Annotated in this window: 45 protein-coding genes and 3 pseudogenes (2 of these 48 running past the window's edge); 10 read left to right on the top strand and 38 right to left on the bottom strand. The window is 37.4% G+C overall.

The window, feature by feature from the left end; genetic code table 11:
* Together ACYP5M_RS00800 and ACYP5M_RS00795 are read right to left on the bottom strand one after the other, a co-directional pair.
* Positions 1–529, bottom strand: a pseudogene (locus ACYP5M_RS00800) (ABC transporter ATP-binding protein); it reaches 290 nt to the left of the window's first position.
* Between the two features lie 477 nt (positions 530–1006).
* Positions 1007–3061: a helix-turn-helix domain-containing protein gene (locus ACYP5M_RS00795; protein ID WP_459734485.1), complete on the bottom strand. Its 2055-nt coding sequence runs from the start codon at positions 3059–3061 to the stop codon at positions 1007–1009.
* A gap of 135 nt (positions 3062–3196) precedes the next feature.
* On the opposite strand from ACYP5M_RS00795, the gene ACYP5M_RS00790 reads away from it, so the two are divergent.
* Both ACYP5M_RS00790 and ACYP5M_RS00785 read left to right on the top strand, forming a co-directional pair.
* Complete coding sequence (locus ACYP5M_RS00790) at positions 3197–4423, top strand: MFS transporter (protein ID WP_459734484.1); 1227 nt, start codon at positions 3197–3199, stop codon at positions 4421–4423.
* A gap of 12 nt (positions 4424–4435) precedes the next feature.
* Positions 4436–5890 carry a M20 family metallopeptidase gene (locus tag ACYP5M_RS00785; protein WP_459734483.1) on the top strand — a complete coding sequence of 485 codons (1455 nt, stop codon included), beginning with the start codon at positions 4436–4438 and terminating at the stop codon, positions 5888–5890.
* Positions 5891–6160: 270 nt separating this feature from the next.
* Here the strand turns inward: ACYP5M_RS00785 and ACYP5M_RS00780 are convergent, their stop codons facing one another.
* The 7 genes from ACYP5M_RS00780 to ACYP5M_RS00750 all read right to left on the bottom strand — a co-directional run bounded on the left by ACYP5M_RS00780 (position 6161) and on the right by ACYP5M_RS00750 (position 15619).
* A complete protein-coding gene (locus ACYP5M_RS00780) occupies positions 6161–6937 on the bottom strand; it encodes a response regulator transcription factor (RefSeq protein ID WP_459734482.1) in 777 nt (258 codons plus the stop codon).
* A complete protein-coding gene (locus ACYP5M_RS00775; protein WP_434169224.1) occupies positions 6934–8610 on the bottom strand; it encodes a sensor histidine kinase in 1677 nt (558 codons plus the stop codon). The genes ACYP5M_RS00780 and ACYP5M_RS00775 overlap by 4 nt, the downstream gene beginning before the upstream one ends.
* An 88-nt stretch (positions 8611–8698) precedes the next feature.
* Entirely contained in the window at positions 8699–9526 is an 828-nt protein-coding gene (locus ACYP5M_RS00770) for a hypothetical protein (RefSeq protein ID WP_459734481.1), read from the bottom strand.
* Between the two features lie 20 nt (positions 9527–9546).
* Positions 9547–11208 (bottom strand): ABC transporter permease, encoded by a 1662-nt coding sequence (locus ACYP5M_RS00765; protein WP_434169222.1) that lies wholly within the window; start codon positions 11206–11208, stop codon positions 9547–9549.
* Positions 11201–12307, bottom strand: coding sequence for an ABC transporter ATP-binding protein (locus tag ACYP5M_RS00760; RefSeq protein WP_434169221.1), 1107 nt, complete (start codon positions 12305–12307; stop codon positions 11201–11203). Before ACYP5M_RS00760 ends, ACYP5M_RS00765 begins: the two co-directional genes overlap by 8 nt.
* A gap of 68 nt (positions 12308–12375) precedes the next feature.
* A complete protein-coding gene (locus ACYP5M_RS00755) occupies positions 12376–13407 on the bottom strand; it encodes an ABC transporter substrate-binding protein (RefSeq protein WP_434169220.1) in 1032 nt (343 codons plus the stop codon).
* A gap of 799 nt (positions 13408–14206) precedes the next feature.
* On the bottom strand, positions 14207–15619 hold the full coding sequence (locus tag ACYP5M_RS00750) for a DHA2 family efflux MFS transporter permease subunit (RefSeq protein ID WP_434169219.1): 1413 nt from the start codon (positions 15617–15619) through the stop codon (positions 14207–14209).
* A gap of 822 nt (positions 15620–16441) precedes the next feature.
* On the opposite strand from ACYP5M_RS00750, the pseudogene ACYP5M_RS00745 reads away from it, so the two are divergent.
* Together ACYP5M_RS00745 and ACYP5M_RS00740 are read left to right on the top strand one after the other, a co-directional pair.
* Positions 16442–17481, top strand: a pseudogene (locus ACYP5M_RS00745) (IS1595 family transposase).
* Positions 17482–17547: 66 nt separating this feature from the next.
* On the top strand, positions 17548–18108 hold the full coding sequence (locus tag ACYP5M_RS00740; protein ID WP_434169218.1) for a hypothetical protein: 561 nt from the start codon (positions 17548–17550) through the stop codon (positions 18106–18108).
* Positions 18109–18254: 146 nt separating this feature from the next.
* Here ACYP5M_RS00740 and ACYP5M_RS00735 read toward each other — a convergent pair whose 3' ends face one another.
* Positions 18255–19019, bottom strand: coding sequence for a hypothetical protein (locus ACYP5M_RS00735; RefSeq protein ID WP_459734480.1), 765 nt, complete (start codon positions 19017–19019; stop codon positions 18255–18257).
* 794 nt (positions 19020–19813) lie between these two features.
* Here ACYP5M_RS00735 and ACYP5M_RS00730 point away from each other — a divergent pair.
* Positions 19814–20500 carry an ArsR/SmtB family transcription factor gene (locus ACYP5M_RS00730; RefSeq protein ID WP_063592931.1) on the top strand — a complete coding sequence of 229 codons (687 nt, stop codon included), beginning with the start codon at positions 19814–19816 and terminating at the stop codon, positions 20498–20500.
* A gap of 93 nt (positions 20501–20593) precedes the next feature.
* Here the strand turns inward: ACYP5M_RS00730 and ACYP5M_RS00725 are convergent, their stop codons facing one another.
* From ACYP5M_RS00725 to ACYP5M_RS00700, 6 genes are all read right to left on the bottom strand, one after another.
* A complete protein-coding gene (locus ACYP5M_RS00725) occupies positions 20594–21478 on the bottom strand; it encodes a DMT family transporter (protein WP_459734479.1) in 885 nt (294 codons plus the stop codon).
* A 213-nt stretch (positions 21479–21691) separates the two neighbouring features.
* Positions 21692–22078, bottom strand: coding sequence for an SMU1112c/YaeR family gloxylase I-like metalloprotein (gene gloA2 / locus ACYP5M_RS00720; RefSeq protein WP_063592929.1), 387 nt, complete (start codon positions 22076–22078; stop codon positions 21692–21694).
* Positions 22079–22464: 386 nt separating this feature from the next.
* A complete protein-coding gene (locus ACYP5M_RS00715; protein ID WP_434169213.1) occupies positions 22465–23718 on the bottom strand; it encodes an MFS transporter in 1254 nt (417 codons plus the stop codon).
* A 174-nt stretch (positions 23719–23892) separates the two neighbouring features.
* Positions 23893–25554, bottom strand: coding sequence for an amidohydrolase (locus ACYP5M_RS00710; protein ID WP_459734478.1), 1662 nt, complete (start codon positions 25552–25554; stop codon positions 23893–23895).
* A 479-nt stretch (positions 25555–26033) separates the two neighbouring features.
* Positions 26034–26777 carry an SDR family NAD(P)-dependent oxidoreductase gene (locus tag ACYP5M_RS00705; protein WP_076368734.1) on the bottom strand — a complete coding sequence of 248 codons (744 nt, stop codon included), beginning with the start codon at positions 26775–26777 and terminating at the stop codon, positions 26034–26036.
* A gap of 54 nt (positions 26778–26831) precedes the next feature.
* Positions 26832–27584: an SDR family NAD(P)-dependent oxidoreductase gene (locus ACYP5M_RS00700; RefSeq protein WP_434169211.1), complete on the bottom strand. Its 753-nt coding sequence runs from the start codon at positions 27582–27584 to the stop codon at positions 26832–26834.
* Positions 27585–27851: 267 nt separating this feature from the next.
* On the opposite strand from ACYP5M_RS00700, the gene ACYP5M_RS00695 reads away from it, so the two are divergent.
* On the top strand, positions 27852–28991 hold the full coding sequence (locus tag ACYP5M_RS00695) for a LuxR C-terminal-related transcriptional regulator (RefSeq protein WP_434169210.1): 1140 nt from the start codon (positions 27852–27854) through the stop codon (positions 28989–28991).
* 155 nt (positions 28992–29146) lie between these two features.
* On the opposite strand, the gene ACYP5M_RS00690 is transcribed toward ACYP5M_RS00695, so the two are convergent.
* From ACYP5M_RS00690 to blaOXA, 6 genes and pseudogenes are all read right to left on the bottom strand, one after another.
* Positions 29147–30277, bottom strand: a complete 1131-nt coding sequence (locus ACYP5M_RS00690) for a Ger(x)C family spore germination protein (RefSeq protein WP_434169647.1) — start codon at positions 30275–30277, stop codon at positions 29147–29149.
* A 5-nt stretch (positions 30278–30282) separates the two neighbouring features.
* Positions 30283–31794: a spore germination protein gene (locus ACYP5M_RS00685; RefSeq protein WP_434169209.1), complete on the bottom strand. Its 1512-nt coding sequence runs from the start codon at positions 31792–31794 to the stop codon at positions 30283–30285.
* Positions 31766–32869, bottom strand: coding sequence for an endospore germination permease (locus tag ACYP5M_RS00680; protein ID WP_434169208.1), 1104 nt, complete (start codon positions 32867–32869; stop codon positions 31766–31768). Before ACYP5M_RS00680 ends, ACYP5M_RS00685 begins: the two co-directional genes overlap by 29 nt.
* 380 nt (positions 32870–33249) lie before the next feature.
* A pseudogene (locus ACYP5M_RS00675) lies at positions 33250–33381 on the bottom strand (BCCT family transporter); the annotation flags it as partial.
* 346 nt (positions 33382–33727) lie between these two features.
* Complete coding sequence (locus tag ACYP5M_RS00670; RefSeq protein WP_101221564.1) at positions 33728–34477, bottom strand: TerC family protein; 750 nt, start codon at positions 34475–34477, stop codon at positions 33728–33730.
* Positions 34478–34726: 249 nt separating this feature from the next.
* Positions 34727–35539, bottom strand: a complete 813-nt coding sequence (blaOXA, locus tag ACYP5M_RS00665; protein WP_459734477.1) for a class D beta-lactamase — start codon at positions 35537–35539, stop codon at positions 34727–34729.
* A 227-nt stretch (positions 35540–35766) separates the two neighbouring features.
* Between blaOXA and ACYP5M_RS00660 the strand changes: the two genes are divergently transcribed.
* On the top strand, positions 35767–35946 hold the full coding sequence (locus ACYP5M_RS00660) for an H-type small acid-soluble spore protein (protein ID WP_034313120.1): 180 nt from the start codon (positions 35767–35769) through the stop codon (positions 35944–35946).
* 46 nt (positions 35947–35992) lie between these two features.
* Here the strand turns inward: ACYP5M_RS00660 and ACYP5M_RS00655 are convergent, their stop codons facing one another.
* Entirely contained in the window at positions 35993–36763 is a 771-nt protein-coding gene (locus tag ACYP5M_RS00655) for a GH25 family lysozyme (protein ID WP_452445460.1), read from the bottom strand.
* Between the two features lie 414 nt (positions 36764–37177).
* Here ACYP5M_RS00655 and abc-f point away from each other — a divergent pair, with 414 nt between their 5' ends.
* Together abc-f and ACYP5M_RS00645 are read left to right on the top strand one after the other, a co-directional pair.
* Positions 37178–38818: a ribosomal protection-like ABC-F family protein gene (abc-f, locus tag ACYP5M_RS00650; RefSeq protein ID WP_452445461.1), complete on the top strand. Its 1641-nt coding sequence runs from the start codon at positions 37178–37180 to the stop codon at positions 38816–38818.
* Positions 38819–39087: 269 nt separating this feature from the next.
* Positions 39088–39909 (top strand): DUF2935 domain-containing protein, encoded by an 822-nt coding sequence (locus tag ACYP5M_RS00645; RefSeq protein ID WP_101221560.1) that lies wholly within the window; start codon positions 39088–39090, stop codon positions 39907–39909.
* Positions 39910–40195: 286 nt separating this feature from the next.
* Here ACYP5M_RS00645 and ACYP5M_RS00640 read toward each other — a convergent pair whose 3' ends face one another.
* The 11 genes from ACYP5M_RS00640 to ACYP5M_RS00590 all read right to left on the bottom strand — a co-directional run bounded on the left by ACYP5M_RS00640 (position 40196) and on the right by ACYP5M_RS00590 (position 52389).
* Positions 40196–40729: an NAD(P)H-dependent oxidoreductase gene (locus tag ACYP5M_RS00640; RefSeq protein ID WP_459734476.1), complete on the bottom strand. Its 534-nt coding sequence runs from the start codon at positions 40727–40729 to the stop codon at positions 40196–40198.
* Between the two features lie 197 nt (positions 40730–40926).
* Complete coding sequence (locus ACYP5M_RS00635; protein WP_459734475.1) at positions 40927–42138, bottom strand: NAD(P)/FAD-dependent oxidoreductase; 1212 nt, start codon at positions 42136–42138, stop codon at positions 40927–40929.
* Entirely contained in the window at positions 42135–42470 is a 336-nt protein-coding gene (locus ACYP5M_RS00630; RefSeq protein WP_434169202.1) for a (2Fe-2S)-binding protein, read from the bottom strand. The genes ACYP5M_RS00635 and ACYP5M_RS00630 overlap by 4 nt, the downstream gene beginning before the upstream one ends.
* Positions 42467–42739 (bottom strand): (2Fe-2S)-binding protein, encoded by a 273-nt coding sequence (locus tag ACYP5M_RS00625; protein WP_101221556.1) that lies wholly within the window; start codon positions 42737–42739, stop codon positions 42467–42469. Before ACYP5M_RS00625 ends, ACYP5M_RS00630 begins: the two co-directional genes overlap by 4 nt.
* A 296-nt stretch (positions 42740–43035) precedes the next feature.
* On the bottom strand, positions 43036–43824 hold the full coding sequence (locus ACYP5M_RS00620) for an aspartate/glutamate racemase family protein (protein ID WP_434169201.1): 789 nt from the start codon (positions 43822–43824) through the stop codon (positions 43036–43038).
* A gap of 72 nt (positions 43825–43896) precedes the next feature.
* A complete protein-coding gene (gene dapA / locus ACYP5M_RS00615) occupies positions 43897–44814 on the bottom strand; it encodes a 4-hydroxy-tetrahydrodipicolinate synthase (protein WP_434169200.1) in 918 nt (305 codons plus the stop codon).
* Between the two features lie 45 nt (positions 44815–44859).
* Positions 44860–46047, bottom strand: a complete 1188-nt coding sequence (locus ACYP5M_RS00610; protein ID WP_434169198.1) for an NAD(P)/FAD-dependent oxidoreductase — start codon at positions 46045–46047, stop codon at positions 44860–44862.
* 45 nt (positions 46048–46092) lie between these two features.
* A complete protein-coding gene (locus ACYP5M_RS00605; protein ID WP_434169646.1) occupies positions 46093–47613 on the bottom strand; it encodes an aldehyde dehydrogenase family protein in 1521 nt (506 codons plus the stop codon).
* Between the two features lie 130 nt (positions 47614–47743).
* Positions 47744–49225, bottom strand: a complete 1482-nt coding sequence (locus ACYP5M_RS00600; RefSeq protein ID WP_434169197.1) for an alanine/glycine:cation symporter family protein — start codon at positions 49223–49225, stop codon at positions 47744–47746.
* A gap of 320 nt (positions 49226–49545) precedes the next feature.
* Entirely contained in the window at positions 49546–50886 is a 1341-nt protein-coding gene (locus tag ACYP5M_RS00595) for an aminotransferase (protein ID WP_459734888.1), read from the bottom strand.
* Positions 50887–50931: 45 nt separating this feature from the next.
* Positions 50932–52389 carry a CoA-acylating methylmalonate-semialdehyde dehydrogenase gene (locus ACYP5M_RS00590; RefSeq protein WP_459734474.1) on the bottom strand — a complete coding sequence of 486 codons (1458 nt, stop codon included), beginning with the start codon at positions 52387–52389 and terminating at the stop codon, positions 50932–50934.
* Between the two features lie 413 nt (positions 52390–52802).
* Here ACYP5M_RS00590 and ACYP5M_RS00585 point away from each other — a divergent pair, with 413 nt between their 5' ends.
* Positions 52803–53024, top strand: coding sequence for a hypothetical protein (locus ACYP5M_RS00585; RefSeq protein ID WP_434169195.1), 222 nt, complete (start codon positions 52803–52805; stop codon positions 53022–53024).
* Between the two features lie 51 nt (positions 53025–53075).
* Here ACYP5M_RS00585 and ACYP5M_RS00580 read toward each other — a convergent pair whose 3' ends face one another.
* The 4 genes from ACYP5M_RS00580 to ACYP5M_RS00565 form a co-directional block, all read right to left on the bottom strand.
* Entirely contained in the window at positions 53076–53768 is a 693-nt protein-coding gene (locus ACYP5M_RS00580) for an SDR family oxidoreductase (RefSeq protein WP_434169194.1), read from the bottom strand.
* 362 nt (positions 53769–54130) lie between these two features.
* Positions 54131–54247: a hypothetical protein gene (locus tag ACYP5M_RS00575; protein ID WP_434169644.1), complete on the bottom strand. Its 117-nt coding sequence runs from the start codon at positions 54245–54247 to the stop codon at positions 54131–54133.
* A gap of 385 nt (positions 54248–54632) precedes the next feature.
* Positions 54633–56114, bottom strand: coding sequence for an alanine/glycine:cation symporter family protein (locus ACYP5M_RS00570; protein ID WP_434169193.1), 1482 nt, complete (start codon positions 56112–56114; stop codon positions 54633–54635).
* A 503-nt stretch (positions 56115–56617) separates the two neighbouring features.
* Positions 56618–57671 carry the 3' portion of a PucR family transcriptional regulator gene (locus tag ACYP5M_RS00565; RefSeq protein WP_434169192.1) on the bottom strand. 590 nt of this gene lie beyond the right edge of the window, so the window shows 1054 of its 1644 coding nt (coding positions 591–1644); its start codon lies off the right edge, out of view; the stop codon is at positions 56618–56620.

Here is a 57671-nt window from a genome sequence, read left to right as displayed (position 1 = left end):
CATTGCAAGGCTCATCTAAGATTAATAATTGCGGTGAAGACATGAGGGCCCTTGCAATCATTACTTTTCTTTTTTCACCTTGAGAGAGTGTGTGGATAAATTGGTTAGACAGAAGTTTGATTCTGAATTGGTCAAGTAATGCTTTTGCTTTCTTTACATCCTCCTCTGTAATTTCCTCATATAATCCAATTGAAGCAAATTTTCCACTTAAAACTACTTCCAGTGCTGTATCATTTGGGCGTGACTGATATTCCTGATCTAATGAGGAACTCACCCAGCCGATGGATTTCCGCAGTTCAGGAATATTCGTTTTTCCAAAAAGATTCCCTAAAACAGACACTTCACCACTATTTGGCCATTGATAACCTGTAATCATTTTTAAAAGAGATGTTTTTCCTGATCCATTTAGTCCTAGAAGAGCCCAATGTTCCCCTTTTTGGACTTCCCATGAAACCCCATTCAATAACAGCTTTCCATTTCGTTTCCAGGTAATGTTTTTAAGTGAAATGATGCTTTTCGTTGGACTCACTTTTTCTCCTCCTTAAGGTATTAAATCCTTTTACAGACGTTTTTCCCCATGTACAATATTTTTTTAAATGTTTCCATGTTCCGTTGCTACGTTAATGGACGTTGACCAATGTCCCCTAGCAATCTTTTCTCTATTTTTTTAGTTGATTCCCTTCACCCAAGGGGGCAAAAGTAGAAGAATAAATCCACTACAAACATCAACGTCATATTAATATTACCTTTTAATTTAGTATCTAAATATCTTAGTTTAAAAGTAGTGATCTAATATTATCCCATCCATAAACACATTCGTTGAGTTTCTTGCCAGAAATGTTAACCTCAATGTTGTCAATTTTTTTACTCCCAAGAACCTCATAAAAAAGACGAGATTCTCTTCCAATATTATCAAATTAACAGGATAAAAAGGTGTGAATTCAGAAAAGGAATATCCCTCTTCTTAGGAGGCGTGATCCGGGTAAACGAGTTATCCAACTTAAGGCTACGAGTCTAGTGAGACGATTGAATTTCTTAAATAACATGCAAGTTGAACTTTTAAAATGTCTTCTGGATTTGAAAAGGAAATTTGAAGCTTTTCTTCGATCCTTTTTAGCCTTTGATATAAAGTATTAACATGGATATGCAAAATTTTGGCTGTTTGTGTAGCTTGACGGTCGTACTCCATATAGGCAAGCAGGGTTTGTTCTAAATCCAAAGTACCGTCTTTATCAGATTGGAGGGGATTAAAAATTTCATTTACAAAAGAGTTCAAGTCATCAATGGGTTGGTGAATAAAAAGATGATTTATGCCAATATCCTGATAGTTCACGATATTTTTAAGCTGCCTCGAGATCAGAAAAGAAAGGGCTTTATCCGCTTCGGAGTAACTTTTTGCTATATTCTCCATACTTGGATAGCAGGTACCCATCCCTATTTTTAGGGATTCTTCATGCACATTATTCCAGTTGGTATGAATAAGCGCTAGTCTCTTTTTTACATAATCTTGATCTGCAAAGTTATTAAATTGGCATATCAACGTCACTTTATTTCCATAACCAAAAACGAGTGAAACAAATATTCCTAAATGCCTTTTAATTTGGGCAATTAGTTTGTGCATTTGCATGTTAACAAAATGGAAATCTGCATGAGGATGTAGATGAATTACGATCGCCATATAATAGGGATGTTGATTAATTCTAAGCTCAATGGCATTCTTTCGTATCAGATTATATTCTCGGCTCTGAATAAAATCATTGAATAGATCATTTGTTTTTTGATAAAAAGAATCCACTAATGTTTGTTTTCTGATAATCTCTAATGCAATTACTGAGCTTGCCTGTTCAATAATCATTTTGTTTAAAGGAAAAAGGTCATCTTCCTCCATTTCTACGGCCATTATTCCAATTGGAACATCAATAGCAATAATGGGGTGAATATACAATGACTGACTATTATAAGACTCAGTAAAGAAAGATTGAGTTGGTATTTTTGTATTTATTTTTATCAGCTCTGAAGGAAGCTCCACCTTCCATGGGGTTGGACTTGAATATAATTGATCATCTGTTAAGTCTACTATCATTAATGGATGGTTTATCATCTTTTTTATTTCATTTGCGATTTTTTGTAACCCTTTACTTTGAAGTGACAGTTTTATTAAAGAATTGTGTATGGTATCTCGTTGAATTAAAAGGTCATTTTGTTTTTTTAGATTTTGGTATAGCTTCGAATTTCTTAAAACAATAGAAACCTGATCGGAAAAACTTTCTAACAGTTGTTGATCATCTTTCGTTAAAAGTGGATAAGCACCATTTTGGTAGACGATCAAAACACATAAAGTACTCTCCTCAACCTTTATTGGCACTGAAATAATGGATTGTAAATCGTCAAATTGGACAGAGTTATACAAATGAAAAAGATTACCTGGTGAAATATTAGAGGATTCTGAGAGAATTCCCTCTATATTTGTAAGAATAAAAGATTTATTATCTTTAAAGGTTTTTCCGATAATTCCCTCCCCAACCCTCATTCTCATTTTTCCAATTTCTTCATTAGGACCGCCTGTCCATGCTTTAGGAAAAAGCACGTCTAAGCTTGGTTCGTATATCCATAAAACTCCCATATTAGCTACAGGTATAACAGACAAGGCATTTTCTAATATTTTTTTTAACAAATCATCTAAATCTTCGTGTACGGATATATCACGGATGCTCTCCATCATTTTGTTCCTAATATATTTTTCTCTATCTAGCATTTCTTGCAAGTAATGTAAATCGATTATCGTTTTAAGTTTTTGCTTGCTTTCGATTTTTAATACGGATGATTTGCTGAGCCTGAGGACAATGGTTGTATGATTGACATAATGATAGTAAATATCGGTGTAATTTTCATGGGTGCGAATTTTTTCATTGTAAAATCTTTCTGGTATGGGTGTTTCTTTGTCAAAATGTTGAGATAAAACAAGTGAAAAATCTAATCCATTTAGGCTTTGCCACAGCTGAAAATGGGAAAAGCAGCAGTCACCCACTAAAAATTGTTTGATTTTCATCAATGTTTCCACTTTATACAACCTCCATATGAATATGTAGACCTCCACATAGTTTATGTAATTATTATATAGAGTCAAACATTGTTTGAATAGTTAGAATTTTTTATAATTATACAGAATTCAACTAATTTCGCTAGGAGGAATTATATGGTATCTAAATTGTCGCACTGGAAGTATGTCATTATCATCTTGCTATTTTTAGGATGGTCAATTGGAAACTTTGATCGATTTTTTATGAATTATGCGATTTTAGGTATTTCAGAGGATCTACATTTAAGTGCCTCCCAGACTGGAATTGTTTTAAGCAGCTTTTTTGCAGGTTATGCCTTAATGCAAATTCCCGGTGGGTGGCTCGCAGATCGGTTTGGTTTCCGAAAAATCATTATCATGGCTGTTTTTGCTTGGTCCGTCTTCACGATTTTGTCAGGAATGGCGTGGTCCTTCATGTCCTTAATCCTCATTCGATTTCTTTTTGGACTTGGGGAAGGCAGCTTTTTTCCATCTGCGTCAAAAGGTATTGCGAGTTGGTTTCCACAAAATGAACGTAGCCGTGCCATGTCCTTTATGCTCACTTCTGGGACAATTATGGGGGTAATAACACCAATAATAGGTACCCAGTCCATGCAAAGTATCGGTTGGAGAACAATCTTTTATATTGCGGGTGCCATTGGTATTATATTTGCCTTCCTCTATGTATTTTTTATAAAAGAGCGGAAAGATTCAACTGTAGGAAAAAGTGAAAACCCTTCAAAAATTAAAGCACCCTTAAGAGAAGTTTTAAAAACTCCGATTATCTGGAATTTGTTCATTGCCTATTTTGCCATTTATGCAGTGCAATGGGGATTAATGGCGTGGATGCCAACTTATTTAGTAGCGGAACGCCATCTCGACTTAACATCAGTCGGGTATATTTCAGCTATTCCAGCGTTTGCAGGAATTATTGCAATGATTGTAAGCGGCTATATTTTGGATAAATTACCTGAAGGGAAAGATAAGGTAATTGCAGCTGTATTTGCAGTATTAACGGCGGTTTTTCTATATTTAATGGCTTATGCACCAAATATAGCAATGTTTGCTGTCTATCAAAGTGTTGTTACTGTATTCATGTCGTTTAATATTATTCTGATCATCTCAGCTCCATTAAAAATGCTGTCTGAAGAGGTTGTAGGTACTGCAAATGGGTTCATTAATACCGGAGCCCAATTCGCTGGGGTTCTTACTCCGATGTTAATAGGATTTTTAGTCGATGCTTTTGACGGTTCTTATACAGTTGCTTTTATTATGCTGATTATGTTTGCTCTATTGTGTGCGGGATCTTTATTTTTAATTCGCACTAAGAAAGAGGTTCCTTCTTTCAAAAATAACGCAATTTAGGAGATGGAAAAATTGACTACTCTATCAGAAAAAATTACAAATTTAATAGATAATAAACGCACCTTGTTTACACAGCTAAGTGATCAAATATGGGAGTTTGCAGAAACCAGATTTGAGGAATTCCGTTCAGCTGATTTGCTTAGCGAAGCAATGGAAAAGGAAGGGTTTACCGTAAAAAAGGGAATAGCTAGTCTTGAAACAGGTTTTGTTGCCTCATATGGATCTGGTCATCCAGTCATTGCGATACTCGGGGAATATGATGCCTTGGCAGGGCTAAGTCAACAGGCACGCAGCAGTACATTCGAGCCCATTAATAAAAATGGAAATGGCCATGGCTGTGGACATAATTTGCTGGGAGTAGGTTCCTTAGCGGCAGCTATTGCGGTTAAGGATTATTTGATGGAAAATAAGCTTGGTGGAACAGTACAATATTTTGGCTGTCCAGCAGAAGAAAGTGGATACGGGAAAACTTTTATGGCAAGAGACGGTCTTTTTAAAGATGTTGATGCTGCCTTCTCATGGCATCCTTCAACAATGAATGCTGTCATGAACTCCACTGCCAATGCGGTCATCCATGCGCACTTTAAATTTAAAGGGAGAAGTGCCCATGCCGCTGCATCACCACATTTAGGAAGAAGTGCCTTAGATGCAGTCGAACTTATGAATGTTGGAGTCAATTATTTGAGGGAACACATGATTGATGAAGCTCGGATTCATTATGCTGTAACCAATACAGGAGGATTGGCTCCAAACGTTGTTCAGGCTGAGGCGGAAGTGACATACTTAATCCGTGCACCGAAACCAGATCAAGTAAAAGAGCTTTATGACAGGGTAGTTAACTGTTCCCGCGGTGCGGCACTTATGACGCAAACGAAGGTTGATTTCGAAATTCAAGGTTCCTGCCATAATTTAATCCCTAATATGACCCTTGAAAAAGTGATGCACCAATATATGCAGGAAATAGGAGCTCCTCATGCTAATGAACAGGATATAGACTATGCAAAAACAATCTATGAATCGTTGACTGACGAGGAGAAGCGTGCGGCAGCTTTACAAGTTGGAAAACAAGGAGCTTCTCAATTAGCAGAACGACCTATTGCCGACTTTATCGTTCCTTTTTCTGAAAAAGAAACATTTATGGGGGGGTCTACAGATGTTGCCGATGTTAGCTGGAATGTTCCAACCGCACAATGTGTTACTTCCACCTGGGCGTTTGGAACACCATTTCATACTTGGCAGGCTGTCGCACAAGGTAAAGAAAGCTACGCCCATGATGCCATGTTATTAGCTGGAAAAGCAATGGCATGTACTGCTATTTCGGCACTTGAAAACCCAGAAATACTTGATAATGCTAAAAAAGAATTAGCTGAAAGACTCGACGGGGAAACTTATACATCCCTAATTCCAAAAGACCTTACCCCTCCGAAAAATAAACAAAAGGGTATCAAACAAAAATTGTTTAATTGATAGTTTGATCAATGAAAAATAAAAATATCATATAGATGCATTACAGGAACCATAAGTAAAGGTGTTGCTTGTAAAAATAAATAAGCCTACTCGAGAGTGATCTCGAATAGGCTTATTCCAAATAATATTAAATGACTATAATAATGGTTTCCCACTATTCCCCCCTTTTTTACCATTTCCGAAATTCTCAGTTTTTGATACAGATTATCATTATCCTTTCAAAAAGAAGGTGCACCTCTGGACCTATTATTCTATTCCTTATTACTGCTATCATTTACCCTCCCTATTCATAAACTCACTGGGAGAATAGGAAACATACTTTTTGAAGACCGTACAGAAATGCTTATAATTGGAAAATCCTACTCGATAGGCGACTTCGTAGATCCGATAATGATTTGTTTGCAGGAGCGAAATAGCCTTCATCACTCGGTAACGATTCAAGTAATCTGTAATGGTATGGCTTGTTTCTTTCTTGAATACTCGGCTGAGATAGCTGGAGCTGACGTTTAAGCGATCAGCCATTTCTTCATTGTTGATTTTCTCAGCATAATGTTCTCTGATATATTCAATGCATTGCTTCACATAGATATTCATCGAATCCTTAGTATAACCTGCTCCTTCAAGCAGCTCTTCAAAGTAAGGCATTTTCTTTGCTCTATTTTCTATTTCACGATTATTGGCTATCTTAACTGTCAGCTTCTTTATTGTTTCGTTTAGGATTCTTGCATCCACAGGCTTTAAAATATAATCAAAAACCTCTAATTTGATTCCCTTCTGTGCATAGCTAAAGTCACTGTAGCTAGACAAAATGATTTTGTGAAAGAACAGCGACTGGCTTGCTGCTTCGATCATCTCAATTCCATTCATTTTGGGCATTTTTATATCTGTCAGGACAATATCAGGCTTCAGATCGATAATTTTCTCATAGCCCTCCATCCCATTACTTGCCTCTCCAATAATGGACACGCCTAGTGCAGTCCAATCAATTGTATATAGCAGACCTTGCCGAATCATTCGTTCATCTTCTACAATTAATAAGTTTATCAAAATTCTGTCTCCTCTCTAATGGGGAGCTTAATAAGCAAGAGACTTCCGTTTTCTTGTAAACTAAATATTCTTACTCCATAGGAGTTTCCATATTTCAGCTGAATCCTTCTATGCACATTATAGATGCCAATATGATTTGAATGGTTATTAGATGTTTTTAATAATGAACGAATCTCCTGAAGGCGTTCTTCTGAAAACCCTATACCGGTGTCGGCAATGATGAAAAGCAAACTTTTCTTTGTTCTTGATACCTTAATGTTAATAGTCAGTTTACTTACTTCATCAATTCCATATTTAATCGCATTTTCAACTAATGGCTGCGTAATAAGCTTGGGAATCAAACAGTCTTCGAGCTCTACAGGAAGGTCGATTGAATAATCCAGACGTTCTTCAAATCTATATTTCTGTATTTCTAAATAATCCTTAATATACAATAAATCATGTTTAAGCGGACTGTCCTGTTCAGTATTATTGATTGAATATCTAAGTATGGAAGATAGCATTAATAGCAACTTCTCAGCTGAGCTGGGATTCAATCGAATCATAAATTTTATGTTTTCTAGGGTATTAAATAAAAAGTGAGGATTGAATTGCATTTGAAGTTCTTTAATTTCGGCCTCAGTCTTACGAATAAGGATTTCTTTATTTTCCGATAATAAGCTGTCTCTATACTGAATCATTTCATTTAAGTAATAATTGATGTACTCCAATTCATCATTTTCTTCTAACTCTTTATATCCTTTATATGTCCCTTCATTTACATCAGAAATGGTTGAGAGGATTGTGTCAATTGATTTTGTTTTTCTTTTGGCAGCATGATTAGCAAATAATCTTGTAATCATTATAAGAAGTGCGCTAATCACCAATAATCCTAAAAAGCCAATGATATATAATTTATTGAATAAGCCCATATACCGAATTGTATGTACTTTTAATTCATCATTTACGATATCGGTTGAAACGACACTATATTCTTTCTTAGTAAATGCCCTCATCTTGCCATTATTGAGAATGAGGGATTTCTTCGAAGTGAACAACTGATAACCAAAGGGATCCGTTATCAAAATATCCGTATAATTGGATTCTTCGAAGAATCGCTTTAAGTAAGTGGATTGTAAATCAAAAATGATAAAACCCTTCACTTCATTCCCTTGATAAATCGGTGTAGTCAGCTTCAAAAAGGCGTAATCTAACTGCTCATTATCCTTTTCTTTATATATGGTAATATCCTCTTTTTGTTTTAAATTAAGAGAGGAAAGATATTTCTTATGGTAGATCTGAATAGCATTGTTTTTATAAGAATTGGTTAATAAAATATCGCCATCTACATTCACAATATAAAACTTGCTTTTAAGTCGATGATTCGTCACAATCTGATACAACTCAGTATAAACCTGTGTATGTAAATCATCACTTTGAAAGACTGTAGGTAAGGATGGATTCGCTTGCAGAATTCGCATATCTTCTTTATAGGAAGTGATTTCTTTTGTGAGAAAATTGGATAATTCCTTATTTCTTTTTATTAAGTCTTGATTACTGAAATAGTTACCAATGGAAAAGAATAATTGAAAAAACAAGACTGTCACCAGAATTGTTGGGATAATCGCAAAAAGTAAAAGAGAACGGCTGAGTTTTTCTCGATACATTTTTTTTAGAGACATATTTTCTTTCATTATAAAGCTCCAAACAGCAAGTTTGCTCTTATTCAAGTGTCAACACTTCACTTCATTATAATGCTATATCCAAATATTAAATATATCTTTATTTTATGAGTTTAATATAAGAACGGTCATCAAAGGATACATTTCCTTTTCTTAATCCCTTTGTAGTTGGTATGAGTTGATAGCATAACGGATCATTTTTTAATAAGTGTCTTAAAGCGTTTTCAGATTCTCGAAGACTTTCCTTCAAAATCAGAAAACCATCACTTGCTAATACGATCTCTGAGGCATTTCTAACATCTACAACTTTAATCATATTCGTTATCACGGGAAATCCATCTATTACTGTGTATGATAGCGGAGATGATAGCTGATTGTTTTGGTATTGGTATTGCTGCTGAAGAAACGGTTTAAGATCATTGCTACTTAAGTCCTCATTTAGTAAATCCAAGATGTCGCAAGTTAATAAATATTCACGAATGATGGAGCTCCTCATGGCAGCTAATAACGTATCGACCAATTTTTCATTGGTAATATGCCTGCCATCAATCAGACAATGACAATCCCCCACAAACCATATTTCCTGCCTTTTGTGACTGTAAATGATTATATTTGCGCCCATTCGCTTATGAGGAAAAGTATAAACCTCCTCAATGATATCATTTTTTTCATAGTATCCTTTGACGTAATCTGTTAACTGTGCAACCGCTTCAGAACAGGTTACCGTGCTTGAAAACCCTCTAATACAATCAGCTAACAGCTCGGCACATAATTTAGCTGGAGACACCCCAGAATAAAGACTCTTATTCAGAGGTGTCATTCCATCAATTACTGCTACAAAATTGTCTGTTATAACTACCTTATCTTCATTATCTACTTCGTTCCCTGTTTTCGCCTGAGTGAATTGTTCAATGATTGAATAGCTCAATACTGATCCTCCTACTTTCTCTAAATACTAATTTCCTTCGATTTACTAAACTTAAAGAAGATTAATAGGGTAATGATCGTCGTTACGGTCAAAATAGTAGACAAAGCCGCGGCTGTCCCGTAGCTTGCTCGTATAACTTCTGAATAAATGGCGACTGACATAGTCCTTGTCTGTCCTGTGTACAAGATGATTGAAGAACTCAGCTCATTGATGACCGTAATCCAGCTCAGGAGAGCACCAGCTAAGACGCCTGGCATCATTAATTTTGCTGTAATATTAATGAAGGTTTTAAATTGAGAGTATCCTAGGCTTATAGATGCTTCTTCAAGGCTCGGACTTAACTGATAAATAATCGCTGCGCTTGAACGCATGGTATAGGGAAGACGCCGGATTACATAAGCAACGATCAATATAGCTGCGCTTCCGCTGAGCATAAGCGGCTGATCATTAAAGGTAACCAAAAGGGTAATCCCCAAAACAGATCCAGGAATAATGTATGGAAACATCGCGATTGTATCCAATAACGAAGTGAAAACATTTTTTCTTCTTACAGAAACATAAGCAATCAGCATTCCTAAAATAATGATAATAATAATGGCTACCCCGCCATACAGAAACGTATTCAAAATTGAATCACCCATTCTGTCCATGACTGTAATATAACTGTCAAATGAGTAGCCCGAAACGAAAATGGAACCCTGTGTTTTTAGAAATGAGGTATATATGACCGTAACCTGTGGAATGATCGCAATCGCAATCGTAAGATAGATAAAACCATGCGCAAGAAAATTCTTCATTCCTTTTATTCTCACTGGCTTAATTGGACGCAGCGAACTCATTTCAAAGGATTTTTTATTAACGATATATTTTTGTCCAATGAAAAAAACGGCCGTAATCACAATCATAATCGAGCTTAATGCAGCAGCAAAGTATGCATTACCGCCAACCTCACTAATGAATTCCGAATAGATCAAAACAGGCATCGTGGAGAAGCCCTCACCGATCAGCATTGGTGTACCAAAGTCAGCTAACGCATTCATAAAGACTAATAAAGCACCAGCAAGAATCGTCGGCAAGATTAACGGTAGAATCAATGTGTATACCTTTCTAATCCCCGTGGTTCCAAGACTTTCAGCTGCTTCAATCAATGATGAATCCATTTTCTTAAGCGCACCCGATACATATAGATAAATGAAAGGAAACAGCTTAAAGGTAAAAACAATCAAGATTCCGGCAAAGCCATATATACTGGGTGTTTGAATGTTGAAGTGTTCTTTGAAAAAAGTCGAGACCACCCCGCTTCTCCCTAATAATAGAATCCAAGAATAGGCACCGATAAACGGCGGCGAAAGCACCGAAATAATAATTAACATTTCAAGAATAAATTTTCCTTTGATTTTTAGCGTAGTCATTAAATAAGCCAAAGGAACTCCAAGTAAAACCGCCAATATCGTTACTAAAATGGTAATGGAAAAGCTATTAAGCAATGCTTCGTAATAATACTTCTTTTCAAAGAAGGTTTGATAGTTTGCAAATGTAAAGGTATTATTCGCTGGATCCTTAAAGCTATTTATAATGAGTGAGGATAAGGGATAAACCAAGAAAATGATAAAGATAGCTAAACAAAGGATAATCATGATATTCCAAAAATCTAAATTGATTTTAAATTTCTTTTTATTCATATTTCATCACTCCTTCGATAAGGCTTTGCTCACCATCCTCCGTGAATACATTTATTTTATCCACTAATAAGGCCAGCTTAATAGATTGATTTACATCAAAGAAATGCTTGGCTGTATTAGTATCCTGACTAAGCTCAACTCTGCTTTCATTAGGCAGCTTAATTTCGTAATTAATGTATTTACCAAGGAAATTCCTGAAAACAATTTTCCCATCAATCCCTTCATCCGACTCTGCAATAGCAAACTCTTCTGGACGAACGGCAACAGTAACAAGCTGACCATCTTCAACGTCACTGCTTAGATTAGTCATTTCAAAGCTAAAGCCCCCTTCAAGAGTGATGATATCTTTGCCGGTAGCTTTCTTCACTTTTCCTTTGAATAGATTAGAATGACCAATGAAAGTTGCCACAAATTTATTTGCTGGACGCAGATAAATCGTAGTTGGTGTACCGACTTGCTGAATGACCCCGTTGTTCATGACCGCAATTCGATCAGATATGGCTAGCGCTTCCTCTTGATCATGTGTCACGTAAACAGTTGTAATTCCAATCTTTTGTTGAATTTCATTAATGGCACGCCGCATATCTATTCGCAGCTTAGCATCTAAATTTGACAGCGGTTCATCCATTAATAAGACCTTTGGATGAATAACAATAGCTCTAGCCAAAGCTACCCGCTGCTGCTGTCCCCCTGAAAGCATGGCCGGCAGACGGTCCTGGTACTGAGTAATTTGCACGGTTTCAAGAATATCTTCTAAGCGCTTCGCTTTTTCTACTTTAGATAATTTACGCGCATTCAATCCGTATTTCACATTATCCTTAACGGACATATGGGGAAAAATTGCATAGCTTTGAAACACCATGCCAATGTCCCGTTTATTGACTGGAATATGATTGATTATCTGTTCATTAAACGAAATGCTGCCTCCATCCACACTATGAAAACCCGCAATCATCCTAAGCAAAGTCGTCTTTCCACAGCCAGAAGGCCCAAGCAAGGTAAAGAGCTCGCCCTCTTTAATTTTTAACGAAAGCTGGCTAATCACTGTAAGTTCTCCATATTTTTTGGTTACATTATCAAATGTTATTTGTGTCGGCATTCGTTTTCCTCCTATTAAAGAGCCGCCTTTGCTCTAAAGAGAGCGTGACGGCTCAACTGTCTTTTTTCTTAGTTGCTGGTGAAAATATCTTTGTATTCATTCAACATATCTTCTTTATGTGCATTGGACCATTCTTCATCATCTTTAATGATTGTAATTTCGCTTAAGTCTTTCATTCCAGTCGTTTTATCAATACTTACATCTTTTAGGATTGAACGTCTGTTTAATTCAGAAGTAAGTTTCTGCTGAACTTCCTTGCTTGTTACATAATCTACGAATTTCTCAGCACTTTCTTTATTGCTGGCATTCTTGATAATGCCCATGCCGTCAGCCTTCGCGATGACACCTTCCTTAGGATAAATAATTTCTACAGGTGCACCATTTTTAATATAGTTCAGTGCTGCTTCTTCAAAAGTTAATCCGACGGTATATTCCCCATCAGCTACCCCTTTATAGACAGCGGATGATCCGCTTAGCAGTTTGCCATCTAAGTTTTTAATCAGCTTAGTAACATAATCCCATCCTTTTTCTGGATCACCATTTCCCATCGCAAATAATTGATTGATTAATTGCTCCAATGAAGAAGAAGATTTTGACGGATCTGCATTGGCAATTTTACCTTTTAGCTCTTTATTGAGTAAATCCTCATATCCTTCAATCTTAATATCACCGATTAAATTCTTGTTCACCATAATCACACTTGGAACGACAGAAAACCTAGTAATATAGCCATCTTTATTTTTAAACTCATCAGTTACCTGGTCGTCATTAGCTGAAGTGAACTTTTCAAACAACTCTTTATTCGAATCCAGCGTAGAAATGGAACCACCCCAAAATACATCTGATAAAGGATTATTCTTTTCTGATTCAACCCGCTTCAACAGCTCACCCGAACCAGCAGAGATCAATTCCACTTTGATACCGGTTTCATTTTCAAAATCCTTAATCAACGGTTCTGTGAATTCAAGCGGATGTGGAGAATATACCGTCAATTCATTTGATTTTTTCCCATCACTCGACTTATCGTCCGATGAACACGCCGCTAGTGAAAGCGCTAACAATAAACATAAAAATATGATTTTGCTTATACTTTTTTTCATTTCCCACACTCCCTTTTAGTTATATCCTAACTTTACTGGTAACTTAGCCTCTAAACAATCCACAAAACAGTTTAAACTATCCGAAATTATGAACTACGAATTGTATATATACGCATAAAACACCAATACCAATTGGTCGGTTTTATTCTGCCTTTCCAATAAAAAATGGGATTGCCTCTATTCTTTCAAAGGAGGCAATCCCATTTTCATTTATTTATAGAAGAAAGTCGTCCTATTCAGAGAAGTTTTTGCTGAATTTAGGACTCAATTAAACGGCACTCTTAAAAGATCCAGTTTCGAAAATGGTTTAAAGATTAAGTATTTGAAAAATAGTCCAGATTTAATAAAAGGTATTTTAACACCTACATTTAATTCATGTATGTTTTCTTCTTTTTATAAAGAAAGAAAATGCTAAAGAGGGGGAACAAATCATCTGGATGACTTGTTCCCCCTCTTTTTTTAGAATCCCTTAGATAGGCATGACAAAGGAATGATAGGACATGTGAGGGAATGCCTCCAGGGGTGGCGTTGGAAAATGTTCATAACATAGTAAAAAATAGAGTTCCAAGTTTCATTTATTTCACGATGCCTTAATGTCCCCTAACTTACTTCGTTTATTCGTTAACATCAATTCAAAATGAAAACTGTGAATAAGCGGGTATTGGTGAGAAACTGAGGAGGTTCAATAAGGTGAGGAGCCTGGCGGCGAAAAAAAGGAGATATAGTTTAAAAAGAATCACAAGTAGATGAAATCTATATTGTGATTCTTTTCAAGCTTAAATAAATCGAATTCAAATATTTAATTCTTCTCCCCGAACTCTTTTCCTGCTGATTTTTTATCCTTTATTTTAAAAGAAATGAGGAAGCTAATTAATGAAAGTACAGCGATGACAATAAATGAGATTTGCGCGCCATACATATCAGGATGTACTATCTCGGGACGCTGCTGAGCATTTTCGGTAGCTGTTGTCATTACAGTAACAAGTATTGCTGTACCTACAGATGCGGCAATCATTTTCATCGTATTATCCATTGCTGCACCATGGGCAATTAACCGTTTAGGCAGCTGGTTTAAGGCGGCCGTTGAAACAGGCATCATAACCATGGCTAATCCGAACATCCGTATACTGTACATTACCATTATAAATGTAAAACTTGTCGAAGGACCAACATCCATAAAAGTAAAGGAGGAAGCGGTTATGAGGAGTAATCCGCCAATAACCAGCCACCTGGCTCCAATCCGGTCAAAAATACGTCCAATGAACGGGGACATTATTCCGGTAATAAGTGCTCCTGGAAGTATGGCTAATCCAGCTTCAAACGCAGTAAATCCTCGCATATTTTGCATAAATAGCGGGATGAGCGTTTCGGCACCTATCAGACCCATAAAGGTAATGGCTCCAATAATAATGGCAAGCGGGAATAATGAATACGTGAACACACGGAACTCCAACATTGGATGCTTCAATCGTAATTGCCTTTTGATAAACCAAACAAGTGAAATTGTTCCAATGCCTAGGGATATGATGGTACTCTCGTCTGCCCATCCATAATTACCAGCAGCTGTAAATCCATACAATAATCCACCGAATCCCACGGAAGATAAGACAATCGAAAGCACATCCACTTTTGGCCGTGTAACTTCTGTTACATTTTTTAAAGCGAAGAACGCAACTATGATATCAATAATAGCAATTGGTAGAATGATAAAGAATAACACCCTCCATGAGTAGGTTTCCGTAACCCAGCCCGACAAAGCGGGTCCAATAGCCGGCGCGAAGGAAATGACCAGTCCGACCAGTCCCATAGCTGCACCACGTTTATGAACAGGAAAAATCATTAGGAATACTGTTTGCATTAACGGGAGCATTATTCCGGCTCCGCTCGACTGAATCATCCGCCCTAGCAGCAACATTCCAAAATTAGGAGCTAGCCCCGCAACCAATGTACCCGTAGCAAAAATCCCCATCGCGGAAAGGAAAAGCTGTCTGGTGGTAAAGCGCTCCAGTAAAAACGCGCTAACAGGGATCATGATCCCATTAACCAGCATAAAAACTGTTGTTAGCCACTGTGCACTATTTGCCGTAACATTCATCTCCTCCATTACAGGAGGAATGGCGGTAATCATTAATGTTTGATTCAAGATCGCAATGAATGTACCCGCAAGCAAAAGAGCAACAATTGTTGTCTGTTTACGATTTGTTGAACTCAATTATGGTCCCCCTTTACGATTTGGAAAAAAACATACTTTTGTAGATTACACGAATTCACATCAGATTTCCAGTAATTTGCTGTTAAAAATAAAAAGCCATAAAGTCGGCATTAAATCATTACTTCCCCTACAACTAAAGGGGATTTTTTTTGAAGAACAGGTTGCAATTGATGCGTATTAGCCTAGACAAAGTGTTGCTGTTGAGCCAAACACGGACGCACTTTCAATAGTCACTCCATTTTAATAGCAGATCAAATAGCGGCAGCAGACATCAAAAGACATCAAAACAATCTTATCAAGTGATCGACTTTTATCGCATAAAAAGCGCTCTTAACTGGCTATAATCACCATTGCAATTACGTTGTGATATTTGCTTAAGGTATATTTCCGTGTTTTGATACCGTAGTCCCTTTAATCTAAAAGTGAATGATACTTTTTTAACTTTGTTCAGCAAAATGTCCATTATCTACAGTATGTTTTTCCGCCATATTCATAGTTTTTTATAAATGACAATAGATGAAAGTCGTCATATTCAGAGTAGTTTTGCTGTATTTTCGACTCTATTGAATGGCGCTCTCTTAAAAGATCCATAAATGGTTTAAAAATTAAAGATATGAAAAATAGTCCAGATTTAAATATATACTAGTGAATATAATTGAGAAATTAAACCCCTTGCGGATGCGATAACCCTAGAATTTCCGGTTAATTTAACTCTTCTATTTAATTCTTTGGCTCTGTTAAACGATTATGTTGATATTTGAATAAAACGAACTCTTGTTCTATAATAGTGATATAAATAAGAACAAAAGTGAGTGGTTTCAAATGACATTAACGGACATTATTAAGGAGATTCAAAAACTCAATACCGCAGACCAACTTCGTTTGAAAGAGTTTTTCACAAAATCTCTTGCCGCATTTTCAGCTAGTAAACCTATTTTTAAAGAGGTGTCCGAACAGAAACATAAAGACGGCTACACTTGCACTCACTATCATTCGAATAATGTTGTCCGATTCGGAAAGTATTCCGTTAAAGTAGGAATGAAAACAATGGAACGGCAGCGTTATCGCTGTAAAGATTGCGGTAAAACCTTTACCGATGTCACGAATACCCCTTTGCGGGGTTCGCACCTTCCTCACAAATGGTTGGATTTTATTCAGTGTATGATTGAAGGCTACTCTTTACGCAAGGCATCTGAGTTGATTGAAGTCCATTATGTCACCCTTTTTTATTGGAGGCATAAGATTTTACCAGCTTTGAAACAAATGGATTTTGACCAATTTTCTGTATTGTTGAAATGGATGAAACCTATTTCCTATACTCTGAAAAAGGGAAACGAAATTTAAATGGGCGTAAAGCTCGCAAACGTGGTGGTGCTTCTCAATTCCGTGGCATCAGTAAAGAACAAGTTTGTGTGCTGATTGCCAGGGACCGTCAAAAACTGACTTATTCCAAAGACTTAGGACAGGGACGTATTGTAAAATCCCGATTGGATAAAGCAATCGGCTCCAAGCTATCCAAATCGAATATCCTTTGTACAGATGCGTGGCGAGCATTTAAAACCTATGCGAAAGACAAAGGACTAGAGCATTATCCTTTCAAATCGGATGGAAAGGAACGTGTTAAAGGGCTTTTCCATATCCAAAATGTTAACAACTATCATAGTCGTCTGAAAGGCTGGATGGACCGTTTTAATGGCGTGGCAACCAAATACCTCAACCAATATTTGAGTTGGTTTCAATTCTTGGATGTAATTAGATTCCGTAATGATTCTACAACGGTAAGCAAAATGGTGATTGATAGTTGTCTATTATCTACCAATGCTACTTATGATAAATTAAGATTATCAACATTTAAGTTATAACTTGCCTTATGGGGACGGGTGAATTTTAGAGAAATGTTAAAAATAACCTAAGTAGGAGGTGAGAAATTGAAAAAACAATATTTTGTTCAATTCTCAGACGATAGTATAAAAGATGATTTTGCCCTTCCAAAAGATATGTTTAAATCAATGGATGTCGGAATTAGAGACATAGATACGGACTTTCTTTATACATTGGCTCAAAATATGTTCAGCTTTCCTGTATTCTTTGTGCTGGAATCTGTGATTTTTGAACATATTGAAAAGATTATTTTGGAAAGGAATATCCCTTACTATAAGTTTGCTTCGGACGGTATTATTATCAAAATTGATTCGGTTGACACACTAGAAGTGATTTGTAGTAGTACGGTTGATTTAGTTTTAAATGGATTGAGCGTGTTTATTTTCTTTGGACAAGGACTTTCTGAAGAGAATTTAGTCCCAACAAGAAACTGGGATAAACCTATTGAATTTAAAAATCTAGCTTTTGAAAAGGTCGATACATTTATTGATGTACACGAGGTTGGACTCACTATATTTAGTAAGAATGACAAATACAACTCCCCTAAAAAAATTACACACTTTATATCAAAAGCCTACTCGCTTGATTTGGAGAACAGCGACATTTAATTAGCTTAAATAAGAACAAAATCAAGGACCTTGATTGAGGTTCTCAATTTATAATTAGCTTATATCAACAATATTATTTAACAGAGCCAATTCTTTAAAGAGCTCAATATTTTCTTTATCCATCCTGCAAATAAAAAGCACCCAATTTAATGGATGCTTAGATTTCCTTTCTTTCGTAATCTTATTTCAAATTTATCACTGAAAAATTCATTTGCATTAAAAATAGTACTAATGTCTGAAATATCACCTATGTTCACAATTAAGGCTTCATCAACTTCTTGATCTGTGAGAACTATGCGATATTCATATTGATTTTCAAAGTATTTATCTTTCCAAAAATAAATATCAGTCCCTTGATTTTTATAAGAGCTCATCCTAGCTGAGGAATTGATGTTATAATCATCATATTTTACCAAGCCCCCTCTGTAAGCATAACCTTTTTCATTGAGTGTTCTAGTAATTCTGTCAATAAATTGCGATGGGGTAACAAAAATTAAGCTATCTCCGAACTCCCTGATCATTTTATCGATTTGTTCATTAGGTAAATCAAATTTGGTATAGTAATATTTTTCATCCTCCTTAACCACTTTTAACATATCGCCGACAATTGCAAACATACAATATAATGGTCTTTTTTTATTTATATTTTTTCTGAAATTCATTATTTTAGTCCGCCCCGACATTATTAATTCATTGGTATCTTGAGTAAAGAAATTCATTGTTAGTTCCGTAAAAACATGAGTTGCTTCAAATTTGTCTCCTACACCTTTTTCACCTGAAGCACTTTCTATATCAATATACTTTTTGAAATTATTCATATATAAATCTCCAGACAAAAAACTTTCCACAAAAGGTGTGAACTTTATAAATCCAAAAACTTGACCTTTAAATCCAACGTCTGATATTTTCATACTCTTCATTCCCTCCTATTTGACTACTAAATTCGACAAAAGGGACTATTAAGGAACGTTTACTGTTAGTGAACATGTAAGAATGTATGCCTAGTTTACAAAGAATATACTTCATTAAAAAACGCTTATCCAAAGTATAGACAGTCTTTCTTCTATACAGTCTTCTTTTTAACCTCTCCTGATTTTCATAATCTCTCCCCAATAAAAAAAGCACCCAATTTAACGGATGCCCCCAATTTATCTCGTTCATTCCATCAATAAAATCCTTGTTGAAACGACTCAAAATGTAAAGTTCTTGACACCTTGGCATTACCCTTTCCCATTTCATTCTTATTTCTAGTTAGCCTAAAAACACTTCTCCTGCTTCCAAATTAAAACCACAGTTAACCGTTTAAAAAAGTTATTTTAAAAAACGTTCACTAAAAGCAAAGAACATTAATTTCCTTCGAGTGAGGATTAACTAGCATCTAAATAATTTATAGATGAATTTTATGATTTTGGGCAGTCTTCACATGTTGGTGAAGTTATCCATGTTTCATATGCATTGCTTTAATGCCACGTTATCATTCAGCATATATGCTCCGAAAAAATACGAAATAAACACTATCCACTTTTATTGTAGGGTTCTTTTTCAAATTTAATTAAAGCAGGAATCGTGAATTACCGAATTTCATTAAGGCAGTGTACTGTATAATAGAAAAATAAGTTTACATGTATTAAATGCTAATTACATAGCATTCAGCTTATTTAAACTAAAAATTAGCTACATATCGTTAGAAAGGTTGGTAATTATTGTGAGTATAAATCCAAATATGGTGGAGATAGCCTCCCTCCTAGGAGAAACGTCACGTGCAACAATACTTGCAAGTTTACTGGATGGGCGTTTTCATACTGCAGGTGAATTAGCATTGATGGCTGTAATAACACCTCAAACCGCCAGCTTTCACCTTTCTAAATTAGTGGAAGGTAACCTTGTTAAAGTTGAAAAACACGGACGACATCGTTACTATCAGCTAGCAAATGGAGAAATTGCGCATATTTTAGAATCGTTTCTTGCCATTTCCCCACCTCCTCAAGTTCGGTCGTTAAAACAATCAAGCCAAGTTAAAATGCTTCAGGAAGCCAGAACTTGCTATGATCACTTGGCAGGAAAACTGGGAGTCCAATTAACTGAATCGATGTTGAAAGCCGGATATTTGAAAAAAGAAGAGAGAGAGTTTACAGTTACACCCAAAGGAAATCACTTTTTTTCTGAATTCGGCATTGATTTACTTGTTTTAAGAAGAAAACGCCGTTCATTTTCCCACTCATGTTTAGATTGGAGTGAACGTCACCATCATCTTGGCGGAGCTTTAGGGAATGGGCTCCTTACACATTTATTTGATTTAGGCTGGATAGTCCGTGTTCCATCTATTCGCGCAGTAAAAGTAACACCTAAAGGGAAAGAAGGATTTAAAGAAGTTTTTTGTATAGAGGTATAATTTAATAATCCTTCATGATGAAAAAGAAAAAGGCTCTTTTCTTTTTCATCATGAAGGATTTTCTGTCTTTAGCGGCTTAAATCCATGCGATTACTATAAAGCTCTTTTAACTAATTTATTTTCCTTTTGGAAATTGCTATTTACAAGATAGATGCCAATGATGATAAACAGTCCGCCAATTAAGAGTGAAGTGTATATCCGTTCACCTAATAGTGCCCACCCTGATAATACACCGAAGAAAGGTGCCAAAAATAAAAAGGCACTTGTTTTTCCGGGATCACTCTTTTGTAAAAGGTAATACCAAACAGCAAATTGCACGATCGATGACATGATACTTAACCATAATAAAATGAACAACGAATTACCATTCAGTATGAAAAATGGTTTTTCAAGAATAAAGCTGCCAAGTAAAAGCAGTAAACCGCCAAAAAGCATCTGATAGGCAGATAATACCCATGTATCGGAAATCGCCCCCCATTTTTTCGCCAATAATGTGGAAATCGCCCAGAAAACAGAAGAAAGAATGCCGAAAAGAATACCAACATTAAATTCAAGTTGCGCTCCCATCGTTATAATTACTCCGACTAATCCTAATAAAACACCAATCCATTGATATAGTTTATAGCGTGTTTGTGAAAAGATCGTACCGAAAACAACAACAAGCAACGGGTTCGTGAATGTAAGAATGGAGGATTCACTTGCTGTAATCGTGCGTAAACTCAGGAAAATGCACCCCATTACTCCGGCTGTTTGAAAAGTGCCGATAATGAGCATTTTTATCCAATCCCCTTTAGAGTTTGGATGCGGTCTTTTTAAAAAGATTACGATCATCGCCATTATGAGTCCGGCAAGTGTGAAGCGTAATGCTGCTAATAATAATGGAGATGAATAAGGTAGACCAATTTTAACTACTGCAAAAGAAGAACCCATCAAAAATGTCGTTAAAAGTATCAACACTGTAAATTTGTAAACATTCATTTTTTTATCTCCTGACATATTTAAATGACCGATCTACAGATAGTATAGCCGGTGATTATTTCAGCTCTCATCGAAATATGGAATACAAGTGGATCAAACTTAATGGTATCGACATATCATAGGGAATCTTCATAGTTTAATTGATATAAGTAACCTCTTTAAATCATCGTATTCATCTTTGAAATCAACTTAAAAAATAGAGGTAACCTCATCCTACTTTTCATATATTTCTAGAGGCAAATCATCCGGATCACAAAAAAAAGTAAACCTTTTTCCTGTTAACTCATCAACACGGATAGGTTCGACTGGAATGTTTTCGTTTTCTAAATCTTCAATCGCTTGATTAATATCTTCCACTTCAAAAGCAAGATGTCTAAGCCCTCTAGCTTCAGGATAACTAGGACGATGGGGGCTATCAGGAAATGAGAATAATTCCAGCTGATATTCCCCTCCGACGATAAGATCCAATTTATACGATTTCCTTTCTGACCGATATGTTTCCTTCTCGATATCACACCCTAAAATATTTACATAGAAGTTCTTTGACTTTTCATAATCGGAACAAATTATTGCTACATGATGTATTTTTTTTACCTTCATTTGTGTCCTCCCTAAGAACATTGATTATTTTTATAAACTAATTTTACCAAAGTTATACATTAATAAAAACTTAGATTTCATTGCCTCCTTCGGACCCCACTAGTACATCCATTTTCCTTTCACCGGATATAGGTCTTAACACTACTCCAAATAGATTAATTGCAGCACATGGAAAAATTGTATATTTTAATCATGAAAAATACCCTGGCCTTACTGTATGAATATATTGATAATATCGTATAAAAAATAAAAAGCCCTGTTAACTGAATTCAGTAACATCAGGCTTTTAAAGATAGTAGCTGGCAGACTTATTTCACTCTCTATATACCATTTCGAACAAACTTTTATAAATCCTAACGCCCACTTTTGCCTTCATTTATATCAATCTATTTTACAGCAGGAATTGTTTGTGGATTTTCTGATATGAAATTTTCCTTACCCGTTTTCAAGGACATAAAAGCGATAAAACAAACGACTCCGAATGAAACCAATAACCAAACAGCTCCATTAAACGATCCATCGAAAGCGTCTATGACAAAACCGATCGTTAAAGGAGCGATGAAGCCAGCCACTTGCATCCCTAAATTGACCACTCCCACTGCAGAACCTCCGATTGCTTCCGGTAAATACTTCAGCGGCAGACTAAAAATGATAGTGGATAAGGCTGCGGAAAATATAGGTATAATGGATTGATAGATGATAACTCCCGTTACCGTTTCTGCATGAAACATGAGATACACGAATAATGCTAGACCTAATCCACTAAAGCCCCCTATCCATTTTTCCCGACCAACTTTCACTTTATCCAGTACATAACCGGCGATAATATAGAAAGCCACCGACGCTATTGCAGGGATCATCTGTAAAAGACCCATGGAAATTAAATTCAGGCCACGTTCCTGCACTAAGTAAGTCGGCATCCATGACATCACTCCCCAGCTGATGAAACCATATGCAAACGAGGCAACCATCAAACTAAGGACCAAGGGGGTCTTAAACAGCTTAATAAAAGAACCTTTGACAGGAACTTCCGTTAAGGAATCTACTTCTTGCGGGCCCTGACTCCCTACTCTTGGTTTTAAAAAGAACAAATATAGCAACCCAATCGTAAACCCGAAAATCCCAATAATGCCAAACATCATCCTCCATCCGATACTAACAAGCAGAGTAGCTGCTAGAATGGGTGAAATGACACCTGCAACAGTGAGTGCGGAAAGAAACAATGACATTGCCCGGGATCGCTTTTCTTCCGCAATGGACACTGCTATCATTTTGGCCCCAGCAGGAAAGAAACTTCCTTCCCCCAATCCAAACATAAAACGAATGACCAACAACGATACAAAAGACCATGCCAATCCTGTCAGACTGGTAAAAATGGTAAAACTAAAAACAGAGACAATAAGCACGATTCTTGCGCCGAAACGATCGGCCATCCAACCGCCGGGAATCTGCATAATTGCATATCCTAAAAAGAAGATGCTTAATATCAGACCTGTGGAGGATGCGCTCAATTGGAGGTCATCGGATATATGGACAATCCCATAATTAATGACGAAGCGATCCAGTGCCGAGAACAAATTACCTGCAAAAAGTAATAACAAAATCATTTTTGGATTTTGACCGAATGCTAATTTGTTCACTAGCATAGCCCCCTAGTTTAGCTTTAATTTTCATCACGATTCTTTAAACTCTAAGGAAACAGGATCATGGAGTCTCTAATGTCGAGGATGCGGGTTCAAAGATTATCGGTGCCTTTATGTCAAACATATAGGATTTTCTATTATTATTAGACGCAGTAAATTTCCGGTAAGAAATTAAGTAGTCTTTACCTTTTCTTGTCCATATACTGGGTTTCCATCTATGAAGGTGGCCAGAATCGCTATGTCCTTAATTTCTTCTGAATGAACAGCTGTAGGGTCAGTCTCGAGAATGGTAAAGTCTGCTTGTTTTCCAATTTCTATGCTGCCTGATCGTGACTCATCAAAATTTAGTTTTGCGCCAAAAATAGTCATCGACTTTAAAGCTGTTTCTACATCAATGCGCTGTTCTGGGCCTAAAACATGACCTTCTCTCGTTATTCTATTAACTGCAGCCCATACTGAAAACAGGGGTGAGATTGGGGTAATTGGACAATCGGAATGCAGGGTGAACAATAAATTGTGTGCAACAGCTTCAGCTAACGGACTTATACGCCTTCCACGCTCCGGCCCCAGGAAAATTTGTTTATGCCTGTCTCCCCAATAATATACATGATTGATGAAGAAGGATCCGGCTACATCAAGTTCCCTCATCTTCATGATGTCCTCGGTGGTCGCGGTTTGGACATGTTCGATTCTATGACGATGTCCTGTACGAGGGCTATTGGATAAAGCATATTCATATGCCGCTAATATCGAGCCGATCGCACGATCCCCGTTTCCATGCGTTGTGATCCTAAATCCTCGTCTGTGCAGGTCTAAGACTTCTTCATTAAATGCTTCCTGCTGATGAATGAGATTTCCGTATACATCTTGATTTTGATAATATGGAAGACGTAAAGCTCCTGTTAATCCTTGGATGGAGCCGTCCTGAAACATTTTTGCGCTATCTAATTTAACCCGTCCCCCAGACCTTTCCCTGAGTTCCAGGTCCAATTGAGCTGGAGAATAACCCCCGAATGGCTCTCCTTCACGAAGCTGCTGATGCATGATCATCAGTCTCGTTCGCATCGGATTAATTTTTTGTTCAGCCGCTTTAAGATGAACCTCTAAATCTTCCAAATTATTAAATCCAACTGCAGCATCTGTATTTGTGGTAATTCCTTGAGCGACATAATCTTTTGAAGCCTTTCCTATCATGTCAACCTGTTGCCCAATTGTCATTTGGGGTATGTGATTATTTATTGGTGCCATTGCCGCTGGTTCATAAATTACCCCATTAAGTCTTCCGTTCTCATCCCGTCCATAATGTCCGCCCTGGGGATCAGAAACATCATCAGTTAAACCTGCGAATTGCAAGGCAAGCGAATTTACTGCGGATAAGTGCCCTGAAGTGTGTGTGATGACTACAGGGTTATTTGGCGAAACCTTATCTAAATCACTCCGAGTAACATGGCGCTTTTCATACAAAAGTGTATCATCATAGCCATATCCCTTTACCCATTCGCCATCGGGAGTATCTTTTGCTTTTGCACCAATCACCTCTAAAATATCGTTTATGGATTGATTGGGCGGTGTACCGCAGTTCACCTGTCCCATCGTTAATCCATACATTAAAATATGGTTATGAGTATCGATAAAGCCTGGAATTAGGGTGGATCCCTTTAAATCTACAACATCAGTGCTTGCTGTAATCTCCACTGCACTTTTAGGTGGCTCACACTCATCCCAAATCCCGACAATTTTCCCATCTGCTACAGCAATTGACCCAGCCCGGCGATTCCTGTTATCTAGAGTCAGCACATTTGCATTTTTAAATAAAAGATCGATTTTTATCATAAAATAAAGTCCCTCCCTTTTTTTGGTTTTAAATCCACTTCATTTCGTCATAGTACTAACTTGGCAAACTGACAGATGGAAATACTGAATAGATAGGGCAAATATTTACAAGTCAATCAGGAGTAAAATGACACATCCTTTCTAGAATGAAACAATAGATTTACCCCATTTTACTAGTGGTGTTAACATCACGTCGTCCGAACCAGTATAAAAGGCATAGTTACATTAAAACATTTAAATTTATAATTTTCAATATTTTCTAATAATAACAATAAATATAAGACGATAGATTATTATGTAACTAAAAGGTAGGGGTTCGGAATGTATCACTATATCTACATTTTAAATCCTTATACATTTATATGTAAAAAAAGCCCTCCAGTATGATTTGGGTGTATGAACACCACTCATCTTACAGAAGAAGCTCTATTAATTGGCACCTCAAACCTAATTTGACTGATTGAGAGACCGAGCGAAATTTATACTGCGGTATATCCGCCGTCGACAATAAGACTTGTGCCTGTAACAAATGATGCATCGTCACTTGCGAGGAAGAGAACGGCTTTCGCCACTTCTTCCGCCCTGCCTAAACGGCCGATTGGATGTAAATCGATCAAACCTTGTCTTATTTCACCTTGTGCTTCGGCAATAAGTGGTGTATCTATATATCCAGGGCAAACTGCATTGACACGAATGCCATCTTTCGCATAAGTCGAACCTAACGTTTGTGTTAACAGTTTGACCCCGCCTTTCGCAGCAGAATATGCTGTTACCCCCGGTTTCCCTGCATGGCTATGGATGGAGCCTGTATTGACAATCGCGCCGCCAGTAGATTGTTTTTGCATTTGCTCTATCGCATATTTATCGGATAGGAAGACACCGGATAAATTAATATCAATCGTTTTTTGCCATTGCTCGTAGCTTAACTCATGAATGTTTCCGTCTCTTGCAATTCCTGCGTTTGCGAACATGATATCCAGTTTTCCATATTTATTAACCGTCTCTTCGATCATATTCTTTACGTCATTTTCATTCGTCACGTCAGTTTTAACAAAAAGAGTATCATACCCTTTTCCATTTAACTCTTCTGACACAGCCTGTCCATGATCAGCAAAATCGGCAATGACCACCTTTGCTCCTTCTTCTGCAAATAATTGAGCCGTGCTTGCTCCAATCCCGCTTGCTCCCCCTGTTACGATTGCCACTTTATTTTCTAATCTCATCTCTAAACACTCCTTAGTTTTTAGTTTCTAATATCCGTTAGAAAAGTAGTTTTTTTAGCGTGCAGTCGCTCCGCCATCTATCACAAATTCAGTACCCGTCGTATAGGAAGATTCGTCCGAGGCAATGAAAAGCACTGTATTCGCCACATTTTTGACGCTGCCCAGATGTCCCAACGGGAATTCTTTACCCAATTCATCTTTTGTACTGCCAGTTTGTTCAGATGCATAGTCCGCCATCCCGGTATCGATATATCCTGGATGAATCGAGTTTACACGGACCCCTTTTGAAGCATACTCGATGGCAGCATCTTTAGTCATTGTCCGGACCGCTCCCTTGCTTGCACCGTATAAAACATGACCAGGGGCACCAATCAAGCCTGCTATGGAAGAAGCGTTTATGACTGAACCTTTATTTTGTTTCGCCATCAGTGGCATAATATGCTTCATTCCCAAGAATACGCCGGTCACGTTAATCGACATGAGACGATTCCACTCCTCCAGTTCAATCTCCGCAACCGGTTTAATGATATAAATACCCGCATTGTTGAACAGAACATCCACCTTATCAAAAGTATCGATTGTTACCTTAGCAACCTTTTTCCAATCTTCTTCATTGCTGACATCATGACGAATGAATAGGGCCTCTCCGCCGATTGCCTGAATGTCTTTCACAGCTTGATCACCGGAATCCTGGTTAATGTCAGTTATGACGATTTTTGCTCCTTCCCTAGCAAAAAGCAAAGCTGTTTCTTTCCCGATTCCTGTACCCCCGCCAGTAATGATTGCCACCTTATTTTCAAGTCTCATGATTTCACCAGATCTCCTTTACTTATTTTCTGATACTGCCATCCTTAGAGGTTCTCACTAGACTAGTATTCCTATACAAGTACATAAAGCTGACTTTAACAATTGTCCATCCCTTTAATTGGAATGCCGCTAAAAAAGCTTCATTGTCTGTCTATGCCTTTATTTTACTCCTCGTAATTTGAAATACTATCCTATAATATGCTGTATAATAATAGGGTAAGTATCCCCCTTATATAGGGGTATTTCGTTTAAGGAGAAGAGACTCGTATGACCCAGCCCTCTCATGCTTATGAAGAGATATCGTTTCAGCAATTCATATTATTCATAAAAAGCCATAACAAACAAATTGAAGAAAACATCAATATTTATTTGAATCTTGAGCCCCTTATATTAGAAGATGAACGTAAGATGATACAAACATTACTGGAATCATTTCTACTATTTTTATCTGCTCCAAACATCGAGGACATAAATGAAACATACGATAAGTATCTGGAAACTTGGCTTCAATCACATCTACCCATTTTAAATGTGAACCATTTCAGCATGTTCCGATTGATCTTTGAAAAGTCCATCGTTACCTTAATGTCCAACCTGAAACATGCCCATACCATTTCCATTTTAATGTTCTTATTATCCATTTTCTCTCATCTCATCCATAGCTATAACAAATGGATGGTTGTCGAACCAACGCAACTTTCAAAAACCCGCGAAGAAAATGCTGAACTTAAAAGGCTGCAACTATTAGACCAATTAGATGAACTTCTAATTAACTCATCAGGAATTAAGGATTTTGCTCATATCCTAAAAAAATGTGAAGAGTTCTTTCACTATAAAAGATGTGTTTTTTATGCTTATATTCCTTGGTCCAATCAATTTTACGGCACCATTGGATTGGAGCTTCCTAAGGTACAAAGCATGAGAGGACAACTCAGCTTGAAGCATTCCTTTGTTTTCAATTCAAAAAAGCCTGTATTTTTAAAGAATCCCAATCATTTTATTAAAAAGGAACATATAACGTTGTTTAATCTTTCGTCTGTCATTTTTGTACCGATTGTTCATGACCAGCAAGTTTTCGGCTGGCTGACCTTTGATCAATTAGGAGAGGAATTCGATTATTCAAAAGATGAACTGACTTTACTTGAACAGGTCGGAAAACGGTTAGGTTTATATTTATCAAGAAAGGATGATGAGGTTTCCATTGATACCGATCTACAATTGACGGAACGGGAATCCATGATTTTATCTTTGCTTGCGGAGGGGTATAACAATAAAAAGATGGCCGAATTATTGCAATTAAGCGAGCATACTATAAGGGATTATGTAAGCAGTTTAATGACAAAGTTTAAAGCCAAGAACCGTACACAAGTCGTAGTCTATGGATTTCGCTTAGGTCTATTAAAGTAAAATCAAGTTTCCTTTAATCGTTATGTAAGTCAAAATAAATCCTTACATAGTATGTTGTCGAATATATCATTTACATTAGCTGCCATATCATAATCATTGGAAACGGCTTTGAAGAAAGATTCTGTCATGGCAGCCTGTTATCCACTTCTGAAGGATCAATTCATGTACTCATATTTATAATCGCCTGTATTTTTAATAGTAACTTCCACCTGAATATTACGTATGGATTCTTCATTAAGGCTAAAATCCTCTTTAACTTCTTTCCATTTTTTTATATCCTTTCTGTAGATAACTGCTTCTAAATTATAGATGTCTATATTTTTTTCAAAAGCATATTTGTAGGTATCCCTAATTTCTTTCTCTAATGCTCCCTGTATTTTTTCTTTAAGGTGGGTTAAGGAAATGTTTTCTTCCATATCCGTTACGGCACCTTCTACTTCAATTGAAATATCGAATTCGACTTTATTATTTACATAGATTGGCTTTATATTGAATTTTGGCCTGATAAGAGATAATTGAACAATGTTGTTTTTGTTGATTTTTATTCCAATTGGGGATCTTACCGTTGACTTTGTTAACCATCTCATCCCCCCAAGATGTTTATTTGCTATCTCCCCCTTTAGCTGATTATTTTTAATAAAATAGGACCCTGATAGTTTTACGGTGTTCTGTGATTTTTCTTTTGCTTTCCACACCTCAGTTTTTAACGAAATCTTCGGTAGTTTTATTGTCATTCCTGTTTCATAATTTTGTGTATAAAATCTTTGGATCCGGATGGGTTCGACAAAGGATCTTAATTTATAAATATCATCCGGATTGAAAATGCTTGTTTGCACTGAAGAGCCGAATAAACTATTGACAAAGAGGATCTTTTCTAAGGAATCATCGGTTCCATATAACCAAGTTGTTTCCCTAATTTGCTGAAATCTTAAAATGGGATCGTTTACGTTGTCCAATCCATGTTTTAGTAAGCTTTCAGAGAAAATGATCAATTTAACATGAGCCCAATAAATATACTGGTTTGACCTTTTATAAATGTCATTCATGGCCTCGTTCATAGTTTTCCCTCGCCCTTTGGCGACCCAAACAGGTGTTGGTTTTGGTTCCAGGCCTTCTTGTTTAGCCACACCTGCAAAAGACGTCACCTGCACATAAATGACATACTGCCCATTTTGATAATCTATTCCCATTGCACTTATATATTGAATATCTTGAATATCCTTAGTATCCCAGCAGCCACTTAAAAGAGCCAGGCTCATTACAAATAGTATAAATCTAAGGATCATTTTCATTAGCGATTTCCTTTTGTTTTGTCCTTAGTTTTCAGCATTTCGGCTCGTTTCTTTCTAAAGAGATATGGCTTCACAAAGACACCGCCCCCTAGAAGATCTTTAAAGGATATTGGTGATATAGGCGCTAAGTAGGGTAAACCATAAATCTGCAGCCTTGATAAATAAAGGACAATAGAGAAAACACCGAGAAAGAATCCGAATAAACCTAAAACAGAAGAGAGAAATAATACAAAAAACCTGGCCATGCTTACAATTCCACCTAAAGATTGATTAATTAATGTATAGGTGGCTACCGCAGTAGTACCTGCCACAACCAGCATCGTCGGGGATGTAATCCCGCCTCTAATTGCCGCATCCCCTATAATTAATCCACCCACAACAGCCAGTGATTGACCGATTGCTTTTGGGAGTGTGATCCCTGCCTCTCGAAACAACTCAAATAAACCCAAAATCAAGAAAGCTTCTTGTTGAGGTGATATAGGCAACCCAAACCTAGATACGGTTATCGTCGCCAAAAATGGGAAGGGAAGCTGGTCTAATTGAAATGATATTAGTGCTATATAAAAGCCTGGCAGAAATATTGATATAACTAGTCCGATAATGCGAAAGAAATATTCGAAATTTGAATAGTAAGATGGAGTATGACGATCTTCCGCAGCTTTTAACAATAATGTAATATTACCTGGTCCAATTAAGGCAGTTGGTGACCCATCCACTAAAATGGCAAAGCGCCCATTATTTAAACTGGCCACAGTATAATCTGGCCTTCCTGTGTAATCAAAAAACGGGATTAGGTTGAATTTCCTGCCTGATAAAAATTCTTCAAGCTCAGTAGTTCCCAACAAGATATCAGTGTTTATTGAAGTGATTTTCCGCTTTACTTTTTCAATGGTTTCTGAATTTACAACATCCTTCACATATAATAAATTGATTTTTGTCTTGCTTCTTTTCCCAATGGTAAATGCTTGATTTTCGAGTGATGCCGTTTTATATCTTTTTCTGATCAACCCTAAATTAACAGAGATATCTTCAATAAATCCATCACGTGGACCTCGGATGGAAATTTCACTACTTGTTTCTTCGGGACTCCGATTCGGGATGCTTGGTAGGGAAAACATAAATAATAATTCCAATTCTTCAAATAGCATCAGAACCATCCCGGAAAATACGTTTTCCTCCACATCTTCTTTTTTAGTGGAGGAAGGGAAAACCCTGCTTACTTTAAATTCGTCTTGAGGATCCTCTATAACATCTTCTTCCTTCAGTTTAGAGTTTATGAATACATTACCTTCAAGCCGTGCTACTGATTCCCACAATTTTTTGACATCGACCAACACCTCTGAATAAATCAAAGTACAAATAAGGGGTGGATCTGTTTTCTCTTCAGATGTAATGGTATGCTTTTTGAATTTTACATCCGAGCTCATTCCGAATAAATCATTGAAATACTCCGTTTTTAGTTGGATCTCCGAAGAACTCCCCTTATTTGCCTTGTTCAATAGAGGCTCCATTCTTTTTCACCCTTTCTTTCAAAAAAATGACCATGTTAATGAAAAAGGTTATAACCAAAATGCTAATTACACTCAATTTAAAATAATATCGTTCCGTAAAATCCCTGTATGCTGGAATGTCGATTGGTATACAAAGCGCAATGATTAAGGAGACTGATATAGCAAGCAATACAATATTTTTTATTTTCTTTGATTTAATTTGAAACAGTTCCCCCATTAGGAATATCGATAACGATACACGGATAAATGCACCTGAAAGCCATTGGTATATTGATAAAAAATCCAGCCGGTTCAAATACTTACCCATGGTTAGTAACCGCCATTGAGCGTATGCAGGATTGCTGATTTTTGCAGCCTGTACCGGACCAAACTCTGTAATGGAGCCTATTATGGGTCCCATACTGATAAACAAAAGAAATAAACCTAAAAAAAGTAAACTCCTGAACTTTATTTCTGTCTTTACAAACTGTTGAATCAAAACGAGAAGAAATATCTCTGTAAAACCTCCACCTAGTATTACGACCCCGTCCCAAACAGGTGTAATTCCATTTTCAAAAATAGGGAAAAGCAAGGAGTAATCCTTATACTGTATATTTGCCGTCATTATCATAAATCCAAGTGCCACAACAAGGGGTAAAACCAATCCTCCGGCAATGGCTATTGTTTTGATTCCAGCCTCTGCAGCAATAAAACATAGGATGATGAAAGGTATGAATAATATATATTCTGGCGTTTGAATCATATAAGTACTGTTTACCCAGGAAAATGTGCTATATAAAGTGACAAACAAGTTTAATAAAATATATAAGAAAAGAAGGATTTTTATGGACCAGGCGGCGAGCGGGTGACTGTGAGTATGAAGCCAACCAATGATATGCTGTTGCTTTGTTTTATTTATTATCCAATAAACCATGGGAAGCCATAATAGAAAAAGCATCCCGGTGACTAAAGTACTTATCCATGAATCTCTTCCGGATGCACCAAGCAATGAAGGCAAAACGATAACATGGTTCATCAACCCAATAGATAGAATCAGTACCATTGTTGCTTGAAAAGTAGATATACTTTTTATCATGTGACACATCCCCTCTCTTTTAATATGAGGAGCCATTTTTGTTTTTATTCATACGGTGCATCATTTCTTTAATGGACAGATAGGTAATTGAACGTACCCTCCCGTCAATAAGCTCCGCTAAATCAACTGCCATTTATCTTCGGCTTTGATTTTAGAAGCATTTTTTGTTTACAAATCAGAAAAGTTTTGTACGGTCTCATCGAACTCTAAACAGGCACCAGCTGTTTTTAGCTGGTGCCTGTTGGCGTTTATCCCTTATACTGTATCCTCTGAGTATGAATTATACTTTAAGATGTTAGCTTTGTAGGTTGTTCATTGATAGTTTTTTCTATACTGCTGCTTTCTGATTGATCCTCTTTAATCCATTTAATGAGAGATATCTATGCCATCGCCATAATTAAGATGAGTGGAACGGAGGTAATGATTACTAATGATTGAAGAACTTGCAGTCCTCCACCAAACATCATGGAAAACGCTACAAGTTCTATGTCCAATGCCCAAAATATTTTGTGCCATCCAGCTGGCTATTGATCTAATGACAACTTTTTTGATGCTGCGCTTGCTAATGTGAATGACGAAGAATCTAGTGTAGCTGAAAGAAAAATAATGATAATAATGATTATGGCAAACAAGGCAATACTGCCGCCGGGAAGGCCCTGGTATATGGCAGCAATGGCAAAAAAGCACCTCCAATTGTTAGAATGATGTCTAACAATTGGAGGTGCAGTTCAAATTTGAAGTCGGTCTCAAATTCTTATTTAGCAAAGATAACGTTAACAAAAAATAACCCTAAGGAGCTCATTTATTAAAATAAGGGAATTTAATGAACTATTTCAACTCTTTTTGATTCTAATAACATTAGTCATTTTGCTTATCGTTTTTCACTGTTTTTCCAGATAAAAACCATCCGCCTATTGCAATAAGAAGCATGACTGACCAAAAGATTATATTCCAAATCGGTCCCTCAACAAAATCATGAGAAATAATGTGCACGGCTGGATGTGCAAGGGTGTGCATCAATAACTTTACCCCTACCCAACCAACGATCAACATGGCTGCCGTTTCGAGGCTAGGCCGCTCTGTCAGTATCTTAACGAAGTATCCTGCAGCAAACCTTATGACGATTAAACCTGCAATTGCTCCTAACAAAATAACAATGAATTTAGCCCCATCCATACCTCCTATATCACCCATCGGTGTATCTGGCAAGGCAATGACAAGAGCGACTGCAGCTAAAATGGAATCAATAGCAAAAGCAATATCAGCTAATGCAATTTGCGCAACGGTCATACGGTAGCTTTTCCCTTTTTTTTCTTTATCACCGTGGTCCCTTTTTAGTAAATGCTTTAATGAAATGAAAATCAAATATGCAGCCCCAATTGCTTGAACTTGCCAAACATGGAAAAGGTACGAAATGATGAAGATTGCACCAATCCTAAATATAAAAGCCAAAAGCAACCCAATATTAATCGCTTTTTTTTGCTGTTCTTGTGGTAAATGCTTTGACATGATGGCTAAAACCAATGCATTATCAGCAGATAATAAACCTTCTAAAAAAATTAGAATGATTAATACCCAGCCATATTCCAATAATAACGATAGTTCCATGATACCCCCCTAAAAGCATGTATAAGAATGCGTATATGACTTCAAACCCAACAACACTTTCTCCTCCAATATTGTCCCACCTTACCTACTTCCTTATTCAAACCTTCCGTCCCGTTAGCCCTGTTTGAACGAAGCAACTCACCTATTGATAGTAAGCATCCATTAGCTCTATATTATATTCTTTTTTGCTTAGCCTAAGTTCACATTGGCATTTTTATCTTCACACTTCGGCAATCACCAAATCAATACCTATTCAGCCATTAAATGATATTTCTGTAAAATGTCCCTTGTGATTTCCCTAGCTTCTGCCGATGTACCGGAGATATTCGTTACAAAAACATAGTCACTTCCCTTTGTTTCAATAAAACCAACATACCAGCCAATGTTTGTCCCCTGCCCTGTTTTTCCGTATAGTGTATAGCTGTCCACTTCAGTCTGGATCATCATCCTTTTAACGGTTTTCATGACATCCTTATCAAAAGGAAGATTCTCTCCATATAAATTTGCCATGAAATCCACTTGTTCAATAGGAGAAATTTTGAGTGAGCTGCTTAGCCAAAACTGATCTATCCCTCCACTAATATCTTGGTTGCCATAAGAAATCTTATGAATCCATTCCTCCATTCGACTCTCTCCAATGTCACGGGCCATTGCTTGATAATACCAAACAACGGAGTTCCTTAAACCAGACCCAAGCGTATGATCCTTGTTCCATATCTCAATTTCCCTTTTCACGCCATCCCAATATTTAATGTCATATTCATCCTCGACGGCACCGACCTGCAATCCGATAAGTGCATTAGGCACCTTAAAAGTCGATTGCGGCGCAAATCTTTGTTCGGCCCGTTCATTATTATAGATAAAAGTCTTACCTTTTTTCACTTCACGTAATATAAAAGTACCTTCACATTCAGCAAAAAATTCATCGACGTCGAGCTTCTTAATATTGAGTTTATCTTTTGCGGCGTTGGCTCCACTTGGCTGCTGCATGCATGTAAATATAACGGAGGCGCCAATAAGTATTAAAAAGGCTGCCAGAAGCCTGCGTTTTTTCAAATTCATCACCTCAAAAAATTATTTACAATCCTATCCATTCTATCAGATAAACTCAATATTTTTAAGATTAAGAATTCTCATCTTTACATGCTTAATTTTTAAAAAAGTCACGGCAGATAAATGGAAAGTTAAACATCATTGCGCTTTTTATGATTTAGTTGCAATATTAATCAAATGAATAAAATTATGGCTTTTCCCAAATAATAGGTAGACTAATTAAGGGAGGGATTTATATGGATGCTAAGCGTGTAAAACAGATTCTTTCTTCTTCATCTGACATTGAGGTCAGATATAATGGCACTTCAGTATGGATTGATAATTTAAATGAAGATGGAAGAACGGCTACAGTACATCTAAGAGGCCCATTAGAGGAAAGATCAGACGTAGCAATTGACGAACTTAAAGAAATATAATATTCATTAAAAACTGAGCTCCTCTCATAATGAGAAGAGCCTTTACTTATTTCAACCTTAATTTTTGACCGATATAAATTTTGTCGGGGTCTTTAATTCCGTTAAGACTAACAAGAGATTTTACTGTTGTTTTATATTTTTTTGCAATGAAGCTAAGTGTGTCGCCTTTTGTTACAGTATAAGTTGTGGTTGTTTCAGTTTTCAATGCACGGGAGTTGTGCGTCCTAAAAGTATTTATTGTATTTGTAAAATCCCTATAGGCTATATTCAAATCCACCTTTGTGCTGATCCCACTTACCTTACCTGAATCAGAATGCTGCCATATATCTGTGCTACGTCCCAACGTGCTGTTGTATCTGGCAATCCACAAAGCGTATTTCGTCAACCTTGATTCATCTAAAGTATTTTCGAGAAAGTATTTACCAGTATACAGCATAGCCGTGTATCCAGCTTCTTCAATAGCCTCCAAAAACGCGATTGCTGCATCTGTCAGCGTTTTTTTCTTTGCCTTTTTTTTATTTTCTTCAAGATCAAGAACAACAGGATAATTTAAAGCAAAAGAGCTGATAGAATCTAAAAAATAAGCAGCCTCAGCCTTTGCTTCTGCAATAGTTGCAAACTTCGCATAGTGATAGGCCCCGACTTTCAATCCCACTGACAATGCTTGTGGTGCATTTTCTTTGAAATATGATAGCTTGGAATAACTTGTTCCCTCTGTTGCTTTAATGAACACGAACTTCACGCCTGCCTTTGCAACTTCCTCCCAATCAATAGCACCTTGCCAATGTGAAACATCGATTCCCTTTATATATTCCATATTAATGACCTCCTCAAGGAAACAATCCTATGGTGGTAAATATTTATGAGTTTTATAGGAAATATTCAGTCCTACTGCCCACCTTATAATAAAATATTTGATTGAATTAAAACAAATATAAATGATGTAAAAGTATTATGTTGCTTCCTTTTGGTTTCAAAGATTATTTTATGCTATACTGATTTTATTAATATCAGAAGGGATGATGGGTGGCCGATGATTAACTAATCTTATTTTCAAAATTTGAAATCACATATTTCAAATCATACGAAATAGGATTAGTCTGCCCATTTTCTATAAATTGTAGAGCTATCATGAAAATAGCTCTTATTTGATAATGCACAGGTACGGCTAATCCTTCCATAGAACTGGGAGGATTTTTTTTATTCTCCCTTTAAGGAGAGGGATAATTATATGAAAGAACTATTAAAGTTAACCAATATCAGCTTTGAAGTATTGGACCATAACATTTTTGAAAATGTTAATGCTAGTGTTCAACAAGGGGAAATCATCGGTATCATTGGCAAAAATGGTGCCGGTAAATCTACGTTGCTGCATTTAATTAACAATGATTTAGAGCCTGTACATGGACAAATCCAATGGCTACAGCAAGACTTGAAAGTTTTTATGGTTGAACAAGAAGTCGAGTCGCATTCTTCAGAAGATAAAACGCCTACCGAAGTTAAATTACTGGATAAAATGCATGTACCAAGCCATGACTTCCTACAATTAAGCGGAGGAGAAAAAATAAAGGCCCGGCTAGCAAAAGGGCTTTCTAAAGGTGCAGACCTTTTACTATTAGATGAACCTACGAACCATCTTGATGAGGCCAGTTTAGGATTCCTCAATGAACAAATTAAGAATTATAGAGGTACCATTATTTTTGTTTCGCACGATCGTTATTTTTTGGATGCTGTTGCAACGAAAATTTGGTCGATTGAAGATAAAAAGCTAATTGAGCACAGAGGGAATTATTCTAGTTATATGGAGGTTCGCAAACAGAAAAGACTTACACAACAACGTGAATATGAAAAACAGCAAAAAATGGTTGAACGGATCGAGGGACAAATGAATGAAATCACTTCCTGGTCAAAAAAAGCCCATTCACAATCGACGAAAAAGGAAGGAGTTAAGGAATACTATCGCGTGAAAGCGAAGCGAATGGATGCACAGGTAAAATCTAAACAAAAGCGTCTTGAAAAAGAGCTTGAAAAAGTAAAAGCTGAACCTGTTGAATCAGAATATACTGTACGCTTTTCAATTAAAACAAAAAACAAGACGGGAAAACGTTTTTTGGAAGTTAAGAATTTAACTAAGACTTTTAGCGGGCGAACACTGTTTAAAAACGTCAATTTCACGATTCAGCATGGTGAGCAGATTTCCATTATAGGCCCAAACGGCAGCGGAAAGACGACATTATTAAAAATAATTCTTGGACATGAAACTTTTGCGGGCGATGTATGGATTTCACCATCCGCAAAAATAGGCTATTTGACGCAAGAAGTGTTTGATTTACCACTTGAACTTACACCCGCCCAGCTTTTTCATAAAGATACTTTCGAGTCGAGAGGGGACGTTCAAACTTTAATGAAGCATTTAGGCTTCACGGCGTCTCATTGGACAGAACCCATTAAGAATATGAGTATGGGTGAACGCGTGAAATGTAAGTTAATGGAATATATATTGGAAGAAAAAGATGTGCTTATTTTGGATGAGCCGACAAATCATCTGGACTTAGCTTCACGGGAACAACTTGAAGAAACCTTAGCACATTATACTGGAACGCTTATCGTCGTTTCGCATGATAGATATTTTCTCGAAAAAACGACAAGCAGCAAACTTGTCATTTCGAATAATCGCATACAAAAGCAATTGTATGAATCATCATCCTCCAAAAGAGATGATTTGGAAGAACTGCGATTAACACTTGAAACAGAAAGACAGGAAGTTTTGGGAAAGCTTAGCTTTATGACGCCAAATGATAAAGCGTACACGGAACTCGATAAGAGGTTTAATGAGCTTACGAAAAAAATAAATGAACTTGGTGACAAATGACTATCACTGTAACTTAATGTACTGGATGTTAACCCTTAGAAATGAATTAGTTCTAAGGGTTTTTTAGATATTACCCTGAAGTCCTGCCGAACAAAGTACAGTCTCCGATCGTTCAGGAATTTTTTACACACCTTGAACATCAAGAACCAATTGATTTGAGGTGCTAAAAGGATATCCGTAATGATACAATTTGCAAATTGAGCAGAATACTATTGTCCCCTTGTTAATAAGATTGAATGATGGTTATGTTTTAAGAGGGGGCCTTAGTTATGAGTGAGAACGCACAGGAAGCTATGAGGAATAACTCTGGAATGTTTGTTGAACGCTCCTTAGATGAGATTCGTTTTTGGTCAAGAATAATGAAGGAACACTCGTTATTTCTAAGACTAGGTTTTAGATGTGAAGATACACAGTTAATTGAGGAAGCTAATCAGTTTTATCTTTTATTTGAACGGATAGAACAGCAATCCCATTCATTTACAAATCAAGCTGATCCAGAACAAATCAGAAGATTTAACGCGGAGGTGCAACAAGCTGCCACAGGCATATTTTTGTTTAAAAGGAAGGTATTAGGATTAATACTCACCTGTAAACTGCCTGGTGCAAACAACTTCCCACTTCTAGTCGACCATACAAGCAGAGAAGCCAATTATTTTAGAAAACGATTAATAGAATTAAATGAAGGTAAATTGAAACCACTTGCAGATGCCATCATCAAGGAAAATGTATTCTTTTTAAGAATAATGGCGGATCATGCAAAATTCATTGGACATCTCCTTGATCCATCGGAAAGAAAGCTGGTGGATATGGCGCGAAACTTTAGTAATGATTTTGATCAATTAGTCTTTCAAGCCGTAGACTTAGAGTCCATGAAACCGCAATCTCAAACGGCCCCTCTTCTGGATCAATTTCTAGATCAGAACCGTGTGTCCGTCGTATCACTTCGAGACTTTAAGAAAACCGCCAGGGATTTAATCGAAGAATGCAAAATCAAGAGCATCATTCATCCACTATTGGCTGATCACGTTTTCCGTGAGGCCGAACGTTTCCTTGAAATAATCGATATGTTTGAATCCCATCTTACAGGTTAAAAAATACAATTAATTGAGTATGAAGGATATGGAAAATTACAATTATTGGATAAAGAAAATTTGCCCCTCTCGATTTAGAGAAGGGCTTTTATATGTAAAAAGTTAAGACAGGGAATTCACCAATGTATCCATTAACCTAAAATGAAGATTCAATATAGATTTATATTTATAGGACAACCTTCTATTATTTTTGTTTTTATATTTTTTACTTTGTTCTTTCACTAAAAACTTTAAATATACTTTTATTATTATTTGAGCATGAGACACATAGCAAATATAATATTTCTTAGTGTAAAACATCCTTAGTAAAAATATAATCCATATATGCTTTTGCACTTTCTTCAATCTCTTCGTCATTTGCGGTATATGTTCCATTGAAAATAAATGGCGGTAAAAATTTTGTACCTATTAGATTACTTGTTGCTTGGAAAGGCTTTAAGAGTTCACTCATAGAATAATTATTACGCCCACCCGCTTTGTACCTTTCTTTTGCACTTCCAGTCGATACTGCTAAAATGAGCTCTTTATTATGTAATTTATTCCCGTTTGAACCATAAGCCCATCCATGTGTGAGTACCCCATCCTGCCATTTTTTAAGAAGTGGCGGAGAGCTGTACCAATAGAACGGAAACTGCCAAACAATCCGATCATGTTCTTCACATAGCCTTTGCTCTCTTTCAATATCAATTTTTTCATCTGGATATTCCTTATATAGTTCATGAACAGTTACAGCGGGATGCTGCTTCAATTCTCTTAGCCATGTTCTGTTCACAATCGACTCTTCAATATTTGGATGAGCTACAATGACTAAAACCTTCATTTATTAATCCTCCAAGTATAGTTTTTGAAAAACCTTAACCTAACAAAAAACTAATCAGGAATACAATCTTCTGAAAAGTCAACCGACTACGCCCGCATTAGACCTTTTTCTATTACGGGAGGTTGAATTTTTTTTGCATAGCACAAGATATACTTGTATTTAGTAACAACCGACTAACAGTCCCTAATTATCCGCAATCAGACCAAGACTCTTTTCCCACGCTCTTCATAAAATTTATGATGAAGTTCCGTACGTGCTTCTTCAATTCCTGGCTGGAATTGAAGAAGCGCTTTGCGTCGTGTTTCAATAACCTCTGCAATTGCTGCTTTAATCTTTGCATCAGCACGTCCCGCTAATGCATTAAGTTCACCTGCAATCGTAAGTCCAGCCACTGTTCCTTGAGCCCTGGCCACCTTAGCGCTTTCAACTCCTGTGATATTGCCGGCTACATATAAACCTTTTAGATTGGTCTGCATAAATTCATTGTGCAACGGAACATGTCCTCCCAGTTCAGGAACATAGCAGAAAGAGCACCCAGCAACAGCCGCAAGTTCGGACAATGGTGTAAGGCCGCCCGCAATACAGACAAAATCAGCAGATACTGTTTTTTCTGTTCCAGGAACAACTTCTCCGTTAACAGAAATTTCCGCAATTCGGACACCCTCGACTTGGTTTTCTCCATATATTTCAAGAGCGCTTTTACGTAGCTGTATAGGAATACCCCACATTTTAAATCCATTTTTCGGGAAAAAACGCGCACCCAGTTTTGGACTTACCAGCTTTCCTCCAAACCGTAATATAGGTGAAGGAGCTAAATGTGATAGCCTTAGAAGCGATTCCATCATTTTTTCTGGCTGAGCAGCATTTCCAGCTAAAATACCCGCATTAGGAAGTAAAATACTTTCAACATGAACTCCACACAATTGCAATTCTCTCGCAATTGCTACAGAGAGTACATTAACACCAATTATAATCCCTTTTTCTCCCGGCTTCACGCGATGCACGTTTCCCATCACCTGAGCGGCTCCGATCGACATTACTCCTGGAAGAGTCCATCCCGGGATAGGAACAGGAGTTTCTGATGCTCCTGTAGCAAGTAAAAGACATTTTGACTCTATTATTTTATCAGTGGTATACACACACCAGCCATTTTCTATTTTTTTTAAATCATACACGGATATTCCGCAAAGGATATCCACGCCCAGTTGAACGGCTTGGTTATAAAGTTTTTTGGCTTCTTCGATACCATTCACCCATTTACCATCAGGCTCTTCATGCAATTGCCCTAATAAACGGCCTCCAGGCTTTAAAAACTCATCCACCACGCATACTTGTAGCCCATGTTCTGCAGCTGCAATAGCTGCGCCTAGTCCAGCGGGTCCTGCGCCTACAATAACTACATCAATCATAATGTACCTCCTTTTAATAAAGAGGCAGGAAGAGCTGTACCTGATTCAATTTGCATCTCGTTTTCCACTGGTGTTAAACAAGCACGAACTGTATTTTTCCCATTCACCCTTACTCGACATTCAAAACAGTGGCCAATATTGCAGTAAATCCCACGTGGCGTTGCTTTGTCTTCATGAAGGCGAAGAGTTCGAATTCCACATGCGAGCAAGGCAGAGGCAATTGTATCACCAACGCGTGCCGTATATTGTTGACCATCAAAGTAAATCTTAATTTCTTCTTGATTGTTAAGATCCCCGAGAACAGGATGATGTTCCACTCTCATAGAATTCATTCTTTTTCTCCTCCTAAAACACCGAATGAAACAGGGCGAACAGGAGGACGGTAGCTAAGTGGCACTTCATTAGAAATAGCTGGTCCCCCCAGCTGATCTACTAATCGATCAATTACGGTACGGCAAGTGCGCCCTCCACAAGAGCCCATTCCTGCACGTGTTCGCAATTTCACTTCACGTGAAGAACAATGAAACTGTTCAATGGTTTCTTTTATTTCATTCATTGTAATTTCTTCGCATCTGCATACTATTGTATGTTGTTCATTCATTGAACACACCTCCACTACTTTCAAAATAGCCGGTCTATTTTTTTAGGTTTTTTTGAATTGTGTTAGAAACTGCAATTTCTCATAAAAGGAATCTAGTAATTCCTTATAAGTCATTTATTTAGAAGAAAAGACATCAACATTCTTCTAGTGTAAAAATAGATGCGCAACCAACTATTTTTACGCAGAAGAGAACGTTAGATGCCTCATACGTACAATATAGAGCAGCACATCAGAAGATATGTTAAAACCTGGATTTCACTATTTACATGCTACGTTTGTTTGCTTGTCCTTATTTTTTAAATAAAACCATTATATGGTTTCTGACTGGTAGCAAAATGAGCCCATTTGATCATCGTAATGAAATCAAATACTGGAAGCTTAACGGCCCTTTGAATATCAGCTGCATATGGCGGTAAATCACTGCATTCAAGCAGAATGGCTCCAATATCCGGGTTTTCATTTACCATCTTAACAGCCGCTTCTACTACTTCTCTTCTTACTTTTTCGTTATCAAAAGATCCTCTGCTTTCAATAATGGCTGAAAATTCCGGCAATCTGCCTAGATCTTTCACTACACAAATGTTAGGATCATCTATTCCACAGCTTTTAAATAAATTTGGCGTAATTCCATGCGCATCCGCTGTCAACATGCCTATTTTTTGACTTGGTTTCAATCCTGTTTTTATCCAAGGTACTTGAACAACACTTGAAAGATAAACTGGGATATCAACAGCTGCTGCTACTTTGTCTTGAAAGTTTCCGAAAAAACCACATGCTGCACATATGGCACGAGCACCTTCTGCTTCAAATTCTTTTGCTGCTTTTATAATGTCGTCCAGCAGTGTGGGATCACCTGCATGGATTCTTTCTTGGTTACAGTCTGGCACTACTTTTAGCCGTACAGGAAAGTCGTAGGTAGAAAGGTTTGCAACATTTCCAGGTAAAACCGGATACCAGCATTCATCTAAATAAAGTATACCAACTGAATATCCCGCTACATATTGCCCTTTTTTCATGGTGATAATCTGGCTTTCCTTTTCTAAGTAGCCATACTCCCGTTCATTGCCCAATGATTTGGTAGTCAATTACGGCCCCTCCTTATAGTTTCAGAGAATAAAAATGTATTCTCTGAAACTCCTAATCTTATTTTATTCACCTTACGCTTCTGTCAGTGATTTAATTTCATATCCTAACTTGACCAGTTCCTCTTTAAGCATTATTTTCATTTCTTCAGTAGGTTGTGTTAAAGGCTTTCTCACATTTCCTCCTTTAATTCCGATCAAGTCCATGCCTGCTTTTACCGGACCTGGATATGGATTGCCTTCCGCCTCCATTAGGCCATAGAAACCTGATAATTTTCGGTTCAAATCACGTGCAGCATTTATATCACTCTTCTCAACGACCAGTTCGTACAACTCTACAAGTTCCTTAGGAAGCATGTTGACGAGAATTCCAAAAGCACCCTGTCCTCCAATAGAGAAAGTAGGAAGTATAAAGTGTTCTTCACCCGTGAATACAGTAAAGTTTTCGACATCCTTCGTCAAAGCCACAACTTCACATAAGTGACCAAAATCAGCAGATTCTTTGACACTTACAATGTTTTCTTCCTGGCTCAATTCATAAATCATTTCAGGTGAAATGGTAACACTCGTTGCACCTGGATAATTGTAAATGACGATTCCGACATTTGATTTTTCAGCCACTTCCTTGAAAAATTCACGAATTCCTTCTTCACTTGTTTTATGGTAATAAGGAGGCAAAGCCAATCCCCATGTAGCGCCGCATTCTGCAGCATAATTGGCAAGCTCGATCGTTTCCTTGGCAGTTGAGCATCCAACACCTGCCATCACAGGTACTCTTCCTGCGGCAAAATCACAGCCAGCCTTGATTAAACTTTTGCGTTCCTCCAATGACATAACGTGGTATTCTCCTGTTGTGCCTCCAACCAGAAGACCATGGACTCCGCTTTCGACTTGAAAGTCAATTACTTTCTTATAAGACTGGAAATCAATCGTTTCATCCTCATTGAACGGGGTAATTAATGGTACAAAAATTCCTTTAGGTGCAATACTCATAATTTATTCCTCCTGTTTTCTAATATGTAGAACTTACTTTTGTTATTAAACTGCGTTCGCTTTCTTATATCTAGAAAAATTCAGTTTATCAATGTTAAAGTCTGTTTGTTCGCCTGCAATCAACTGCGTTACCATTCTTCCTGTAATGGGAGCCATGCTGATACCGTCTCCTTCATGCCCGCTGGCAATAAAGAAACCTGGTACTTCTTCTACTTCCGATACAATAGGAAGGTGATCCTCAACCCAAGGCCGTACTCCTGCATAAGCTCTTATACAGTTAATTTCCTTTAGTTTCGGCAAAAATCGGATAGCCCTTTCTGCTATTGCGTGCATAACTTCGATTTCGGAATTGATGTTATAACCTTTGAATGCCCTGTGGCCCCCAACCAAGAAGTTATTGGCGTCAGTCGGTTCAATGGTAAAAGCCACATTATGTTTTTCAACTAATTCACTTACGTTTCTTTTAAACTGGATATCTTCGAATTTTGATAACATATATCCGAATTCATGCACTTTCTGGCTGGCTACTTTGAATGGCGTTTTCTCGGAGATCAATACCATTCCTTTTCTTGGCCTGATCGGTATGTAAACCCCTACCATTTCTGCTATCTTAGGTGACCATACACCGGCACAGTTCACAATCCTATTTGTTTTAAATGTGCCCCGGTCTGTCACTACACTTTCAATCCGTCCTTTGACATCCAGTGTAATATTCTGAACAGAATGATAGTCATAAACCTCCAACCCTAGCTTTCTTCCTTCTTCAACAAATGCATAACATAGTTTGTACGGATTCATGGAGGAATCTACTTCTGTCCAAATCCCACCAGCTAAATCATCAGCTAAATATGGTTCAATTTGCTGCAATTCATTTCTATCGACCATGCGCATATCATAACCATCTTTTGCTTGTTGAGAAACATATCCTTTAGCAATTTCGAGCTCTTGATCTGTTTCACAAACATATAAACTTCCTCGTGATGCAAATTCAAAATCTACTGAAAACTCTTTAGCCAATTGTTTGAAAAGCTGGATACTTGCATAACCTATTTCGGTATCAATACCTGGTTTTTTATCACAAATTAGCGCCACTGCGTCACATCTACTGGAAGTACCTGATGCAACACCGCCTTTTTCAATCAATGCAACATCAAGTCCTTTTTTCGCTAAATGATACGCTACGCTAGATCCGATTACTCCTGCCCCAATGACAATGACGTCATAACTTTTCATATATCTGCCTCCTTTCCAAGTAGGATCACTCTCCCTTACTATTATTTATTTCCCCTCAAAAAAACCTGATGGTTCTACTTTTAGATTTATGTTGATTTGCTTTGTTTCAAGGTATTCTTCAAAACCATATGTGCCCAAGTCTCTTCCAATTCCGCTTTGTTTGTACCCGCCCCAAGGCGCTTCGTTAAAAGTTGGGTGATACGTATTGATCCATGTAATTCCTGCACGTAATTGGCGAATGACCCGCTGTGCTTTGGCACCGTCTTGAGAGAAAACAGCTCCTGCTAAACCAAACGCTGTACCATTTGCTAGTTCAATCGCTTCCTTTTCGGTTTTAAACGTTTGAATGGCTAACACAGGGCCAAAAATCTCTTCCTGAACAATACGCATATCAGGGGTCGTATCTCCAAAGATGGTCGGTTCAACAAAATAACCTTTTTCAAAGTCACCTTCGATCATTCGATTGCCCCCACAAAGCAGAGTTGCTCCTTCATTTTTTCCAATTTCAATGTAATTAAGTACGGTGTTCATATGTGCTTCCGAGACTAAAGGTCCCATTTCAATACCATCATTCCAACCTGGACCTATTTTAATCATCTTCGCACGTCTAACTAGTTCAGGTACGAATTTTTCATATAGACTCTCTTCTAATAGTAAACGTGATCCTGCCGAACACACCTGGCCTTGATTTGCAAAAATGGCGTATAATGCATAATCAACAGCCGCATCAAAATCTGCATCAGCAAAGACGATATTAGGGGATTTCCCACCTAATTCCAAACTAATCTTTTTCACTGTATCTGCTGCTGATTTCATCAGTTTAATTCCTGTATCAGTACCGCCAGTAAAGGAGATTTTATCTACATTTGGATTAGAAACTAATTCTGCGCCAACTTTTCTTCCAGAACCTAAAACTAAATTAACAACACCAGGAGGAAAGCCAATCTCATCAATAATTTCAAACAAGCGGATGAGGGAAAGTGGTGTTATCTCTGCTGGTTTCACCACTATTGAGCAGCCTGCAGCGATTGCTGCAGCAATTTTTTGGTTTGCCATTACTAATGGATAGTTCCAAGGAACAATTATCCCCACCACGCCGATTGCTTCACGAACAACCATTGCCTGAATGTCATCCGGCACATCATAAGTTTGGCCATGTGGTTTTGTCGCTAATCCCGCATAGTAACGTAATTGGTTTACTGCGTCTTCAACATCGCCCAGTGACTCCCTTAATGTTTTTCCATTATTCAATGTTTCTAAATAAGCAAATTCTTCTTTTCTTTCTTCCAGCTTATTTGAAATTTGTAGAAGAAGTTCTGCACGATCTCGAGCTCTGCTATTCATCCATCCATTTTCATAGAATGCCTTTCGTGCAGACTCAATTGCTTTTTTAGCATCTTCTTCTGTTCCAACAGTAACTGTTCCAATTAACTCTCCATTTGCAGGGTTAACGATTTTACTTGTTTGATTTGATTCACTTAGAACCCATTCACCGTTAATATACATCTTCTGAGTAGTGTTGCTGCTAGTTAAAACGGATTTAATGTCTGCTGTTTCCAAAATCATCAAGATTCACCTCTTCTATGAAATTACATGTTTTATAACTTTTGTATAAGTTAAAGATAAATTAGATTGCCATATTCTTCATTGGACAGTGTGTAAAATATCTTTCTCAAATTCTTGGACGCATCTGGCATTAACTAAGCTTTCTTTGATCAGATCGCCTAACCGGATCCTCAGTTTCTTTATATTTCCCCTCCCAAAATTCGGCACCTTGGATTCCCAGCTTTGTCGGGTTAAAAACGGGGTCTTTCCCTGCTCTTTTCTGCACTTCATAATCTCTTAACACCCGTAATGCAGGCTTGGTCAGAAGAAAAATCGCAACAAGGTTTACCCAGGCCATGGCCCCCATCCCCAAATCACCCATTGCCCACACAACAGCTGCTGTTTTAACACTTCCGTAAAATGAAGTGATCAATAAGACAACTTTTAAGACATGGTTCGGCCAACTAGACTTTGTTTTTTTGCTTTGTGTCAGAAAAGCAAGGTTTGTTTCTGCTTTGTAATAATAAGACAGCAGCGTGGTAAAACAGAAAAAGAATAAAGAGATCGCCAGGAAGCCCGCACCAAATTGCGGCAGGACAGAATCAACAGCGAGCTGTGTATACACAGATGGCTCAACGTTTCCAATCTTATTCACAATAGGTGCCGCGCCTTCCGGTTCCACATTGTACATACCTGTGATCAGAATCATGAATGCGGTTGCAGAACAGATAAATAACGTATTAATATAAACAGAGAAGACTTGAACCAGTCCTTGTTTAGCTGGGTGGGATACTTCCGCTGCTCCTGATTCAAACGTTTCACTGCCTATTCCAGCTCCACTCGAATAAACCCCTCTTTGTACGCCCCATGCTATCGCAGAACCCATCAATCCGCCGAAAGTGGAGTTTAAATTAAAAGCACTGGTGAAAATCAGCGATAGCACACTGGGAATGTGGGAAAAGTTCAGACTTAACACGATAATACAAACGAGAATATAGCCAAGCGCCATAAACGGAACCATGATTTCTGCGGTTTTGGCAATCCGCTTTACGCCGCCAAAAATGATAAACCCCAGCAGCACAATGATACTGATGCCAGTTAACATAGGAGGCATTCCAAAAGCGCTGTTCATTGTTAACGCCACTGTATTAGCCTGGACACCCGGCCATAAACAGCTCATCACAATTAAAGTGAGAATGGCCGATAAAATGGCAAGCTTCCTGAGCTTCAGTCCCTTTTCTATGTAATAAGGTGTCCCGCCCCGGTACTGCCCATCGATCTTTCTTTTGTAGATCTGAGTAAGCGTAATCTCGATGAACGAAGTGGCGCTGCCCAAAAAGGCGGTAACCCACATCCAAAAAATCGCTCCGGGCCCTCCTAAGGCAATGGCAGTAGCCACGCCTGCTATATTCCCGGTGCCAACCCGGCTGCCCAATGACATAGCCAGTGCTTGAAAAGACGTAACCCCTGCTTTTGAATCTCCTCCTTCGAAGGACAGCTTAATCATGTCTTTCACAAACCTTAACTGAACAAATCGTGTAAAAATAGAAAAAAGCAGCCCCAGCCCTAAAAATCCATACACAAGCAATGGACTCCACACATATCCATTGAGCCAATTTACTAAATTCTCCACAAACAAGCACCTCTTCACTTATTTTTTTGCTCCATCATCCTCCACATAACCTTTAAAATTAATGAAACATTCATTTAAAAATAAAATATTCACAAAATTTTAACATTAGACACTGTGTCAAGCTTTTTAGTTTATTGGTCTTACACCCACCATTTACATTCTTAATGATCTTACTTTTTATAATAAAATGAGAGAAAAACGAACCGTTCATATTCTTCAATTGGAATAAACATCTTTTAAAGTTATTTTTCGCTTCTTCTTATATAGATAAAACGATGGGACTAGGCCCATCGTTTTATGTGGTATCGACATACTCTTATTTAAAGTTGAAAGATACTTTCTGTTAACGTTTTAACTATAAATGTAAAATCATCTTCCGTAATGCTCAATGGAGGAGAGAGTTGCAAAACATTGTTATACCCTGCAACCGTGTCGCCATTTTTCCCTACTAACAAGCCTTTTTCTTTACAAAGCTGTATCACTTTGTTCATTTTTCCGACTCCAGCCGGCTCTTTTGTTTCCTTATTTTCAACCAGTTCAACCCCTAGTAGAAGACCTTTCCCGCGTACATCACCCACATTCGGATGCTTTTTTAATACTTCCAGCTCCTTTAACAGCCTTTCGCCTAACTCTCTGGAACATTCAATGAGGTTTTCATTCTCCATGATTTCCAGGTTTTTCAAAGCCAAGGCACAGGCAGCTGGATTTCCTCCAAACGTGTTTACATGGCGAAAGCGGTCATAATCATCTGTGCCTGTATAGGCCTCATAAATCTCTCTTTTTACAGCTGTTGCCGATAAAGGAAGATACGCACTGGTAATTCCTTTTGCCATTGTAATAATATCTGGTTTGACGTCATAGTTCATAAACCCAAATGCCTTCCCTGTCCGACCAAATCCGCAAATGACTTCATCACAAATAAGCAGCGCACCATGCTTCTCACAGATTTCTTTTACTTTTTTCATGTATCCATCTGGAGGCATTAGTATTCCACCTCCAGTGATGATTGGTTCCATAATCACACCAGCAACTGTTTCGCTTAGCTCCCATGTCATAACACGGTCGATTTCATCAGCACTTGCCAGTGTTTGGGCATCTTCTGGATTGCGATACGTATCAGGCGGTGCAACATGCAAGAAGCCTTGCCCTAATGGCTCATATTTATACTTTCGCTGCGCCTGGCCAGTTGCTGCAAGAGCACCCATTGAATTTCCATGATAAGCGCGATAGCGTGAAATAAACTTATAACGCCCCTGCTCCCCTTTTTGCTGGTGATATTGACGGGCAATTTTAAACGCTGTTTCGTTAGCTTCCGATCCGCTATTGGAAAAGAAAATAACGTAATCATCACCAAGCCATTCATTCAATTTCTCTGCTAATTTAATAGCTGGAACATGACTTTGCGTTAAAGGGAAATAGGGCATTTCCTGAAGTTGTTCAAAAGCCGCTTCGGCAAGTTCTTTCCGGCCGTATCCTACATTTACACACCACAGGCCGGACATACCATCTAAATAACGGTTGCCGTCAATGTCCGTCACCCATGCTCCTTCTGCACTTGTGGCAATTATATTTGCCGGATTAGAAGCCGCTCCCTTCATCGCATGCCAAAGGTACTTTTCATCTGTTTTCTGTAGGTTTTGCATTTGTTCGGTTATTTGCACAATCATCCGCTCCGTTCCATTCTTTTATGGTTTTAAATCAAATTTTTAGTAACGGGCAGTAAGCATTTTCTTTCGAGTATAGAATTCCACTCCGTCTTTTCCATTTGCATGAAGATCGCCATAGAAGGATTTTTTATAGCCCGAGAACGGGAAGAACGCCATAGGAGCAGGAACCCCAAGATTTACGCCAAGCATGCCTGCATCAATTTCTTCACGGAATTCACGAATGGCTTTTGCACTGTCTGTATATAAACATGCGCCATTTGCGAACTCAGACTTGTTTGTCAGTTCAATGGCTTCTTCTAAACTGTCCACTCGAACAATCGACAGTACCGGAGCAAAAATTTCGTCCTGCCAGATTTTCATTCCTGTTTCTACATTGTCAAAAATCGTAGGTCCAACAAAGTATCCCTGCTCATTCCCTTCATCGTTTCTTCCATCACGAATTAAGGAAGCACCTTCCGCCTTGCCAATTTCTATGTAACTGAGCGTACGTTCTTTATGGGATTCACGAATGACAGGACCAAGAAACACACCTTCATCCATCCCGTTTCCTATTGTAATTTCATCAGCTGCTTTTTTAAGCCGATCGATTAATTCGTCCGCAACATCTCCAACTGCAACTACTACTGAAGCCGCCATACAACGCTCGCCTGCAGATCCAAAAGCAGCACCGGTAATATTCGTTACAGCGTTGTCCAGATCTGCATCGGGCATGACGATTGAGTGGTTTTTTGCTCCTGCCAGAGCTTGTACACGTTTACCGTTAGCTGCTGCAGTTTTGTATATATACTCAGCTACAGGCTGAGAACCTACAAAAGATACTGCTTTTATATCCTCATTTTCCAAAATTCCATTAACCACCTCATGTGCGCCATGGACAATATTTAATACCCCATCAGGAAGTCCTGCTTCTTTAAATAATTCAGCTAAACGATTAGCCAACAATGGTGTTCTTTCAGATGGCTTCAATACAAAAGTGTTTCCACATGCAATGGCAAGTGGGAACATCCAGCACGGAACCATCATCGGAAAATTAAAAGGTGTGATTCCACCAATAACGCCAATTGGATAGCGATACATGCCTGACTCAACACCAGTAGCAATATCAGGAAGTTGATCTCCCATCATTAAAGTAGGGGCACCTGCGGCAAATTCTACACATTCAATCCCCCGTTGTACCTCTCCGTATGCTTCGGCATAACTTTTTCCGTTTTCCAGGGTAATAATTTTTGCTAAATCCTCCCAATTCTCAACTAATAATTGTTGATAGCGAAACAAAATTCGAGCACGTCGAGGTACAGCAACTTTTCTCCATTTTTTAAAAGCTTCCTTAGCAGCCAAAACCGCTTGGTTTAATTCTTCACGAGTAGAAATTGGAATGCGGGCAATGATTTCTCCAGTTGCTGGATTTGGTACTTCCTCAATTTGCTCACTTGCCGATTCCACCCATTGTCCACCAATATAGTTCTTTAACATTTGAACTTCCTTCGTTAATTCCACTATTAAAACCTCCTATTTTATGAAAACTTAGTAATACCTTGAGCTCATTATATTGGTTATATAAATACAGACCATTAGACAAGGTGTAAAATATTCTGTCATTTTTTTCTGCATCATGAATACGAGTAGATGAAATTATTTACATATTGTCATAAAAAAAGAAACCCTTTTAAGGATTTCACAGAGTGTACAAATTTGGACGTTGATTGGAACGTAGGGCGCTCGCTTTCCGCGGGCGGTCCGGGAGCCTCCTCGGCGCACATGCGCCTGTGGGGTCTCCCTTGGACTCGCTATTCCCGCAGGAGTCTCGCACACCCGCTCCAATCAACTATTTTTAAAGTTTAGATAGAACTCCTTTTGCCTACAGTCTTTTTTGTTTTAAAATAGATCTATTAAAACTTGAGGTAATGAGGATGCTTTCGAAACATCATTCTATTCAACGAGATCAACTTGAAATGATTATTTTAGATCAACTGGTACCGGCGAACCTTTTGGTTGGTAAAATTGAGGCTTCCATTGTCTTCACTTTCATTTACGACTTGGTGAAAGATATGTATTCAGAGGTGTATTCGTATATAAATTACAGCTATGAAATGCCAGGCCTATCAACCTCTTACCTACAACAAAGATTTTGATAGAGCATCCCTTATCTTGAATATGGTAGAGAATTTATATTAACGCTTTCTTTAATATTTATCTTTATTATTTTTAATAATAATTTCTTCAACTGATGCGTATTTTCGCGGTTTGATACTTTCCATAATGACATCTGCAACATCATCCGGTTCCATAAACTTGTCTTCTGAACTAGCTCCCCCCCATAATTCAGTTTTCATATTCCCAATATAAGCTCCAAATACTCTAATCGCAGTATGCTCAAGTTCAATCGCTAAACTTTCAGTAAATCCTCTTGCGCCAAATTTACTTGCACTATAAACCGACTCAATAGCTTTTCCTCGCTTACCAGACAAAGAGACAATGTTGACAATATAGCCTTGATTTCTCTTTTTCATGTCGTTTAATACTTCTTGAGTACAAAAGATGGTTCCTTTTAAGTTTATATCAATCATTTGGTGGATGGATTCTTCACTTAAATTTTCAGTCAAATCAAAGATCCCAACTCCTGCATTGTTAATTAATAGATCAATTTGTCCAACTTCTTCTTTAATTAATTGCATGACTTTTGCTACATCACTTTTAGATGAAATGTCTACTTCATAAATAGAATGATTATGGCTTAATGTTTCAGCTGTTCGAATAAGTTTTGTTTGAGTTCGTCCAAGCAAACATACATGACAGCCTAGATCAGAATATTTTTTTGCCAATGAAGCACCCAATCCACTTCCAGCCCCTGTAATCACAACAACATGAACATCCATTTGAATTCTCTCCTTTTCCTAGTAGGAATTGTAATAGCTCTCTTTAAAGGAAGATACTTATTAAAATTCCGTTCATTTACCTCCTTTGTTAGGAACAAAATGAACGGGGGAAATACCATAATGATTAGTAGTAATATATTGAGACAACTAAAATAACAATTCAAAGTACAAAATGGTGCTTTTTATGGGAAAAGAAAGATAAAAAGGGTTTAAGTGAAGTATGTTTAATCCTGACAGCAGTTACTATATGTAAAAAGGAATGAAGGAATTGCCCCAAAAAATGACTAGAAGGGAAACAATTCATCTCCCTCTAGGAAGCCGGGAGTATGGGTTTTCCCATCGGAAATGATGACTGAAAAACTTTAGACAACAAGCCAGTTTATTGAGCTTGCACTGCACAAGTGGAAGAAATGCGGCTTCACTTTGACCAGCCGGCCGCCATTGAGCTCGCATTTATACGCCAGAAACTGGCGGAACATTCCCCATTCTACATGAATCGAATACAGGGTCTTTTCCTTCTTTCTTCTGTCTTTCATAATAATCATGTAAAATGTATTCCCTCCAGTTGATTTGACGGTAATACTTTTATTGTAATTTACAATTTGTAATTAATTTTAAAAAAATGTCATTTTTAAAAAACTCAGCTGCTTTTTATGGAGATTTATAAATATGCTTATTCAACCATCTCTCTCAAAAAAATCGCAAGCAAGCATATAAATCAAAAGAGTGAACTTTTCACATGAAAAACATACCTATAAAAAACAATAGACCTAGAAAAAATGATCGATAATTAAATCAAAAAAAGAACAGATTCGTTTCTAAGAAACGTCTGTTCAAAGTGATCTACAAATGATTATACTATTACTACACTGATAATTTATCTTGTTTTGCTGGTATATCTTGCTCGACTTTCCCATATTCTTTTTCCCAAAAGTCCGCTCCTTTAATCCCTAACTTTACAGGGTCAAATACAGGATTTTCTCCTTTCTTTTTCTGCATTTCATAATCCTTAAGTACCTTTAATGCTGTCTTTGTAAGAAAAAAAACAACAGTGAGGTTTAACCAAGCTAGCGCCCCTGTACCTAAATCTCCCATTGCCCATACTGTGTCCGCTGTTTTAACACTACCATACAGTACAGTGGCTAGTAAGGTCACTTTCAATAGGTGATTTGGCCAAATTGATTTTACTTTTAAATACTGTCTAAGATAGGCAAGGGTTGTTTCTGCTTTATAATAATAAGAAGTAAGTGTTGTAAAGCAGAAGAATAACAGAGCAATCGCAAGAAAACCGGCACCAAATTGAGGGAAAACAGAATCAACTGCGAGCTGAGTATACATAGATGGTGCTACGTTTCCAAGTTTATTCGTAATAGGCTCCATCCCTTCTGGTTTTACATCATACATTCCTGTAACCAGAATCATAAATGCCGTTGAAGTACAGATCAAAAAGGTATCAATATAAACAGAAAATGCTTGAACTAATCCTTGTTTGGCTGGATGAGATACCTCTACGCAACCAGATTCAAACGTTTCACTACCTAAACCAGCTCCATTTGCATAAATTCCTCTTTGAACTCCCCATGCAATTGCAGCCCCTATTATCCCTCCAAAAGTCGCATCTAAACTAAAAGCACTATTAAAAATCAAGGAAAGAACACTTGGAATTTTAGCATAATTCAAAGTAAGAATGATCACGCACATGAGGACATAACCAGAAGCCATAAAAGGAACTACGATTTCAGAGTATTTGGCTATTCTCTTAAGGCCGCCAAAAATTATAGTCCCTAGGAAAATAACCACGAAGATTCCAGTTATGATTGGTGTTATTCCAAAAGCGTCATTCAATGCCAATGCAACTGTATTGGCTTGTACCCCGGGCCATAAAAAACCCATGACAAACAATGTTAAGATTGCAGAAACGACGGCAAACCACCTCATGTTTAATCCTTTTTCAATATAAAAAGGAATACCCCCTCTATATTCACCATCAATTTTGCTTTTGTATACTTGGGTAAGAGTAATTTCGACGAACGAAGTAGCACTTCCTAAAAATGCTGCAAACCACATCCAGAAAACAGCACCTGGTCCCCCTAACGAAATAGCAGTAGCTACACCTGCAATATTACCTACACCAATTCTACCTCCCAATGACAAAGCTAATGATTGAAAAGAATTTACCCCAGCCTTAGAACCTCCGCCTTCAAAAATTAGCTTAATCATCTCTATAAAATACCTTACCTGTACAAAACGTGTGAGAATTGAATACATCAAACCTATTCCTAGAAGCAAATAAACTAAGACTGGACTCCAGACATAACCATTTAACCAATTAACAATGTCACTCATCGAAATCCCCCTGTACAAAGATCAATTTTTTGATACGTATTCCTATTCAAAATTACGGGGTTTCACCCCACCGTAGATTGAATATTCCGGAATCTCTCTATAAAACCTCCTATTTATGAATGAGATTATTATATTGTTTATATAAATACAGACCATTGGACAAGGTGTAAGATATTCTGTCATTTTTTTCTGCATCATGAAAGAGTGTGGATAAAAAGTTATTTACAAGTTGTCATAAAAAAGCTTCTTTCAAAGGTTTTAGTAATTCTGCAATCCTTCTTTTTTAAAAAGACACAAAACAATCAGTCTGTCTTAGCTGCTATTAGAACTCATTCTTTTAGAGGTATCATTCACTTAGTTGTTTAAAACATCATTTGTATCTAAATGATGAAATAGATCTTAGCGTTTTATATCCTCTTCAGCATTGCTCAAAAAGCTAAAGGGTAAAGAGTGCTACCATGCTATAGGTTTTCTTGCTTCCAAATAATACAAAAGACCTTAGTTTAATACAATCGGTTAACCACCCGCGGAAACGTAGTATTTTCATATTCAGACTTAGACTGAGAAGCAGAAATATATTCATAAGAGGAAATGGCAACTTCTATGGCTTGACGTTTATATGGATCCATGAAATCCCTTCCAATTAATTCATATAATTTTTCGAGTCGATGATACAGGGTTTGACGTACAATGTGAAGTTGTTCGGCGGTTTCTTTTTTTGCACCTTTACATTGTAAATATGTTTTTAATGTTTTTAGTAATTCTCCACTATTCTGCTGATCTTGTGATATAACTGGACCTATATAATCTGTGATGAATTCGTTAAGGATTCCTTGATCATGAGCAGCTAATACCATCCGAAAAATATATAAATCTTCATAAAAAATACTGTTTAATTCATTGGGTATTTTTTCTCGAATATTCATAGTCTCTTTTGCTGAAGTATAGCTGTTTCTAACTTCGTTTAGATTAGTAACAAATTTACCGACGCTGAAACTGAGATCTGAAAATTTATATTTTTTAAAAGAGTCAGATTTTTTTAGAACTTCTATTCCTTCTTGTATTCTGCGCTTAAAGTCTTCTTTCTTCCATTTGTTTATAAGGATAAAAATAATTTGATTTTTCCCTATATCTGTCAATAAAAATATACCTTTTTGTTCAAACATTGAACGACAGTAGATTTTTATATAGTTAAATTCTGAACTTACTTTTTCTATGTTATCTGCTTTGCAAAGTAAAACCGTGTAAGTATTGGATTTGAGATTAGGTTCAAGCTCTGAAAGATATTTTTGAATCTGTTCAGCGCTATTTTCCCCTTCAAGCCAACGCCGTACCCATTCCGCTTCTTTAGTTTTTCTCTGTTCTTCAATATATAATTCACGCAAAAGGCTTTGTGCCAATGCTATAGCACTGCGATCTAGGATGAGGGATTCAAATTCTGTTATGGAACCCGATTCCGAAAAAACAAAGAGATCAGCAAAAGTTTGGTTTAAAGCCTGTACAGATTGATGTGCCACACTCATATGTTTTGATATGTTGTTACTTTTAAACAATTGT

The organism is Peribacillus sp. N1, from assembly GCF_054600815.1.
This window is presented reverse-complemented; position numbering and strand designations above follow the sequence as displayed.

What these genes read in the sequence shown, in the direction of transcription:
- ACYP5M_RS00630 (WP_434169202.1), bottom strand. Translation starts at nt 42,470, where the DNA reads ATGAATTCTATGAGAGTGGAACATCATCCTGTTCTCGGGGATCTTAAC.
- ACYP5M_RS00735 (WP_459734480.1), bottom strand. Translation starts at nt 19,019, where the DNA reads ATGAAAATATCAGACGTTGGATTTAAAGGTCAAGTTTTTGGATTTATA.
- ACYP5M_RS00670 (WP_101221564.1), bottom strand. Translation starts at nt 34,477, where the DNA reads ATGGAACTATCGTTATTATTGGAATATGGCTGGGTATTAATCATTCTA.
- ACYP5M_RS00680 (WP_434169208.1), bottom strand. Translation starts at nt 32,869, where the DNA reads ATGATAAAAAGTATATCTACTTTTCAAGCAACAATGGTACTGATTCTA.
- ACYP5M_RS00570 (WP_434169193.1), bottom strand. Translation starts at nt 56,114, where the DNA reads ATGAGTGACATTGTTAATTGGTTAAATGGTTATGTCTGGAGTCCAGTC.
- ACYP5M_RS00790 (WP_459734484.1), top strand. Translation starts at nt 3,197, where the DNA reads ATGGTATCTAAATTGTCGCACTGGAAGTATGTCATTATCATCTTGCTA.
- ACYP5M_RS00695 (WP_434169210.1), top strand. Translation starts at nt 27,852, where the DNA reads ATGACCCAGCCCTCTCATGCTTATGAAGAGATATCGTTTCAGCAATTC.
- blaOXA (WP_459734477.1), bottom strand. Translation starts at nt 35,539, where the DNA reads ATGAATTTGAAAAAACGCAGGCTTCTGGCAGCCTTTTTAATACTTATT.
- ACYP5M_RS00575 (WP_434169644.1), bottom strand. Translation starts at nt 54,247, where the DNA reads ATGTTCCGCCAGTTTCTGGCGTATAAATGCGAGCTCAATGGCGGCCGG.
- ACYP5M_RS00645 (WP_101221560.1), top strand. Translation starts at nt 39,088, where the DNA reads ATGAGTGAGAACGCACAGGAAGCTATGAGGAATAACTCTGGAATGTTT.
- ACYP5M_RS00775 (WP_434169224.1), bottom strand. Translation starts at nt 8,610, where the DNA reads ATGAAAGAAAATATGTCTCTAAAAAAAATGTATCGAGAAAAACTCAGC.
- ACYP5M_RS00610 (WP_434169198.1), bottom strand. Translation starts at nt 46,047, where the DNA reads ATGAAAAGTTATGACGTCATTGTCATTGGGGCAGGAGTAATCGGATCT.
- gloA2 (WP_063592929.1), bottom strand. Translation starts at nt 22,078, where the DNA reads ATGAAGGTAAAAAAAATACATCATGTAGCAATAATTTGTTCCGATTAT.
- dapA (WP_434169200.1), bottom strand. Translation starts at nt 44,814, where the DNA reads ATGAGTATTGCACCTAAAGGAATTTTTGTACCATTAATTACCCCGTTC.
- ACYP5M_RS00755 (WP_434169220.1), bottom strand. Translation starts at nt 13,407, where the DNA reads ATGAAAAAAAGTATAAGCAAAATCATATTTTTATGTTTATTGTTAGCG.
- abc-f (WP_452445461.1), top strand. Translation starts at nt 37,178, where the DNA reads ATGAAAGAACTATTAAAGTTAACCAATATCAGCTTTGAAGTATTGGAC.
- ACYP5M_RS00580 (WP_434169194.1), bottom strand. Translation starts at nt 53,768, where the DNA reads ATGGATGTTCATGTTGTTGTGATTACAGGGGCTGGAAGTGGATTGGGT.
- ACYP5M_RS00725 (WP_459734479.1), bottom strand. Translation starts at nt 21,478, where the DNA reads ATGAATGTTTACAAATTTACAGTGTTGATACTTTTAACGACATTTTTG.
- ACYP5M_RS00760 (WP_434169221.1), bottom strand. Translation starts at nt 12,307, where the DNA reads ATGCCGACACAAATAACATTTGATAATGTAACCAAAAAATATGGAGAA.
- ACYP5M_RS00640 (WP_459734476.1), bottom strand. Translation starts at nt 40,729, where the DNA reads ATGAAGGTTTTAGTCATTGTAGCTCATCCAAATATTGAAGAGTCGATT.
- ACYP5M_RS00685 (WP_434169209.1), bottom strand. Translation starts at nt 31,794, where the DNA reads ATGGAGCCTCTATTGAACAAGGCAAATAAGGGGAGTTCTTCGGAGATC.
- ACYP5M_RS00710 (WP_459734478.1), bottom strand. Translation starts at nt 25,554, where the DNA reads ATGATAAAAATCGATCTTTTATTTAAAAATGCAAATGTGCTGACTCTA.
- ACYP5M_RS00585 (WP_434169195.1), top strand. Translation starts at nt 52,803, where the DNA reads ATGCTTTCGAAACATCATTCTATTCAACGAGATCAACTTGAAATGATT.
- ACYP5M_RS00700 (WP_434169211.1), bottom strand. Translation starts at nt 27,584, where the DNA reads ATGAGACTTGAAAATAAGGTGGCAATCATTACTGGCGGGGGTACAGGA.
- ACYP5M_RS00765 (WP_434169222.1), bottom strand. Translation starts at nt 11,208, where the DNA reads ATGAATAAAAAGAAATTTAAAATCAATTTAGATTTTTGGAATATCATG.
- ACYP5M_RS00655 (WP_452445460.1), bottom strand. Translation starts at nt 36,763, where the DNA reads ATGGAATATATAAAGGGAATCGATGTTTCACATTGGCAAGGTGCTATT.
- ACYP5M_RS00605 (WP_434169646.1), bottom strand. Translation starts at nt 47,613, where the DNA reads ATGATTTTGGAAACAGCAGACATTAAATCCGTTTTAACTAGCAGCAAC.
- ACYP5M_RS00660 (WP_034313120.1), top strand. Translation starts at nt 35,767, where the DNA reads ATGGATGCTAAGCGTGTAAAACAGATTCTTTCTTCTTCATCTGACATT.
- ACYP5M_RS00690 (WP_434169647.1), bottom strand. Translation starts at nt 30,277, where the DNA reads ATGATCCTTAGATTTATACTATTTGTAATGAGCCTGGCTCTTTTAAGT.
- ACYP5M_RS00625 (WP_101221556.1), bottom strand. Translation starts at nt 42,739, where the DNA reads ATGAATGAACAACATACAATAGTATGCAGATGCGAAGAAATTACAATG.
- ACYP5M_RS00635 (WP_459734475.1), bottom strand. Translation starts at nt 42,138, where the DNA reads ATGATTGATGTAGTTATTGTAGGCGCAGGACCCGCTGGACTAGGCGCA.
- ACYP5M_RS00705 (WP_076368734.1), bottom strand. Translation starts at nt 26,777, where the DNA reads ATGAGATTAGAAAATAAAGTGGCAATCGTAACAGGGGGAGCAAGCGGG.